Source organism: Microbacterium sp. NPDC019599, from assembly GCF_040632175.1.
Classification (GTDB): Bacteria; Actinomycetota; Actinomycetes; order Actinomycetales; family Microbacteriaceae; genus Microbacterium.
Map to the genome: position 1 here is coordinate 1 of NZ_JBEYBL010000007.1, position 57,062 is coordinate 57,062.

48 protein-coding genes and 1 tRNA gene (1 of these 49 running past the window's edge) are annotated in these 57,062 nt (G+C 70.7%); 31 read left to right on the forward strand and 18 right to left on the reverse strand.

Translation table 11 applies throughout. The annotated features are described in order from the left end of the window. Positions 1–158 precede the first annotated feature (158 nt). A tRNA-Ser gene (locus tag ABZ477_RS12875) sits at positions 159–249 on the reverse strand. A 135-nt stretch (positions 250–384) separates the two neighbouring features. Between ABZ477_RS12875 and ABZ477_RS12880 the strand changes: the two genes are divergently transcribed. Next, complete coding sequence (locus ABZ477_RS12880; RefSeq protein ID WP_360133443.1) at positions 385–792, forward strand: SRPBCC domain-containing protein; 408 nt, start codon at positions 385–387, stop codon at positions 790–792. A 55-nt stretch (positions 793–847) separates the two neighbouring features. After that, positions 848–1,213: a DUF2255 family protein gene (locus ABZ477_RS12885; RefSeq protein ID WP_360133446.1), complete on the forward strand. Its 366-nt coding sequence runs from the start codon at positions 848–850 to the stop codon at positions 1,211–1,213. Positions 1,214–1,397: 184 nt separating this feature from the next. Here the strand turns inward: ABZ477_RS12885 and cofD are convergent, their stop codons facing one another. The 5 genes from cofD to ABZ477_RS12910 form a co-directional block, all read right to left on the reverse strand. Next, entirely contained in the window at positions 1,398–2,372 is a 975-nt protein-coding gene (cofD, locus tag ABZ477_RS12890; protein ID WP_360133449.1) for a 2-phospho-L-lactate transferase, read from the reverse strand. Between the two features lie 120 nt (positions 2,373–2,492). Beyond that, positions 2,493–3,305, reverse strand: coding sequence for a shikimate 5-dehydrogenase (locus ABZ477_RS12895; protein WP_360133452.1), 813 nt, complete (start codon positions 3,303–3,305; stop codon positions 2,493–2,495). Positions 3,306–3,353: 48 nt separating this feature from the next. Next, positions 3,354–4,307, reverse strand: coding sequence for an SCO family protein (locus ABZ477_RS12900; RefSeq protein ID WP_360133455.1), 954 nt, complete (start codon positions 4,305–4,307; stop codon positions 3,354–3,356). A gap of 4 nt (positions 4,308–4,311) precedes the next feature. Next, positions 4,312–5,217, reverse strand: coding sequence for a HEAT repeat domain-containing protein (locus ABZ477_RS12905; RefSeq protein ID WP_360133458.1), 906 nt, complete (start codon positions 5,215–5,217; stop codon positions 4,312–4,314). Continuing rightward, on the reverse strand, positions 5,217–6,461 hold the full coding sequence (locus tag ABZ477_RS12910) for a tyrosinase family protein (RefSeq protein WP_360133461.1): 1,245 nt from the start codon (positions 6,459–6,461) through the stop codon (positions 5,217–5,219). Before ABZ477_RS12910 ends, ABZ477_RS12905 begins: the two co-directional genes overlap by 1 nt. 164 nt (positions 6,462–6,625) lie before the next feature. On the opposite strand from ABZ477_RS12910, the gene ABZ477_RS12915 reads away from it, so the two are divergent. Further along, positions 6,626–8,842: a PEP/pyruvate-binding domain-containing protein gene (locus tag ABZ477_RS12915; RefSeq protein WP_360133464.1), complete on the forward strand. Its 2,217-nt coding sequence runs from the start codon at positions 6,626–6,628 to the stop codon at positions 8,840–8,842. Between the two features lie 31 nt (positions 8,843–8,873). After that, entirely contained in the window at positions 8,874–9,926 is a 1,053-nt protein-coding gene (locus ABZ477_RS12920; RefSeq protein WP_360133467.1) for a LacI family DNA-binding transcriptional regulator, read from the forward strand. 6 nt (positions 9,927–9,932) lie between these two features. Here the strand turns inward: ABZ477_RS12920 and ABZ477_RS12925 are convergent, their stop codons facing one another. Further along, entirely contained in the window at positions 9,933–11,570 is a 1,638-nt protein-coding gene (locus tag ABZ477_RS12925; RefSeq protein WP_360133470.1) for a glycoside hydrolase family 32 protein, read from the reverse strand. 105 nt (positions 11,571–11,675) lie between these two features. Further along, positions 11,676–13,409 (reverse strand): glycoside hydrolase family 68 protein, encoded by a 1,734-nt coding sequence (locus ABZ477_RS12930; protein ID WP_360133473.1) that lies wholly within the window; start codon positions 13,407–13,409, stop codon positions 11,676–11,678. A gap of 177 nt (positions 13,410–13,586) precedes the next feature. Here ABZ477_RS12930 and ABZ477_RS12935 point away from each other — a divergent pair, with 177 nt between their 5' ends. From ABZ477_RS12935 to ABZ477_RS12980, 10 genes are all read left to right on the forward strand, one after another. Beyond that, complete coding sequence (locus tag ABZ477_RS12935) at positions 13,587–14,672, forward strand: LacI family DNA-binding transcriptional regulator (protein WP_360133476.1); 1,086 nt, start codon at positions 13,587–13,589, stop codon at positions 14,670–14,672. Positions 14,673–14,709: 37 nt separating this feature from the next. Continuing rightward, positions 14,710–16,002 (forward strand): extracellular solute-binding protein, encoded by a 1,293-nt coding sequence (locus ABZ477_RS12940; RefSeq protein WP_360133479.1) that lies wholly within the window; start codon positions 14,710–14,712, stop codon positions 16,000–16,002. Positions 16,003–16,055: 53 nt separating this feature from the next. Then, positions 16,056–16,997, forward strand: a complete 942-nt coding sequence (locus tag ABZ477_RS12945; RefSeq protein ID WP_360133482.1) for a sugar ABC transporter permease — start codon at positions 16,056–16,058, stop codon at positions 16,995–16,997. A gap of 1 nt (position 16,998) precedes the next feature. Then, entirely contained in the window at positions 16,999–17,943 is a 945-nt protein-coding gene (locus ABZ477_RS12950) for a carbohydrate ABC transporter permease (RefSeq protein WP_360133485.1), read from the forward strand. Next, positions 17,940–18,902, forward strand: coding sequence for a carbohydrate kinase (locus ABZ477_RS12955; protein ID WP_360133488.1), 963 nt, complete (start codon positions 17,940–17,942; stop codon positions 18,900–18,902). Before ABZ477_RS12950 ends, ABZ477_RS12955 begins: the two co-directional genes overlap by 4 nt. Positions 18,903–18,904: 2 nt before the next feature. Next, on the forward strand, positions 18,905–19,921 hold the full coding sequence (locus tag ABZ477_RS12960; protein ID WP_360133491.1) for a family 43 glycosylhydrolase: 1,017 nt from the start codon (positions 18,905–18,907) through the stop codon (positions 19,919–19,921). 33 nt (positions 19,922–19,954) lie between these two features. Then, positions 19,955–22,000, forward strand: coding sequence for a GH32 C-terminal domain-containing protein (locus tag ABZ477_RS12965; RefSeq protein WP_360133494.1), 2,046 nt, complete (start codon positions 19,955–19,957; stop codon positions 21,998–22,000). A gap of 153 nt (positions 22,001–22,153) precedes the next feature. Next, positions 22,154–23,446, forward strand: a complete 1,293-nt coding sequence (locus ABZ477_RS12970; RefSeq protein ID WP_360133497.1) for a sensor histidine kinase — start codon at positions 22,154–22,156, stop codon at positions 23,444–23,446. Beyond that, positions 23,434–24,135, forward strand: a complete 702-nt coding sequence (locus tag ABZ477_RS12975) for a response regulator transcription factor (RefSeq protein WP_360133500.1) — start codon at positions 23,434–23,436, stop codon at positions 24,133–24,135. Before ABZ477_RS12970 ends, ABZ477_RS12975 begins: the two co-directional genes overlap by 13 nt. Then, positions 24,132–25,007, forward strand: coding sequence for a hypothetical protein (locus ABZ477_RS12980; protein ID WP_360133502.1), 876 nt, complete (start codon positions 24,132–24,134; stop codon positions 25,005–25,007). Before ABZ477_RS12975 ends, ABZ477_RS12980 begins: the two co-directional genes overlap by 4 nt. A gap of 82 nt (positions 25,008–25,089) precedes the next feature. Here ABZ477_RS12980 and ABZ477_RS12985 read toward each other — a convergent pair whose 3' ends face one another. Next, positions 25,090–25,596, reverse strand: a complete 507-nt coding sequence (locus tag ABZ477_RS12985; RefSeq protein ID WP_360133505.1) for a GNAT family N-acetyltransferase — start codon at positions 25,594–25,596, stop codon at positions 25,090–25,092. Between the two features lie 327 nt (positions 25,597–25,923). On the opposite strand from ABZ477_RS12985, the gene ABZ477_RS12990 reads away from it, so the two are divergent. The 4 genes from ABZ477_RS12990 to ABZ477_RS13005 all read left to right on the forward strand — a co-directional run bounded on the left by ABZ477_RS12990 (position 25,924) and on the right by ABZ477_RS13005 (position 32,472). Next, on the forward strand, positions 25,924–26,484 hold the full coding sequence (locus ABZ477_RS12990) for an acyl-CoA thioesterase (protein ID WP_360133508.1): 561 nt from the start codon (positions 25,924–25,926) through the stop codon (positions 26,482–26,484). A 144-nt stretch (positions 26,485–26,628) separates the two neighbouring features. After that, positions 26,629–27,249: a hypothetical protein gene (locus ABZ477_RS12995; protein ID WP_360133511.1), complete on the forward strand. Its 621-nt coding sequence runs from the start codon at positions 26,629–26,631 to the stop codon at positions 27,247–27,249. Positions 27,250–27,389: 140 nt separating this feature from the next. Beyond that, on the forward strand, positions 27,390–31,166 hold the full coding sequence (locus ABZ477_RS13000; protein WP_360133514.1) for a bifunctional proline dehydrogenase/L-glutamate gamma-semialdehyde dehydrogenase: 3,777 nt from the start codon (positions 27,390–27,392) through the stop codon (positions 31,164–31,166). 307 nt (positions 31,167–31,473) lie between these two features. Continuing rightward, positions 31,474–32,472 (forward strand): LacI family DNA-binding transcriptional regulator, encoded by a 999-nt coding sequence (locus tag ABZ477_RS13005; RefSeq protein ID WP_360133924.1) that lies wholly within the window; start codon positions 31,474–31,476, stop codon positions 32,470–32,472. Positions 32,473–32,599: 127 nt separating this feature from the next. On the opposite strand, the gene ABZ477_RS13010 is transcribed toward ABZ477_RS13005, so the two are convergent. From ABZ477_RS13010 to ABZ477_RS13025, 4 genes are read right to left on the reverse strand one after another with little or no spacing between them, the layout of a single operon-like run. Beyond that, positions 32,600–33,259, reverse strand: coding sequence for a DUF624 domain-containing protein (locus ABZ477_RS13010; RefSeq protein WP_360133517.1), 660 nt, complete (start codon positions 33,257–33,259; stop codon positions 32,600–32,602). Next, entirely contained in the window at positions 33,256–34,152 is an 897-nt protein-coding gene (locus ABZ477_RS13015; RefSeq protein ID WP_360133520.1) for a carbohydrate ABC transporter permease, read from the reverse strand. The genes ABZ477_RS13010 and ABZ477_RS13015 overlap by 4 nt, the downstream gene beginning before the upstream one ends. Positions 34,153–34,166: 14 nt before the next feature. Further along, positions 34,167–35,171, reverse strand: a complete 1,005-nt coding sequence (locus tag ABZ477_RS13020; protein ID WP_360133523.1) for a sugar ABC transporter permease — start codon at positions 35,169–35,171, stop codon at positions 34,167–34,169. Positions 35,172–35,230: 59 nt separating this feature from the next. Next, on the reverse strand, positions 35,231–36,577 hold the full coding sequence (locus tag ABZ477_RS13025) for a sugar ABC transporter substrate-binding protein (protein ID WP_360133526.1): 1,347 nt from the start codon (positions 36,575–36,577) through the stop codon (positions 35,231–35,233). A gap of 278 nt (positions 36,578–36,855) precedes the next feature. Between ABZ477_RS13025 and ABZ477_RS13030 the strand changes: the two genes are divergently transcribed. From ABZ477_RS13030 to rocD, 7 genes are all read left to right on the forward strand, one after another. Beyond that, on the forward strand, positions 36,856–38,370 hold the full coding sequence (locus ABZ477_RS13030; RefSeq protein ID WP_360133529.1) for an alpha-N-arabinofuranosidase: 1,515 nt from the start codon (positions 36,856–36,858) through the stop codon (positions 38,368–38,370). Continuing rightward, positions 38,357–39,406 (forward strand): arabinan endo-1,5-alpha-L-arabinosidase, encoded by a 1,050-nt coding sequence (locus ABZ477_RS13035; protein WP_360133532.1) that lies wholly within the window; start codon positions 38,357–38,359, stop codon positions 39,404–39,406. The genes ABZ477_RS13030 and ABZ477_RS13035 overlap by 14 nt, the downstream gene beginning before the upstream one ends. A gap of 90 nt (positions 39,407–39,496) precedes the next feature. Further along, positions 39,497–39,931, forward strand: coding sequence for a hypothetical protein (locus ABZ477_RS13040; RefSeq protein WP_360133535.1), 435 nt, complete (start codon positions 39,497–39,499; stop codon positions 39,929–39,931). After that, complete coding sequence (locus tag ABZ477_RS13045) at positions 39,931–40,149, forward strand: helix-turn-helix transcriptional regulator (RefSeq protein ID WP_360133538.1); 219 nt, start codon at positions 39,931–39,933, stop codon at positions 40,147–40,149. The genes ABZ477_RS13040 and ABZ477_RS13045 overlap by 1 nt, the downstream gene beginning before the upstream one ends. Before the next feature lies 1 nt (position 40,150). Then, entirely contained in the window at positions 40,151–41,173 is a 1,023-nt protein-coding gene (locus ABZ477_RS13050; RefSeq protein WP_360133541.1) for an NAD(P)-dependent alcohol dehydrogenase, read from the forward strand. Positions 41,174–41,336: 163 nt separating this feature from the next. Beyond that, positions 41,337–42,209, forward strand: coding sequence for a dimethylargininase (gene ddaH, locus ABZ477_RS13055; RefSeq protein WP_360133927.1), 873 nt, complete (start codon positions 41,337–41,339; stop codon positions 42,207–42,209). Positions 42,210–42,219: 10 nt separating this feature from the next. Then, positions 42,220–43,449: an ornithine--oxo-acid transaminase gene (rocD, locus tag ABZ477_RS13060; protein ID WP_360133544.1), complete on the forward strand. Its 1,230-nt coding sequence runs from the start codon at positions 42,220–42,222 to the stop codon at positions 43,447–43,449. Positions 43,450–43,584: 135 nt separating this feature from the next. Here rocD and ABZ477_RS13065 read toward each other — a convergent pair whose 3' ends face one another. Continuing rightward, the gene (locus tag ABZ477_RS13065) at positions 43,585–45,285 is read right to left on the reverse strand and encodes a molybdopterin-dependent oxidoreductase (protein ID WP_360133547.1); all 1,701 of its coding nucleotides are present in this window, start codon (positions 45,283–45,285) and stop codon (positions 43,585–43,587) included. A gap of 201 nt (positions 45,286–45,486) precedes the next feature. Here ABZ477_RS13065 and ABZ477_RS13070 point away from each other — a divergent pair, with 201 nt between their 5' ends. From ABZ477_RS13070 to ABZ477_RS13085, 4 genes are all read left to right on the forward strand, one after another. Next, the gene (locus ABZ477_RS13070; protein WP_360133550.1) at positions 45,487–46,332 is read left to right on the forward strand and encodes a hypothetical protein; all 846 of its coding nucleotides are present in this window, start codon (positions 45,487–45,489) and stop codon (positions 46,330–46,332) included. Positions 46,333–46,665: 333 nt separating this feature from the next. Beyond that, positions 46,666–48,456, forward strand: coding sequence for a circularly permuted type 2 ATP-grasp protein (locus tag ABZ477_RS13075; protein WP_360133553.1), 1,791 nt, complete (start codon positions 46,666–46,668; stop codon positions 48,454–48,456). Further along, positions 48,450–49,382 (forward strand): alpha-E domain-containing protein, encoded by a 933-nt coding sequence (locus ABZ477_RS13080; RefSeq protein ID WP_360133556.1) that lies wholly within the window; start codon positions 48,450–48,452, stop codon positions 49,380–49,382. The genes ABZ477_RS13075 and ABZ477_RS13080 overlap by 7 nt, the downstream gene beginning before the upstream one ends. Continuing rightward, on the forward strand, positions 49,379–50,224 hold the full coding sequence (locus ABZ477_RS13085) for a transglutaminase family protein (RefSeq protein WP_360133559.1): 846 nt from the start codon (positions 49,379–49,381) through the stop codon (positions 50,222–50,224). The genes ABZ477_RS13080 and ABZ477_RS13085 overlap by 4 nt, the downstream gene beginning before the upstream one ends. 66 nt (positions 50,225–50,290) lie before the next feature. Here ABZ477_RS13085 and ABZ477_RS13090 read toward each other — a convergent pair whose 3' ends face one another. The 4 genes from ABZ477_RS13090 to ABZ477_RS13105 all read right to left on the reverse strand — a co-directional run bounded on the left by ABZ477_RS13090 (position 50,291) and on the right by ABZ477_RS13105 (position 55,046). Continuing rightward, positions 50,291–50,503, reverse strand: coding sequence for a hypothetical protein (locus ABZ477_RS13090; RefSeq protein ID WP_360133562.1), 213 nt, complete (start codon positions 50,501–50,503; stop codon positions 50,291–50,293). 98 nt (positions 50,504–50,601) lie between these two features. Further along, positions 50,602–51,612: a LacI family DNA-binding transcriptional regulator gene (locus tag ABZ477_RS13095; protein WP_360133565.1), complete on the reverse strand. Its 1,011-nt coding sequence runs from the start codon at positions 51,610–51,612 to the stop codon at positions 50,602–50,604. 12 nt (positions 51,613–51,624) lie between these two features. Further along, positions 51,625–53,931: a family 78 glycoside hydrolase catalytic domain gene (locus ABZ477_RS13100; RefSeq protein ID WP_360133568.1), complete on the reverse strand. Its 2,307-nt coding sequence runs from the start codon at positions 53,929–53,931 to the stop codon at positions 51,625–51,627. A 68-nt stretch (positions 53,932–53,999) separates the two neighbouring features. After that, positions 54,000–55,046 (reverse strand): LacI family DNA-binding transcriptional regulator, encoded by a 1,047-nt coding sequence (locus ABZ477_RS13105; protein ID WP_360133571.1) that lies wholly within the window; start codon positions 55,044–55,046, stop codon positions 54,000–54,002. 180 nt (positions 55,047–55,226) lie between these two features. Here ABZ477_RS13105 and ABZ477_RS13110 point away from each other — a divergent pair, with 180 nt between their 5' ends. Together ABZ477_RS13110 and ABZ477_RS13115 are read left to right on the forward strand one after the other, a co-directional pair. Then, the gene (locus ABZ477_RS13110; protein WP_360133574.1) at positions 55,227–56,552 is read left to right on the forward strand and encodes an extracellular solute-binding protein; all 1,326 of its coding nucleotides are present in this window, start codon (positions 55,227–55,229) and stop codon (positions 56,550–56,552) included. A gap of 60 nt (positions 56,553–56,612) precedes the next feature. Then, positions 56,613–57,062, forward strand: the 5' portion of a protein-coding gene (locus ABZ477_RS13115) for a sugar ABC transporter permease (protein WP_360133578.1). 480 nt of this gene lie beyond the right edge of the window; the window shows 450 of its 930 coding nt (coding positions 1–450); the start codon lies at positions 56,613–56,615; the stop codon falls past the right edge of the window.

Sequence of the window (57,062 nt, forward strand, 5' to 3'; positions counted from 1 at the left end):
CGTCAACGATGACCCGACTCACCCCGTCAACGATGACCCGACTCACCCCGTCAACGATGACCCGACTCACCAACCCAGCGTCACCGTCAACCCGGCGAACCCACGAAAAAGTCCTGAGTCGCGACTCGTTCGTAAACGATGTCGCGACTCAGGACAAATGGCGGTGACGGTGGGATTTGAACCCACGGTAGGGGGTTACCCTACACAACTTTTCGAGAGTTGCACCTTCGGCCGCTCGGACACGTCACCGCCGACAAGCTTACGACACGCCGGGCGATGCCGCGAATCGAGGCGCGTCCGCCGCGGAACCCAGCCTGTCAACCCCTGGTCCCGGCATCCGATCTCGGCTTCGCTGGCCCCGAACCCTCGTGAAGGAGGCAGCGCATGCCCGGATACATCGCTCGTGCCGACATCGACATCGACGCCTCGCCGGTGAAGGTGTGGGAGACCCTCACGACGCACGCCTCCGACGTCAACTTCGGAGCGACGGTGGAGTCCGACTGGAGGCCGGGATCCGCCGTCGTCTGGCGCGGAGACTGGGAGGGGAAGTCCTTCGTCGACACGGGCGAGGTCCTCGAGGCCGTCGCCCCGCATCGGCTCGTCCTGACGCACGAGAGCGGCGCCTCGGCGGACGCGCTGCAGCATCGCCTCACGTATGAACTGTCGGGCCGAGGCGCGGGAACCCACGTCGAGCTCTGGCAGGACGGCAACGCGACCCAGGGTGCGGCCGGGGAGTCCGAGCGCAACTGGGTGCAGCACCTCGAGGCGGTCAAGGAGCGGGCCGAACGCTGACGGCCGGCGAGTCCGGCTATGGCGGGAGAGCGCGCGCCGGGCAGAGGATGAGCGCATGACTGGATGGACTGAAGCGCAGCTGGCCGAGCTCGACGCGATCGACGAGGTGCGGGTGGCGGGCCGTCGGGTGGACGGCTCGGCCCGGACCCCTGTCATCGTGTGGCACGTCGTCGTCGATGGCGCCGTGTACGTCCGCTCCGTCAAGGGACCCGATGGTCAGTGGTACCGCGGAGTGGTCCACCACCACGAGGGCATCCTCCAGTGGCGCGACTCGACGGTCGACGTATCGTTCATCCCGGACGACTCGCACGACGGCGCTGTCGATGCGGCCTACCTCGCGAAGTACGGCGATTACGCCCCCACGCGGGCGGTCACGAACGCCCTCGCCAAGCAGACGACGTTGCGCATCGAGCCCCGCTGACCGAAGGCCCCCGCATGGCGTCCAAGAGGGGCATCGTGCTGGATGCTGTGCGCCCGGGGCGGGCTCGGACCTCGGGGCGGCACGTGCACAACGTCGCCGATCCGGGTCCCGGCGGGCCGGTGCGGGACCTGTCTCGGCGTGTCGCGGGTGGATCAGCGACGTTGTGCACAGCGCGCCAGCGGCCTCAGCGCGCGGCGATCTCCGCGGCGAGCCGCAGCGCCTCGGCGGCGAGGGCGGCGGAGGTGTCGGCATCCCGCATCCACAGGGGGATCGAGCGGCATGCGATCCCGGCGGACTGCACGGGGGCGACAGCATCCGGATCCTCCTCGGCGACGAGCCAGCCGTCCAGAAGCCCGCCGCGGGAGCGGGAGCCATAGTGCAGCGCCACCGCGGCCGCATCGGTCTCGACGCCGATCGCCGCGAGGCACGCGTCGGCCATGCCGCGCACGACGGAGCCTCCGATGATCGGCGAGACCCCGACCACGGGCGCGCCCGACGCCAGGACGGCGTCGCGCAGCCCGGGGACCGCGAGGACGGGGCCGATCGAGACGACGGGGTTCGACGGGGCGAGCAGCACGACATCCGCGGCGGCCAGCGACTCCAGCGCACTCGCCGAGGGCCGCGCCTCGGCGATGCGCTGCTGTTCGAACCGCAGCGCCGGGACGGCGGCGCGCTCGCGCACCCACCACTCCTGGAAGTGCATGCGCCGCCCGTCCGCCGTCACGACGTGCGTGTCGATCTCGTGGTCGGTCGCGGGATGCAGCGTCGCACCGAGGTCCCAGCGGCTGCCGAGCCGCGCGAAGACGTCCGACACAGAGTCGCCGGCACGCAGCCACGACGTGCGCGCGATGTGCGTCGCGAGGTCGAGGTCGCCCAGCGTGAACCAGCCAGGCGTCGCGCCCCACTCGCTCAGCTCGGCGGAGACGCGCTCCGATTCGCCCCGGCGGCCCCAGCCGCGCTCGTCGTCGTTCTGGCCCGCGAGCGTGTACAGGATGCTGTCGTGGTCGGGCGAGATCCGCAGCCCCGAGACCCACCAGTCGTCCGCGGTGTTGACGACGACGTCGATCTCGCCGTCAGCCCCCGTGCGCCGCACGTGCTCCCGAAGGCCCCGCACGTACCGGGCGCATCCGACGCCCCCGCCGATCACAACATGCCGCATGCCTCCACGCTATCCGCGCGCCCGGCGTCGCCCGGCCGCAGTGCCGATGCGCGAGACTTCACGAATGGGCCGCCCGGATCGGCGTGTCGCGACCCGTTCGTGAGTCTCGCGCACATGCCGTCACTCGCGCGAGAAGGCCGAGGCGCGCTCGATCTGATCGCGCGTCGGGGTCACGCCCGTGTAGCGCGAGAACTGCCGCGCCGCCTGGAGTGCGATCACGTCGGCGCCCGTGATGACGGGGATGCCGGCATCCCGCGCGGATCGGATGAGCGGCGTCTCGGAGGGGAACGCGACGACGTCGATCACCGTCTGAGCCGCCTCCACGTGCCCCTGCGTGAAGGCGAGGGTCTCGGCATCCGCTCCGTTCATGCCCAGGGGAGTGACGTTGACGATGACGGCGTGGCCTGGCGGCGGGTCGGCCGTGACCGAGCGGTAGCCGTACCTGGACGCGACGGCCTCGCCCGCATCGGCGTTGCGCGCGAGGACGGTGACGTCGTCGAAGCCCGCCCCGCGGAACGCGGCGACGACCGCCTTGGCCATACCGCCGGAGCCGCGGACGAGCACCGAGAGGCCGGGGTCGACCTGGTGGCGCTCGAGAAGTTCGGCGACGGCCTCGTAGTCGGTGTTCGAGGCGGTGAGGGAACCGCCGTCATTCACGATCGTGTTGACGGACTCGATCGCGGCGGCCGAAGGCTCGATCGCGTCGACGAGGGGGATTACGGCCTCCTTGAACGGCATCGAGACGGAGCAGCCGCGGATCCCCAGTCCCCGCACACCGGCGATCGCGGCGGCGATGTCGTCGGTCGTGAATGCCTTGTAGATGAAGTTGAGGCCGAGTTCGTCGTAGAGGAAGTTGTGGAAGCGCGTTCCGATGTTGGACGGCCGGGCGGCGAGCGAGATGCAGAGAGTCATGTCCTTGTTGAGGATCGGCATGCGGCCATTGTCCCGCAGGCGCCGGCTCGCCCCACGCCGGCCGCCGGTTCAGCCCGCGGCGCGGGGTGTCGCGAGCGGCTGGGCGATCGCGTCGGGATCGAGGCCGCGCGCGACGAGGTCTGGCCCGACGAGGAAGAGCTCGCGCGCGTGCTCGTTGACCGTCACGGGCCCGTAGCCGACGCGCAGCCGGAACATCTCGCGCACCTCGGACCAGGACTCCGGCCCGCGCACAAGGCGCGCATCCGCCCGGAACGGGAACCCGCGCTCCGCGCCGTACCGCCGCAGCCGCGCGGGTGAGTCGTAGGCGGGGTCGTAGCTCATCGCGAGGTGCGCTCGGCCCGTGTCGGCGCGCGCCGAGGCGGCGAGCCGCGTGATCGTGAGCGAGCACCGCGCGGGGTTCATGCAGCGCGTGTAGAAGAACGCGAGCAAGGTCTCGCGCCCGGCGAGCAGCTCGAGCAGCGTCGTCCTCGCGCCGTCCTGGTCCTCGACGTGCACGGTCGCGAGCGCCTCGGCATCCAGCGGGATGACGGGCTCGTCGAGCGTCGTGCGGTCGGTGCCGACCCCGGGCTCGGCGGCGGCCGCCGGCGCCTTCCCGATCTCGTCGAGCGTCGCGAGCAGCTCGCCGCGAGCCGTGCGCATCCACGACGCCGCGACGACGCCGGGCACCCACCGCACGTAGACGTCCGCCGTCGCGACGCGATCGGCGGCATCCTGCAGCAGCGCGGCCCAATCGCCCGCGGCATCCGCCCCGAGACCGCGCACGGCCCGCGCGGCACCGGCCAGCACGACGGGGCTCGCGCTCGTGCGCAGCTCCTCGGCGAGGACCGCGCGCGCGTCGTCCGGCACACCGTGCGCCTCGAACGACGCCAGGAGGTGCGCCCGCACGCGCTCCGCATCCGACGTCGACAGGCCCGCTGTGTGCGGGGCGTCCTGCCGCAGCACGTCGGCCGTCACAGGCTGCGCGAGCAGCTCGACGATGACCGCATCGGCCGCGCTCGGCATCCCGTCACTCCGGAGGCGTCTGCTCGCGGGATTGCGAGAAGCGGTCGATCGACGTCTTGAGCGAGCGGGATGCTGTCGCATCCTTCATGCGCCCGAGATCCTCGTCGAGCGCCTCGGCGTCGATCGCGGCGGCCGCCTCGGGGGTGAAGGCGAGGGCCGACAGCGCCGCGGAGCGGAGCTTGTCGTCCTCCTTCTCGTCGACCACCATCTCGCGGGCCACGTGGGCGAACCGCTCGGGCGACGAGGCCTTGAGGCTCATCGCCGCGAGCTCGCGCACCTTGGCGCTCTCGGACTTGTCCGACGAGATCTCAGCCAGCAGCTCCACCGACTCGGGATCGGCTGCGAGGGCACGAAGCGCCTCTACGCGGACACGGGCCGATCCCGTGCGCGCCAGCTCGCGGAAGAGGGGTGCGGCATCGCCGTGCTCGTCGCGCGCGAGGAACCGCGTCGCCGTCGCAGGCGGCACGAGCGGTTTGCGCGCGCCCTCGAGCCCCTCGCGCAGGAGCCGCTTGCCCACCTCGTCATCGTCGAGGGTCAGGCGATCGAGAGCGAGATACCGCAGCCCCTTGTCGTCCGAGACGGCGAGGTCGCGGAGGCGCTCGACGAACTCGGCGTGGAACGGCGCGAACCGCGTCGGCTGGAACGCCGCCCCGCCGAGCCGCTCCACCGCCGTCGTCTTCTGCTCGATCGAGGCCGACTCGTCGGCCAGGATGTCGAGCAGCAGCCGGACCGCCGTCTCGAAGGTGTCGGCGTCCACGAGCATCGTGTCGAGCTGCTCCTGGCTCATGTCGGGCGTCCGCGCACGCTCGATCGAGCGGGCCGAGAGCGCCCGCGGACGCGCTCGGCGCACCTCGCTGAGCTCCTCGACGTACGCCTTGCGCAGCTGCTCGATGTCGCTCTCGTCGGCCATCACAGGCCTCCCGCCTGGAACGGCACGTCGTCGTACGCGAAGCCGAGGTGCCTCGCCGACAGCGTGCCGAGGTAGTCGATCGTGTCGCGGACACGCGGGCTGATCCCCGGTGCGTCCGTCATGGGGGATGCTGTCAGCCCGCCGCCCGGCGCGGTCGTCGGCCGCGGCGCCGCGAGCGGACCGCTCCACGGCCACAGCCGGTCGCCGATGCGGTGGCCGGGCGTCACGGAGCCGGTCGCGAAGGAGCGCGCGGCGGCCGGATCGTGGCGCCGGAACGCCCACTGCCACTTCGCCCACAGGCGGTCGACGTTGCAGTGCAGCAGGAAGAACAGCGGGTCCTGCGGAGCCGTCCCCGGATCCGTGATGACTCCGCTCCAGTGCGCCATGTGCGCGCGGCCGTGCGGATTGCCCTGCATGATCGCGAAGCCTGCGAAGTCGGCCGACGGCGAGCCTCCCAGCGCGAGGGTCTCCTGCTCGGTGCGCACGGGCGGGACGGTGAACGGCCCGACGCCCGGTCCGCGCTCGACACCCGGGAGGTTGCCCGCGACCCACGCGCGGAGCGGGTTCGTGAAGCTGAACTCGACGCGGTCCTGCGGTCCGGACAGGCCCATGAACTGCCGCGTGAAGACGTTGGGCGCCGCCTGGTCGAACCGCCAGTACGGGAGCGAGACCTGACCGTCTATCCGCTGCAGCTCCCGCTCGAGGTCGAGCAGGTAGATGCGGTGCCAGGGGAGGAAGCCCGCGCCGCCGTGCGCCTCGCGGTCGGGCGGACCCGCGACATGCATGTCGCGGAAGTCGCGGAACCGGCCGCTCGCCGAGCCGTTGAGCGTCGCGAGCGCCCGCAGGAACCGGCTGCGCTCCGCGGCCGTGAGCCGGTCTGCGTTCTTGCGGACGCGGACCATCGTCAGATGGCTTCCAAGGTACTCATCGCCGGGGTTCGTCCGCACCTGCATCACCACATCGCCGAAGCGCGTGCTCGCGTTCGGGAACTGCCCGCCCACCCAGACCGAGCGCGGCGTCCCGTCGGTGGGCAGCGTGAGGTCGAGGGTCGGCGTGCCGGCGTGCGTGAGCTGATCGGCGAACAGCAGCGCGCCGCCGCCCAGGTATCGCCGGGCCGACACCCTGACGTCGACGGGCGGTCCGTCCTGAGGGGGCGAGACGGCGAGCTTGATCTCGACGGGGCGCCACGTGAGGTAGGCGCGGCCGTTCGCGTCATAGCGCGGAAACGTGATGCTGACGCTCATGGACCCTCCATGCCGCTGCCTTCCCCCGCGCTCAGGCTAGTCACGCTGAGAAGGCGCGTCGAGAGTGCCCGCCGGCCGCTCCCGGGCCGGCGCGGCGCACCCCGTTGACGCGACCCCGCGCAGGCGCTTGCATCGGAGAGTCGGCTGACAGAAGGGGCTCTGAGATGACCGGCTTCCTCCCGCGCGCACGCGCACAAGGGCTCACCGCCGCGCCGGACGGCGAGCGCCGGGCCGCTCCGGCGGCGGCGTTCCTCGCCGCGCCCGGCATCCGGTTCACCGACTTCGACGAGATGCTCGGGATGCTGCCGCTCGCGGTCGACGAGATCGACTCGTTCGAGACGTTCCAGTCGATCTCGACCCCTGCGGGCGACCTCGTGGCGAACGGCCGGGTGGCGAAGTTCCTCATCGACCGCCGGCATCCCGCCGAACCCGCGCTGCGATTCGTCAACGGCAACTTCACCGAGAACGGCGAGGTCCCGGACTCGGCGAAGTACCACTACTTCTTCGGGCGCGCGACGTTCGGCATCCCCGAGTCGCTCGACGACTTCAACGACCACACCTACTTCACGCAGGACAAGCGGTACATCGCGGGGAGCATCCGCTCGTATCTCCTCGACGGCGGCGCCGACCCCGTCGTCGGGCTGCAGTTCTATCCGCAGGACGTCATCCGCGAGCAGTTGGTCGTCGAGGCCGTGAGCGTCGTGCGCACGCGGATCGGCATCCCGAGCGCCCGGTTCGCGTTCGTGCCGACGGGCGCGCAACAGACGACGGCGACCGTCGGGCAGGAGCTCGCCGACCTCGACGTCGAGGTGCTGCCGATCGACCGCATCCTGGGCTCCGTCGACTACCTCCCGCTCAACGTCGGCGAGGCGTGGGGGCACCTGCGGATCTTCCCGCGCGACAACGACGAGCTCGCGGCGACCGACATCCCGGTCTTCGACGAGCTGCCCCTCGACCTCTCGGTCGTCGCGGGGGTCATCACGCGGTCCGTGCAGGACACCAACTCGCACGTGAACCTCAAGTCGAAGGAGCGCAACACGCCCAACGCCGTGCTGCGCAGCGCGGGGCCCGACCACCCGCGGCTGACGCCGTTCGCCGACCGGCCCGTCCACTTCGTCGTGCGCAAGGACGGCTTCGACCTCGAGGAGACGACGGAGGAGGTCGTCGCCGCCAAGCTCGCGGAGCGGCTGGACCGCCCGCTCGTGCCGCTCACGTGGGAGCCCGAGATCCAGGTGCGCTCGTACGACGAGCTCGCGACCGGAACGCCGGCGCAGACACGGGCCTTCGCCGCGAAGTACGGCTCGAAGGCCGCGAACATCGGCTTCCTCGCGCACCGGAGCGTGCTCGGCCGCGTCGAGGATGCCGGCAGCCCGAGTGGCGAGCGGGGGTACGACCTCGTGCCGAGGGGCCTTGCGGTGCCGCTGCAGGCGTATCGCGACTTCATCGACCATCCGCCGAACAGCGATGTCAAGGCGCTCATCGACGCCTTCGTCGCCGACGAGCAGGCGGGCGGGCTGTCGCCCAAGGAGCGCGCCGCGCGGGTGGAGGAGATCCAGGACGGCATCATGGCGGCATCCTTCCCGCCGGGGGCGCTCGAGCGTGTGCGCGCCAAGCTCGACGAGGTGCTTCCGGGCGTCGAGAAGATCAAGGTCCGTTCCAGCGCCAACGCCGAGGACGTCCCGAACTTCGACGGCGCGGGACTGCACGACAGCTACGCGGCCGACACGCGCAAGCGCGACCGGCCCATCGGACCGTGCCTCGTGGAGGACGACGACGAGGACGGCGAGGTCAAGCGCAAGGTCAAGCCGAAATCGCTCGGCTGCGCCATGAAGGGCGTGTACGCGAGCCTGTGGAACAAGCGCGCCGTCGAAGAGCGCTCGTTCGCCCGCATCGACCAGACGACCATCGCGATGGGGCTCGCGATCGTGCCGGCCTATGACACGGAGTCGGATGTCGCGGCCAACGCCGTCGTCGTGACACGAGTGCTCAACACCGACCACGTCTTCGGGTACTCACTGTCGGTTCAAGCGGGGAACAACCTCGTGACCAACCCCGATCCGGGCACGTGGTCCGAGCTCACGGTCGCCGCGTTCATCTCCGACACGGAGCCCACGAGCCTCACGACGACCCGCTACGCCAAGCCGACCCGCGACGCGCCGGAGTGGACCGAGCCCGTGCTTCCGCCGGTGCGGATGGGCGAGCTCGTCGACCTCGCGCGCCGCGTCGAGCGCGCCTACTGCCGGGCCACCCCGGGCTATTACCCGGACTGCCGCTTCGTGACCTCTGCCGACGACAAGGAGACGTCGCTCGACCTCGAGCTGAAGATCCTCGAGAACGGCCGGCTCGTCTACAAGCAGGTGCGGGAGTTCGGCGGTCGCTGAGGGCTGCACGCTCACCGGATAGCCTGGTCCGGTGGAGCCCGAGCCGGCAGCAGGCGCCGCGCGCCCCGCTCGCGCGCGCATCAGCGACGTCGCGGCGCTGGCCGGAGTCTCGGTCACGACGGTCTCGCACGCCCTGAGCGGCGCCCGCACCGTCAACGCGCAGACGCGCGAGCGCATCCTCGAGGTCGCAGCGTCGCTCGGCTACGCGCCCGACCGTGTTGCGAGCGGCCTGCGCCGCAAGCGCACAGGCCTCGTCGGGTTCGTCGGCGACCACGTCGCCACGACGCCCTTCGCGGGACAGATGATCGCGGGCGCGCGGGATGCGGGCCTCGAACGCGACATGCTGCTGCTGGTCGCCGAGTCGGAGGGGGATGCCGCGCAGGAGCAGGCTCTCATCGACCGGTTCGTCGCGCAGCGCGTGGACGGCGTGCTCGTGGCGCGCATGTACCACCAGCGCGTCCGCCGCCCGGCCGTTCCGGCCGACCTTCCGGTCGTCCTGCTGGACGCGGCGCCCGAACCGGGCTGGACCGTGGACGCCGTCGTGCCCGACGAGGCCCAGATCACGAGGCTCGCATGCGAGCGGGTCTTGAGTGCGGGCCACAGGGCCATCGCGTACGCGGACACCGTCGACGAATCACGAGCCGCCCGCGGCCGGCTCGTGGGCGTGCGGACGGCGCTCGGCGACGCCGGCGTCGACCTGCCGCCCGGCCGCATCGCCTCGGCCGCGTCGGACGCCGCGGGCGGTCGCGCGGCAGGTGCCGAGCTCCTCGACCGGGCCGATGCGCCGACCGCCGTCATCTGCTTCAACGACCAGATCGCGATGGGTGTCATGCAGGCGGCGGCTCGGCTCGCCCTCGCGGTGCCGGACGACGTGTCGGTCGTCGGCATCGACGACCTGCGACCGGTCGCCGACGCGCTCGATCCCGGACTCACGACCGTCGCGCTGCCGCATGCCGAGATGGGCGCGTGGGCGATGAGCCGCCTCATCGCGCGCATCGACAAGGCCGAGACCGCGCCGCCGCGGCTGCATCTCATGCGGGGGTGGCTCGTCGAGCGCGGCTCGGTGGCGCCGCCGCGCGCCTGATCCTCGTCAGTCGGCGCGCTCGACGGGCGCGACCCGCAAGGGGGAGACGGATGCCTCGTCCAGCCGCACGTCGCCTCCGCTCGCCTCGACCCGCAGGCCGCTCGCTCCGCCCGCCGCGCTCGAGACCATGCTGAGCGCCGCGCCGTCGCCCGTGAACACCTCGATGGAGCCGACGTCCACGACGATGTCGAGCCGGACGCGGCCGTCCTGGGCGGTGACAGGTGCCGTCCGCACGGCGCGATAGGCGTCGGGCATCCCACCGGCGATGGCATCGGCATCCCGGGCCACGAAGACCTGCCCGCTCGCGGGGTCGTAGCCGACCGTCGCGAACGCGCCGTCGGCCCCGCGCGGGAGGTGCACGCGCAGCTCGCCGGCGGCCGCGTCGTCCTCCGCAACGTCGATGCGCACGCGATAGGCATCCGAACCGGGGTCCGGCAGAGCCACCGCGGCTCCGGCCTCGACGGTCTGAGCGCCCAGCTGCGCGGGCGCGCCCTCGAGGTCGCGGAGGGCGTCGGTGGGCGCCGATATCAGCGTCGGGCGGCCGTCTCGGTCTGTGAGCCGGATCTCGCGCACGATGCTGTCGGACCCGCCGCTCCACTCCTCGCCCGGCACGTCGCCCGCGTAGGCCCAGTTGTTGAGCCAGCCGATCCCGTACCGGGTCGTGAGCCGGTCCTCCTCCGCCTGACGCGGGTCGTCCCACGTGACGGCGGCGTACCAGTCCGCGCCGCGGTCGAGCCACTGGTGATGCGAGTCGTCAGGCGTGAACGTCTCGCCGTCCCACGAGCCGGTCCAGTACACGGTGCCGGTCGTCATGCCCTCGGCCGCGCCGTTCGCCCCCGCTGCGAGCACCCACCGCACGTCGGCGGCATCGCCGTCGACCGCCATGGCGAAGAGGTCGGGGCACTCGAGCACACCGAGGCCCGGCGCGGTGAATCCCGACCGGTACGTCCAGTCCTTGAGGTCCGGCGACGTGTAGAAGCCGATCTTGTCGCCCTCCGCGAGCGCCATGACCCACCGGCCGTGCGCGTCGTCCCAGAGCACCCGGGGGTCGCGGAAGTCGCGGACTCCGGGATTGTCGATGACGGGATTGCCGTCGTACGGCTCGAACCGATAGCCGCCGTCCCGTGACACGAAGAGGGACTGCCGCTGCACGCCGTCGTCCTGCTGCGTCACCATCGCGACGACGGCGCCGCGCCCGAATCCGGCCGTGTTCTCGTGGTCGACCACGGCAGTGCCCGTCCAGATGTCGCCGAGGCCGTTGGTGTACTTGTCGATCGCGACGCCCTGATCCGTCCAGTGCACGAGGTCCGTCGACGTCGCGTGGTACCACGCCGTCCCGTTCCCCTCCGGGTGGTCGGCGTTGTAGAGGTAGTAGTAGTGCCAGACCCCGTCGAGCAGGAACGGGCGCTGCGGATCGTTCATCCAGTGCTGATCGGGTGTCAGGTGCACTGCCGGGCGGGCAGCATCCCAGCCCTCCGGCCGTTCGAAGGGCGACGCGGGGGCGGGGGAGGGGGATGCCTCGGGCGCCGACTGCCGCTGCGACACCGCGATGCCGATGCCGGCGAGCAGCGCGGCGAGCGCGAGCGCCGCGGCGAGTGCGAGCAGGACACGGCGGCGGTCGGTCGGTCGGTCGTGGGTGCGCATGAAAGCTCCTCGGTGGTCGGTCATCGGTGGTCGGTGGCAGGGCGTCGAAGGGATGGGCGAACGGATGCCCCGGCGCGGGCGTGGCGCCGGGGCATCCGCGTCGAGTCAGCCGCCGTACTGGGCGAGCAGCTTCTCGATGAGCGCCTTGGTCGAGGCCGGGACGGGCTTGCCCGCGAGGTAGTCGTCGAGCTTCGCGCCGACCGCGGAGCGGATCTGCTGCGCCGTGGCGTCCGAGACGCTCGCGCCGCGCTTGCCCGTCGTGAACAGGTGCCGGTTGGCGGGGATGTCCGCCCAGCCGCCGAGGCCGCCCTCACCGTAGGAGTAGTCCACGGCCGTCGAGGTCGGGTCGCCGTTCACGCCGATGTCCATCTTCACGGTCGGCGCGAGGGTCCCGCCGCGCACGAAGTCGTCGTGCGTGCCGATCGTGTCGATGAACGACTGCACCAGGCCGCCGGGCATGACGTAGTGCGAGTACGCCTGGAAGTGGCCGGGGTGCTGGTTGTAGTCCGGTGCGAAGGGCTGTCCACCGAGGAAGTTGAGGTTGGTGGGGTTGCCCAGCGCGAGACCCGAGCCGCCGTTGAGCGGCTGGAAGTCGCTGCGGATGCCGTCGCCGACGAAGCCGTACACGCCCTCGGGGCCGTCCAGTCCCGCCGCGAACGTGCTGCGGTGGCTGATCGTGAAGAGGTAGTACTTGCCGTCCTTGATGACGAACTGCGGGCGCTCGGTCTGGTCGGTGACGCAGTTGGCCGAGAGGATCGGCGGGAGGAACTCCCACTCCGTCAGGTCGTCGTTCTTCGCCTTCGCCAGGCCGATGTTGCCGATCTGGTACGGCGCGCCCGAGGCGTTCACCTCGGCGACGGTCTCGGCGTGGGGGTCGCCCGGCTGGTAGCCGAGGTCGCCCTCGTCGCACGCCGCGGTCTCACGCGGCATCGCCGAGTTGCCTTCGAACACCATGTACGTCTCGCCGGGGTGGGCGGGGTCCTCGAAGGTGAACGGGTCGCGGAAGTTGAAGTACGGGTTCTGTGCGCCGGTCTGGTAGTACGTGCCGTCCGCCTGGAGCAGGTCGATGACCTTGTTGAAGCCGCTGAACGAGACGCCCTTGGCGCTCGCGTGGACCTTCCCGACGCTCAGTGCGATGCGAGGGTCGTAGGGCTTCAGGTCCTTGCCGTTCGCGTCACGGTAGAACGCCACGTCGGTGAAGAAGAGCTTGATCTCGCCGTTCTTCGAGACGCGCGCCGAACCCGACCACTGGGTCTGGTGGCTGTAGGACTGGTCGTCGAAGATCTTGCCGGTGACGCCGTCCTTGAAGACGAGGCCGCCGTACGTCCAGCCGCCGTTCTCGGGGCGGTCCGCCGCAGGCACGCCGGCCGGGCGGTAGAAGTAGCCGATCTTCGCGAAGACGTGACGGTCGTCGAACCCGAGGCTGCGATCCGCGACGAGCGAGAAGATGATCTCCTGCCCGTTCACCGAATACTGGTTGCCGTCCTCGTCGGTCAGCGGCCACGTGTCCCAGACCCAGACCTGCCCGTCGGACATGTCGGGGAAGTCCTGCGGGACCGTCGGCATCGTGAGCGCCGACGGCATCGAGTTCTCCCGCGATCCCGCGGTCGGGTCGGACAGCCGCTTCAGCTGTCGCGCATCGGCTCGCGTCCACTTCGCGGTGAAGTCGGCGTCGGGGGCGTAGGCCTTCTGGGTGTGGGTCGTGGGCTCGGGACCGTCTTGCAGCGCAGGGGCCGCAAGCGCGGTCGTGGTGCCCGCGACGAGGGTCGTCGCGACGAGCGCGCTCGTGACAAGACCGCTCGCGAGCAGGCGCATGGGGCGCCGGTTCGAAGTGTGCATCTACAGGGGCTCCTTATCGAGTGGGAGACTATGCAAATCGATTTGCATAGCGATCTCATGGTTGCACAGACAGCTCCCCAGATCACAATCCGCTATCCGTGCTTGACGGCGGGCACGGCGGCCGCGCATAATCAGTGCGCAGTGATAAATCGATTTATCAAAGAAAGCGGGCGAAGCATGGCCAGGCCACGGATCTCGGATGTCGCAGCCGCGGCCGGGGTTTCCGTGACGACCGTCTCACTCGTGCTCAACAACGCGCAGACCCGCATCTCCGAGGAGACTCGGCAGCGCGTGCGGGCTGCCGCCGAAGCCGTCGGCTACGAGCCGAGCTCCCTCGCGCGCGGTCTGCGGACGCAGCGCACGCGCACCGTCGGGCTCATCTCGGACGAGATCGCTTCGACTCCCTTCGCCGGCCGCATGCTGGCCGGCGCCCAGGACGTCGCACGCGAGCAGGGCCACCTCGTCTTCCTCCTCGACACCGGCGGGGACGCCCGCATCGAGAGCGAGGCCATCGCAGCGCTGTCCGCCCACCAGGTGGACGCGATGATCTACGCCTGCATGTGGCACCGCGTCGTCGATGCACCCGCCGGCGTGCGTCGCGACACCGTGTTCCTGGACTGCCGCCCCTCGGAGGGCGGCTACCGCAGCGTCGTCCCCGACGATCGTGCGGGGGGAGCCGCGGCCGTGCGCGAACTCGTCGAGGCGGGGCATCGGCGCATCGCTTACCTCGACGCCGCCGAGCCGAAGCCCATCGCCTCGGGCCTGCGCCTCGAGGGCTATCTCGAAGTGCTCGCGGCGGCAGGAATCGAGCCGGATCCCGCGCTGCACGTCGAGGGCGAGGTCTCGGCGCAGGGTGGCCGTGACGCCGCCGGGCGCCTGCTCGACCTTCCGGAGGATCAGCGGCCCACCGCGATCTTCTGCTTCAACGACCGTCTCGCGCTGGGCGCGTACACCGCCGCCCGCCGCCGCGGGCTCGAGATCCCGCGGCACCTGTCGATCGTCGGCTACGACGACCAGCAGTTCGTCGCAGCGGAGCAAGACCCCCCTCTGACTACCGTCGCGCTGCCCCACTACGAGATGGGCCGCTGGGCGATGGAGGTCGCGCTCGGCGTCCGCGCGGGGGACCAGGACGTCACGCACCTCATGGAGTGTCCCGTCATCCGACGAGACTCCGTTGGCCCGCCGCCGGCGCAAGTCGCCAAACCGAACCGGCGACGGGCTTCACTCACCGAGCGGCCGCCGTCGGCGGCCCCCGATCGGTGATCGACGCGGGCGTCGATCACAAGAAAAGGAAACCACAATGAAGCGCAGGACTGCGCCGATCCTGGCATCGGCGGCACTTGTGGCAGTGCTGGGCCTGACCGCGTGCGGCCAGGCCGGGCAGGACAGCGGCACGTCGGAAGACGGCCGCACCCAGCTCACGATGTGGACGCACTCCGCCGGCAACCCGGCCGAGCTCGAGGTCTACGAGCGGATCATCTCCGACTTCAACGCATCGCAGGACGAGTACGAGGTCGTGCACGAGTCGTTCCCGCAGGGCGCGTACAACGACGCGATCGTCGCGGCCGCGGCATCCGGGGATCTTCCCTGCCTCCTCGATCTCGACGGTCCGATCATGCCCAACTGGGCCTGGGCGGGGTACCTGCAGCCGCTCGGCCTGCCGACCGAGCTGACCGACAGCCTTCTGCCGACCGCTGTCGGCGTATGGGACGACGAGATCTACTCGGCCGGATACTGGGATGCCGCGCTCGGCATCTTCGCGCGGAAGTCCGTGCTCGATGAGAACGGCATCCGCATCCCCACGGCCTCGGACCCCTGGACGAAGGACGAGTTCACCGACGTCCTCGCGACGCTCAAGGCGGCCGGCTACGAGACGCCGATCGACATCGGAGCCGAGGACGCGGGCGAGTGGTGGCCCTACGCGTACTCGCCGTTCCTGCAGAGCTTCGGCGGCGACCTCATCGACCGCTCGACGATGCTGACTGCCGAGGGTGCGCTCAACGGCGACGAGGCCGTCGAATGGGGCGAGTGGTTCCAGGGCCTGTTCGCGGACGGCTACGCGAGCAACAGCGGCACGATCGGCAACCAGGAGTTCATCGACGACGAGGTGGCGCTGAGCTACACGGGCGTCTGGAACGCGCTGGCCGCGCTCGACGCCGTCGGGGACGACCTGCTCATCCTGCCCACCGTGGATCTCGGAGAGGGCCCGAAGATCGGCGGCGGCTCGTGGCAGTGGGCGATCTCGTCGGAGTGCGCGGATGCCGAAGGCGCCCGCGAGTACCTCGAGTTCAGCTTCCAGGACGAGTACATCACCGCCTTCGCCGACAACCAGATCGTGATCCCGGCGACGGAGTCGGCCGCCGCCGCGTCGAAGTACTTCGCCGAGGACGGCGTGCTGCGACCCTTCGTCGAGTTCTCGCAGGACTTCGCGGTGCTGCGCCCCGAGACGCCGGCCTACGCCGTCATCTCGTCGACCTTCGAGACCGCCGCGAAGGACATCATGAGCGGCGCGGACGTCAAGACGACGCTCGACAACGCGGTCGCCGAGATCGACGCGAACATCGCCTCGAACGACGGCTACGGCTTCGAGTGATCCCTCCGGTGGTGGGGGCTCCGGCCCCCACCACCCCTGGAAAGGCACCTGAAATGACTGTCACTCCGCCGACCGTCGCCGCCGAGACTCCTCGTCGGTCGCTGCGTCGCTTCCGCTCCATCAAGGGCCGTGAGACGTGGGCGGGGCTCGCGATGATGGCCCCCGCCGGCATCCTCCTGATCCTCTTCCTCGCGGTCCCCGTGATCCTCGCGTTCACGCTGTCGTTCACGAACGCGCGGCTCATCTCGCCGAACCCTCCGCGGTTCGTCGGGCTGGACAACTTCGTGCGCGCCTTCACGGCCGACCCCGTGTTCCTGCAGTCCGCGTGGAACACCTTCGTCTTCGCGCTCGTCGTCGTCCCCGTCCAGGCGGGTCTCGGTCTGCTGCTCGCGGTGCTCGTCAACCGCCGGCTGCGCGGCGTCACGGCGTTCCGGGTGATCTTCTTCATTCCCGTCGTGACCTCGATCGTGGTCGTGTCGATCCTCTGGAAGTTCATGTACCAGAAGGACGGCCTGATCAACTCGATGATCGACACGCTGACCTTCGGCGCGTGGAGCGGAGTCGACTGGCTCAACAACCCCAGCACGGCGCTCGGCGCGATCATCGTGCTCTCGATCTGGCAGGCCGTCGGGTTCCATATGATCATCTGGCTCTCAGGACTGCAGACGATCCCCGAAGAGCTCTACGAGGCCGCGAAGATGGACGGCGCGAGCCCGTGGCGCCAGTTCACGAACGTCACGTGGCCGGGGCTGCGCCCGACCATGGTCTTCGTCCTGGTCACCATCACGATCGCGGCGCTGGGGCTGTTCGTCCAGGTCGACGTCATGACGCAGGGCGGTCCGACAGGTTCGACCTCGACGATCGTCTTCCACGCCGTGCGCAAGGGCTACGAGCAGCAGGAGATCGGCTACGCCGCCGCGATCTCGCTCATCTTCTTCGTCGCCGTGCTCGCCGTCGCCCTCATCCAGCGGCGCCTCACTCGAGAGAAGGCCTGACATGGCGACGACGACAGCCGTCATCACGACCACCGCGAAGCGGTCCGACACGCCCACGAGTTCCAGCGCGAAGGCCGCCAAGGTGCGCGGCCGCGTGTTCACCTACCTCGCCCTGAGCGTGTTCGGCGTGATCTTCCTCTTCCCGCTCGTGTTCATGTTCGTGTCCAGCCTCAAGCCGGACGCGCAGATCCTGCAGGACATCGGCACACCCTCCGCCTTCCTGCCGGTCGGCGACATCAGCCTCGACAACTACTTCGGGGTCTTCGACCGCGTGCCCGTCGCGCAGTTCCTCTTCAACTCGGTGCTCGTGACCGTGCTGACGGTGGGCCTCGGGCTCGTCGTCAACTCGATGGCCGGGTTCGCCCTGTCGCGGCTGGAATGGCGCGGCCGGATCGTCGTGCTCGCGCTGGTCATCGCGACGCTCATCGTGCCGTTCGAGACGATCGCGGTGCCGATGGTCTACTGGGTCGCGCAGCTGCCGACGCTCGTGATGGAGGGCGGCGTGCTCAAGTACGACTTCGGCTGGCTCAACACCTACGAGGTGCAGATCGTCCCGTTCATCGCGAACGCCTTCTCGATCTTCCTGTTCGCGCAGTACTTCTCGACGATCCCGAAGTCGCTGGATGAGGCCGCCCGCATCGACGGGGCGAGCTGGTTCACGATCTACCGCCGCATCCTCGTGCCGCTCGCGGGCCCCGCCTTCGCGACCGTCGCGATCCTCACGTTCCTGCCCGCGTGGAACCAGTACCTGTGGCCGCTCATGGTCGTGCAGAAGGAGGAGCTGCGGCCCGTCATGGTCGGCATGCAGTACTTCTTCCAGCTGAACACCGCGTGGGGCGAGGTCATGGCCTACACGTCGCTCATCACGCTGCCCGTGCTGCTGGTGTTCCTCGTCTTCCAGCGCGCGTTCGTGAGCTCCATCGCCGCGAGCGGGGTGAAGGGATGACGGGGCCCGAAGCGTCGCCGCGGCTGCTGGTCGTCGGCGAGGCGCTGATCGACGTCGTCCATCGCTCCGACGGAGCGGTCGACGAGGCCCCGGGCGGCAGCCCCGCCAACGTGGCGCTCACGCTCGGGCGGCTCGGACGTGCTCCGCAGCTGCTGACCCGGCTCGGCCACGACCCGCACGGCGAGACCCTCCGGTCGTGGCTCGCGGCATCCGACGTGGACGTCGTGAGCGCGCCGGCCGAGCGGACCGCGACGGCGACCGCCCGCCTCGACGAGTCCGGGGCGGCGACGTACGAGTTCGATCTCGAGTGGGAGCTCGCGGGCACCGCTGCGGGCCCGGCCGACTGGGTCCACACGGGATCCGTCGCCGCGCTCCTTCAACCGGGCGCGGACGGGGTCGTCGCGTTGCTCGAGGAGTCCCGCGCGACGGCGCTCGTGTCGTACGACCCCAACATCCGCCCCGCGCTGCTGTCGACAGCATCCGTCGTCCGTCCTCAGGTCGAGGCGCTCGTGGCGCTGGCCGACGTCGTGAAGGCGAGCGACGAGGACCTCGACTGGCTGTATCCGGGTGCCTCGGTGCACGAGGTCGCCGAGCTCTGGCTCGGGCTCGGAGCCTCTCTCGTCGTGGTGACGCGGGGGGCCGGCGGTGCGCTCGCCGTGACCGGGGCGGGCGTCGTCGCCGTCGATGCGGAGCCCGTCGCGGTGGTCGACACCGTCGGTGCCGGCGACACGTTCATGGGCGCACTCATCGACGGGCTCCTGGACGCCGGCTGCTCCTCGGCCGCATCGCGCACGGCGCTCGCCGGCATCCCCTCCACCGAGCTCGCCGGCATTCTGCGCCGCTGCGCGCTCGCCGCGGCCATCACCGTGTCGCGCCCCGGGGCGGACCCGCCGCGCCGGGCGGAACTCGAAACCTCCATGGCCCGGCGCTCGGCGAGCGCGGCACCGACGAAAGGCTGACATTGTTCGATCTCCCCGGTTCCTGGGTCTGGGACTACTGGTTCGCCGACGACGGCGAGCGCTACCACCTCTTCTTCCTGTACGCGTCGCGCGCGCTCGGCGACCCCGACGCGCGGCACTACCGGGCATCGATCGGCCATGCCGTGTCGACCGACCTGGTCGAGTGGACGCAGGTGACCGACGCGCTCGTCCGCAGCGACGGGCCCGCCTTCGACGACCTCGCGACGTGGACGGGGTCGGTCGTGCGCCATCCGGACGGCACGTGGTTCATGTTCTACACGGGGTCGACCCTCGCCGCCGGCGGCAAGAACGTGCAGCGGATCGGGTACGCGACCTCGGATGACCTCGAGGTCTGGACGAAGGCGCCGGGCCCCGTCCTCGAGGCGGCGCACCCCTGGTACGAGACTCTCGAGGACGGCGCGTGGCACGACGAGGCCTTCCGCGACCCGTGGGTGTTCGCGGATCCGTCCGGCGACGGCTGGCACATGCTCATCACGGCCCGCGCCCGGACGGGGGTCGCCACGGGGCGGGGAGTGATCGGCCACGCCGTCTCGCGCGATCTGCGCCGCTGGGAGCTGCGCCCGCCGCTCACGGCGCCGAGCGAGACGGGCTTCGGGCAGCTCGAGGTCATGCAGGTCGAGGTCGTCGAGGGACGTCCCGTGCTCCTCTTCTCGTGCCTGGCCGAGCACGCGACAACGGCGCGGGCCGGCACGACCGGCGGCACGTGGGCCGTGCCCGCGGGAGGACTGCTCGGGCCGTTCGGCATGGAGGCCGCCTACCCCCTCACCGACGACCGTCTCTACGTCGGCCGCCTCCTGCGTCGGCGCGAGGACGGGCAGTGGCTGCTCTTCGCCTTCCGCAACGTCGGAGACGACGCGCCGTTCGTGGGGGGAGTGAGCGACCCCATGCCCGTCGCGTGGGTCGACGGGCGTCTGACCGTCGCAGCCACCGCGGGCGCGGCAGCCGGCGCGGCAGCCGGGTCAGCGACCGACGCAGGGGAGCGGCACCTCACCACCTGACCGGCTCGCCCGGTCCAGCACGAAAGGTCGACGATGACTTCTCGCTTCACCCCTCTCCGTGCCGCTTCTGCGTCGCGTCGCCGGGCGGCCGCACGAGCGGCCGCCGCGGCGACGGCGGCCGCGGCATCCGTCCTCGCGCTCCTGGGAGCCGGTCCGGCCGCCGCCGACGCCGACGCCGCGGAGCCCGCGACCTACCGCGCGCAGTACCACTTCACGGTGCCCGACCACTGGAAGAACGATCCGCAGCGGCCGGTCTTCGTGGACGGGAAGTTCCACTACTACTACCTGTACAACCCCGACTACGACGCCGACCCGACGGCGAACTTCGGCACCTCGTGGCGACTCGCGACGACCTACGACGGCGTCGTGTTCGCCGACCAGGGGATCGCGGCGCCCAAGAAGACGAACGCGAACTACGACCTCTGGTCGGGTTCGGCAGTCGTCGACTCGGCGAACACGGCCGGGTTCGGCGCGGGAGCCGTCGTCATGCTCGTCACGCAGATGGACCACCCGACGGCGGCGCAGCAGGCGAACGCCTCGGGTCCGCAGGCGCAGTTCCTCTGGTACTCCATCGACGGCGGGCGCACCTTCCGGCCGTACGGCGACCAGCCCGTCATCGCCAACGGCGGGCGGGCCGACTTCCGCGATCCGAAGGTCGTGTGGGATGCCGAGCGCGGCCGGTGGGTCGCGCTCATCGCGGAACGGGACCGCGTGAGCTTCTACACGTCGCCGGACCTGAAGAGCTGGACGCGCCGCTGGGAGTACGTCAACGCCGGGATCGGGACGATCGAGTGCCCCGACCTGTTCCGCATCCGCGCCGACGACGGCACGGTCAAATGGGTGTTCGGGGTCAGCGCCAACGGGTATGCGACGGGAGAGCCCGCGACCTACGCCTACTGGACCGGCTCGTACGACGGGACCTCCTTCCAGTTCGACAGCCCGGCTCCCCAGTGGCTCGACCACGGCTTCGACTGGTACGGCGCCGTCACGTGGGAGGACCCGGCCGCGCCGCTGGATCGCCGCTACGCCGTCGGCTGGATGAACAACTGGGACTACGCCCACACGACCCCGACGTGGCTCGCGGACGGGTTCAACGGGACCGACTCCATCACGCGACGCATCCGCCTCGCGCGGACGGGCTCGTCGTTCAGCCTGCTCTCCGAGCCCGTCCCCGCCCTGCAGAACATCGCGACCTCGACGATCGAGCTGGGCGACGTCGTCGTGGACGGCTTCCTCCCGCTGTCGTACCAGGGTGACGCGTACCGGGTCGAAGCCGACGTCACCCGCGAGACGGCCACGAACATCGGCCTTCAGCTGCGTCGGTCGGCCGACGGCAGCCGGCACGCCGACGTGGGGGTGACGGATGCCTACGCCTACCTCAATCGGGGGCAGACGGGGCACCCCGGCAATCCGTTCAAGCTCGAGAGCCGCACGCCCACAGACTCGCCTGACGAGACCGTCCATCTCGAGATCCTCGTGGACCGCACGACGATCGAGGTCTTCGTCGGCGACGGCCGCTACGTGCACTCGAGCCAGGTCTTCGCGCCGCCGTCCGACCGCGGTGTCGCGCTCTACACGGCCGGGGGCGCCGCGACGTTCGAGAACCTGACGATCACGGAGTTCGGCAGCGTCGTACAGCGTCCCGCCAAGGTCATCGCGGACTTCGAGGGAGACACCTGGGGACCGGGGTGGACGGCGAGCGGTGCGCTCGCCGCGACGCCCCCGAGCACAGGCGAGCTCCCCGGTCGCGTCGGGGCCAAGACCGCCGACACCTTCGCGGGCGGCGACGGCGCCACGGGGGTCGTGACCTCGCCGCCGTTCACGATCGACCGCAACTTCGTGCGGTTCCTCATCGCGGGCGGGCATCATCCCCTCGGCGTCGAGCCGGCGACGTCGGTCCAGCTCCTGGTCGACGGGCAGCCGGTGCGCACCGCGACGGGCGACGACTCCTCGACGCTGCGACCCGTCGCCTGGAACGTGCAGGATCTCGCGGGACGGACCGCGCAGTTCCAGATCCTCGACGACGCGACCGGGGGATGGGGACACCTCATGGTGGATCAGGTGACGCTGAGCGACTGAGGCGGCGCGGCCGGCGCCGCGGGCGAGGGAACGTGGCTGCCGCAGCGGCGCCCAGCATCCGGATCACCCGACCCCGCGTCCGGGGGATAACCGGAAGAGAAGACTCCGGATGCCTCGGGGGCGCTCGCCGACGTGCAGTTCTAGCTTGGAGGCATGACTTCAGGCACCCCCGCCCCCGCACCATCCTTCGCACCGCCCCCACGCCAGGCGAGCGTCACCTCGCCCGCTCGCGTCGCCGGCGCGGTCGCGCAGCTCGCGGCGCTCGGCGTCCTCGGCCCCGCGGCCGTCACGCTCCTCTTCTCGTTCCTCGGGCTGGGCCTCGGACTCCTCCCCGTGCTCGGGATCGGCATCCTGTTCCTCGTCGCGCTCGTCTACATCCTCTTCGGCCTCGCGTGGGTCGAGGCGGCGCGCGTCGACGGACTCTACGATTTCGGTCTGCCCAAGCGCCGGCTCCGCTCGAGCGGGCGCCCGGGGTTCGGCGGCTGGCTGCGCACGCTGTGGCTGCAGACGATCGACCCGTCCGTGTGGCGGGGCATCGCGAGCCTCGCCGTCGCGACGATCCTCGGCTGGATCACGGTCCTGCTCGTAAGCGTCTTCGCCTCCGGCGTCGCGCTCGCCTTCGCTCCGATCTACGCCGGGAGCGACTTCGTCCGGATCGCGCGCACGGGACTGCGCGTCCCCGTCGAGTGGGCCATCCCGGCCGGGATCCTGCTCGCGATCCTGTCGATCGCGGCGATCGTGGGGCTCGCGATCCTGCACGGGGTCCTCGCCCGCGCGATCCTCGTGCCCTCGCGCGAGGCGCAGCTCGCCGAAGCCGCCCGCACGTCGAACGTGCAGCGCGCGGGCGCCGTCCGCGCCGCCGACGTCGAGCGCACCCGCATCGAACGCGACCTCCACGACGGCGTCCAGCCCCGGCTCGTCTCGGTCGGCATGACCCTCGGCCTGGCTCAGCAGAAGATCGACACCGATCCCGCCGCGGCCAAGGCCCTCATCGACGAGGCGCACACCTCGACGAAGGCGGCGATCACCGAGCTGCGACAGCTCGCGCGCGGCATCCACACCTCGGTGCTCGACGACCGGGGACTCGACGCGGCGCTCTCGGCCCTCGCCGGGCGGTCGGTCATCCCCGTCGTCCTGGACGTGCGCCTGGACGGCCGCTGCAGCCGCGACACCGAGGCCGCCGCGTACTTCACGATCGCCGAAGCCCTCACCAACGCCGCGAAGCACTCGCGCGCGACCGAGTGCCGCGTCGTCGCCCGGCTCCGGGACGGCGGGATGCTGTGGGCGCGCGTCGAGGACAACGGCATCGGCGGCGCGCAGGTCGTGCCGGGCGGCGGGCTGGACGGGATCGTCAACCGCGTCGTCGCGGCGGGCGGCACCATCCGCATCGACAGCCCCATCGGCGGACCCACGAGCGTGGAGGTGAGCATCCCGTGCGCATCCTGATCTGCGAAGACTCGGCGCTCCTGCGCGAAGGGCTCGTGCGGGTGCTCGAGGACTCGGGCCACACCGTCGTCGCGGCGGTCCCCGATGCGATGCACCTGGAGCAGACGGTCGCCGAGACGGCTCCCGAGCTGTGCATCCTCGACGTGCGCCTCCCACCGACCTGGACGGATGAGGGCATCCGCGCGGCGCTCGCCCTCCGGGCCGTCCGCCCCGAGCTGCCTCTGCTCGTCCTGTCGCAGTACGTCGAGGAGCGCTACGCCGCCGACCTCATCGGCGCCAAAGGCGGCCCGCTCGGCTACCTCCTCAAGGACCGCGTCGCCGACGTCTCGGACTTCCTCGACGCGATCGGCCGCATCGGGGCCGGCGCGACTGTGCTCGACCCCGAGGTCGTCGCGCAGCTGCTGAGCCGGCGGACGAGGGACGAGCGGATGCTGCGCCTCACCGACCGCGAGGCCACGGTGCTGGCGCTCATCGCAGAGGGTCGCTCGAACCAGGCGATCGCCAAGACGCTCTTCATCTCCGAGGGCAGTGTCGAGAAGCACGTGACCTCGCTCTTCCAGAAGCTCGACCTCGAGCCGGACGAATCCGGCAACCGGCGGGTGCTCGCAGCGCTCGCACATCTCGAACACGGCGGCCCGCGGCCGCACGACCAGGGCGGCGCCGCGCCGCAGTCAGGAATGAACCGATGACCACGACTCTCACCCCGCCCCCCGCCGGCACCGACGTCCCGCCCCCGGGTCAGCCGTCATCCAACCCGGCGGCGCGGGTCATCGCGATCCTGATCATCGTCTTCGGCGGGCTCGTGGTCGTCGGCACGCTCGTGTCGGCCCTCATCACGACGATCGCGTCGGCCTCCGTCGAGACGTCGACCCGGACCGCCGACGCCGCGGTCGTCGCGAGCCTGGATGTCGACCTCGCGGCCGGGTCGCTGCGCATCGAGTACGCCGACGTCAGCGACGCCGAGCTCGAGGTGACGGGGTCCGGCGGCGCCGACCGCTGGACGCTGCGCGCCGACGGCGACGAGCTCATCGTGTCGTCGCCGCAGGGCTGGTTCAACGGCGGCTGGTGGCCGTTCGGCGGAGGCTGGCCGTTCGGCGAGAACGGCGTCGGCGATGCGACGCTCCGGCTGCCTCAGGAGCTCGAGGGGCTGGATGTCGACCTCGGCCTCGCCGCAGGCGAGCTGTTCGTCGACGACGGCGACTTCGGCGACCTCGCGCTCGACATGGGCGCGGGCCGCGCGCAGGTGACGGCATCCGTCGACACGATCACGGCGGACGTCAGCGCCGGTGCCGCCGAGCTCGACCTGGAGAACGCCCGGGAGGCGACCTTCACCGTGAGCGCGGGTGCGCTGGACGCCGTCCTCTCAGGGCTGCAGCCGGACTCGCTCGACCTGTCGGTGAGCGCCGGCGCGCTCGACGTCACGGTGCCGGCGGGGGAGTACGACGTGTCGTCCGACGTCTCGGCCGGTGACTTCGACAACCGGGTCGGGTCGACCCCTGGCGCGGACCGCACCATCACCGTGGACGTCTCGGCGGGCAAGGCGATCCTCCGCGCCGAGTGATCGGCCGGGCCCCGGCTTCGGGCCCGGCTTCACGAAAGAGAGGCCCCACCGTCCGGTGGGGCCTCTCTTTCGCGTTCGCGGGTCAGCGCACGAAGCGCACCTCGGTGAGCGTTTCGCCGAGGAAGGGCTCGGTGTGCGCGGCGCCGTCGAGCTCGAAGCCGTTGCGCGTGTAGAAGCGGTGGGCGCGCGGGTTGTCCTCCGCGACCCAGAGGTACAGCTTCTCGTCGGCCTCGACGACCGAGTCGAACAGCTTCTGGCCGATGCCGGTGCCGTGCCACGCGTCGAGGAGGTAGATGAAGTACAGCTCGCGGAAGCGCGGCGCGTCCTTGTCGCGGGCGGGACCCGAGCCCGCGAAGCCCACGATCTCGCCGTCGACGAGGGCGGCGAACATCCTGAAGTCGGGACCCTGGACGGCCCAGTGGGTCCACAGCTCGGCCATGCGGCGAGGCGAGATCTTCTCGAGCGCGGCCTTGCTGATGAGGTGGTCGTAGGTCTCGTGCCAGCAGGTCGCGTGGACGCGGCCGAGGGCCTCTGCGTCGACGTCCCTGACCGGACGGACGACGATGTCGGTCTGGATTTCGGCTTCCATGGGGTGACTCTACGCTCGGGCTCGAAGAGCGCGAAATCGAGCGGATGCCGCGGCACGACCCGGGCGTGTCCGGTTCCGTCGCCCCGCGATGCGCGGGATCGCTCCCACGGTTTGGGTGGTCGTCGAAGCCGCGCGAAGTTCGCCCGAGACCACGCGCGACGACCGGTGGGCGGCCGGGGCGTGCGCCGCGCTCAGGCGTTTCGTCTCGCGGAGACCCGCACTGAGCGAGCGAAGCGAGTCGAAGTGTCGCGCAACGACCGGATGAGGTCTGTGGGAAGGCCACAATCCGATCGGCGGTTCGTTCCGCGATGGTTACCATCGCTCCTCGTGAACGTGATCTGGCGGACCCTCCTCATCACCCTGGGAGCACGGCTTCGACTGCGACTGGGCCGCGGGCTCGCGCCGACGGACGTCGGCCGCATCCGCCTCACGACGCTGCCGACCGACATCGACGTGCTGCGCCACATGAACAACGGCCGCTACCTGTCGCTGTTCGATCTCGGGCGCTGGGATCTGCTGATCCGCACGGGCATGGCCGGCGCCATGCGGCGGCATGGGTGGTACGCCGTGGTCTCCAGCGAGACCGTCACGTTCCGCAAGTCGCTCGAGCTGTGGCAGCAGTTCGTCGTCGAGTCGCGCCTCCTCGGTCACGACGACAAGGCCGTGTACCTCGAGCACCGCGCGGTCGTCGACGGCGAGATCTACGCGCGGGCCATCATCCGCGCGCGCATGCTCAAGCGCGGAGGCGGCACCCTCTCGCACGAGGAGCTGTTCGCGGCGGTCGGGCGTCCCGACGACCTGCCGGACGTCGAGCCCTGGGTGCACGACTGGGCTGCGGCATCCGCTCTCCCCTCGACGCGCGCGCAGGCGCCGAGCATCTGGGACTGAACCGGCACAGCGGTCGCACCTGCCCCTGCGCCGCGGGTAGCGCACGTCGCAGCACCTGGCAAGGGGTTTGCCGCGGCACGTCCCGTGGGGTTGCGTCGACTGAGCGGCCGAGACCCGTTCGGCCGCTGCACCGAAGGAGGGCCCGTGGACAGCACAGCACTCATCTGGATCATCCTCGCGATCGCGGCCGCACTCGTCGTCGTGATCGTGATCGCCTTCTTCGTCGCTCGGCGCAACAGCGGGCGACGGGATGCCGTCCGCCACGAGAAGGCCGAAGACCTCCGCGCACGGGCGCGGCAGTCGGCCGTGGCCGCAGAGGAGGTCGAGGCGCGCCGGGCGAGGGTTGAGGCCGACGCCGCGACGGCGGCAGCCGAAGCGGAGCGTGCCAAGGCGCGCGCGGCGCAAGCCGAGGTCGACGCGCGCCGATACGCCGACGAGCACGCGGACGAGGTCGAGAAGCACCGCCAGGAGGAGGCCGAGATCCGCCGCAAGGCCGACGAGCTGGACCCGTACGTGGATGGCGACGCCGCTCGCTCCTCAGCCGCCGGAACCCCGGCCGGCAGAATCACCAAGGACCGCTACGGCGAGCCCCCCACAACGACGGATCGAACAACGGCCCGCGCCGACGACGCGGTCGACGACTCCCAGTCGGCCCCGAGCAGCGTCCGCGAGACGCCCGCCGGCGTCGATGAAGACCCCGTCGCGCACCCGACCGGCGACACTGCAGGCACCCCCGGCCCACGTCGCCGCGGCGACGCCGTCTGACATCCGGCGACGAGGCGCCCCCGTCCCAGGACGCGGGGCGCCTCGCTCATTCTCCGCGCGGGAGCGGCTCTCATGCAGTCCTCACCTGACACCGCCGCCATCGCCACCCGATGGACGGCGCGATGACGGATGCTGGAATCATGCCCCCGACGCACCCGTCCTTCGAGCCGCCCGCGGATCTCGCCGATCGCGCCGTCTCGCTCGCCCGGCGCTGGATCGCCGAGAGCGCCGACGTCCAGGTGGACTCTGCAGCGGAGCGTCTCGCCGGCGTCCTGAAGGACCCAGACGGACTGCCGTTCACGATCGGCTTCGTCGACGGCGTCATGCGCCCCGAGAGCCTGTCGGCCGCGGCATCCGCTCTGCATCGCGTGGCTCCGCTCGTGCCGGACTTCCTCCCGTGGTGGCTGCGCGGCGCAGTGCACGCGGGCGGTGCGATCGCGCCCGTCCTGCCGGCGCCCACCGTGCCGATCGCGCGGCGCGTCCTCCGCGAGATGGTCGGACACCTCGTCGTCGACGCGCGTCCCGAGAAGCTCGGCCCCGCGATCGAGGCCCTCCGCGCCGACGGCGCGCGGCTCAACCTCAACCTGCTCGGGGAGGCGGTGCTCGGCGAACAGGAGGCGCTGCGCCGCCTCGAGGGCATCCATGACCTCATCCGGCGGCCGGATGTCGACTACGTCTCGGTCAAGGTCTCGGCGATCGCGAGCCACATCTCGATGTGGGCGTTCGACGAGGTCGTGGAGCTCGTCGTCGAGCGGCTGCTCCCGCTTTACGTCACGGCGGCGGGCTCGGCGACGTTCATCAACCTCGACATGGAGGAGTACCGAGACCTCGACCTCACGATCGCGGTCTTCACGCGCATACTCGAGGACCCGCGCCTGCATGCGCTCGAAGCCGGCATCGTGCTCCAGGCGTACCTGCCCGATGCGCTCGGCGCCCTCGACGGCCTCACCGCGTGGGCGCAGGAGCGCGTCGCGGCCGGCGGAGCGCGCATCAAGATCCGGCTCGTCAAGGGCGCGAACCTTCCGATGGAGCGGGTGGATGCCGTCCTGCACGGCTGGAGCCTCGCGACCTACGACGCGAAGGTCGACTCGGACGCGAACTACCTGCGCTGCCTCGACGCCGCGCTGCGAGCGGAGAGCACGAAGGCCGTCCGTGTCGGCGTCGCGGGCCACAACCTGTTCGACATCGCGTTCGCGTGGCTGCTTGCGGGGGAGCGCGGCCTGCGCGCGCCTTCGATGGGCTCGGGGCAGGCGTCCGGGCTTCCCGACGGAGGCCCCGACGTCGAGTTCGAGATGCTGCTCGGGATGGCGCAGGGGCAGGTGGCCGCCGTGTCGCGCGATGTCGGCCCCGTCCTGCTCTACGTGCCGGTCGTGCGACCGGACGAGTTCGACGTCGCGATCAGCTACCTCGTGCGCAGGCTCGAGGAGAACGCGTCGAGCGACAACTTCCTCTCCGCCGCGTTCGACCTCGCCGAGGACCCCGCCGCCTTCGATCGCGAGCGCGACAGGTTCACGGCATCCGTCGCCCGCGCCGCCGAACCGGACCTGCGGGCGACCCCGAAGCGCACGCAGGACCGCGGAGCCGCGGCATCCGCCGGGCTGCGGGCCTCGTCGCGCATCCTCCGCGAACAGCCCGCTCCCGAGGACGGGGGCCTCACCGAGGTCGTGCTCGGCATCGCCCGGTCGGCCGCCGCCGAAGACAGCAGCGAGACGTCGCCCATCGAGCCGACCGCCGAGGAGCAGCTCTTCGCGGGCGACGCGTTCGTCGAGACGGCCGTCTTCGCGCGCCGCGAGTCCGGCGCGCGCGCATCGGGCGCGCCGGGCTTCCGGAACGCGCCGGACTCCGACCCGGCGCTGGCCGCCAATCGGGAGTGGGCGCGCGGCATCCTGTCCCGCATCGAGGTCTCGACGGCCGGAGACGCGACGATCGATGAGGCAGGCATCCGCGACGCCGATGCCCTCGAGGCCGTCGTGCGGCGGGTTCGGGATGCCGGAGCCGAGTGGGGCGCGAAGCCCGCGGCGGAGCGATCCGCAGTGCTGCTCGCGGCAGCGCGCGCCCTCGAGGCGCGGCGGGCCGAGCTGATCGAGGTGGCGGCGTCCGAGACGGGGAAGGTCTTCGCGGAGGCCGATGTCGAGGTCAGCGAGGCGGTCGACTTCGCGAACTACTACGCCGCGACGGCTCGCGAGCTCGACCGCGTGAGCGGCGCCGTCTTCGTGCCGTCGCGCGTGACGGTCGTGACGCCGCCGTGGAACTTCCCGCTCGCGATCCCCGCGGGCGGCGTGCTGGCGGCGCTCGCCGCGGGATCCGGTGTGATCTTCAAGCCGGCTCATCAGGCCCGGCGGTGCGGAGCGGTCCTCGCCGAGGCGCTGTGGGAGGCGGGCGTGCCGCGCGACCTCCTCGCACTCGTCGCGATGCACGAGGGCGCGCTCGGCCAGCAGCTCGTGTCGCACCCCGACGTGGACCGTGTGATCCTGACCGGCTCGTGGGAGACGGCGGCGCTCTTCCGCTCGTGGCGGCCCGACCTGCCGCTGCTGGCCGAGACGAGCGGCAAGAACGCCATCGTGGTGACGCCGTCCGCGGACCTCGACCTCGCGGCATCCGATCTCGTGCGCAGCGCCTTCGGCCACGCCGGCCAGAAATGTTCAGCGGCGTCGCTTGTCATCCTCGTCGGCTCGGTGGGGCGCTCGCAGCGCTTCGCGCGCCAGCTCGTGGACGCCACGACGTCGCTGCGCATCGGGCCGCCGAGCGATCCGCTGTCCGAGGTCGGCCCCGTCATCGAGGTGCCGCACGGGAAGCTCGAGTGGGCGCTCACGACCCTCGACGAGGGCGAGCGCTGGCTCGTCGAGCCCCGGCGCCTGGACCTCGGGCCCGACACGGCGGGCCGGTTCTGGACGCCCGGTATCCGGACCGGCGTCCGGCCCGGGTCGCGCTTCCACCGCGAGGAGTTCTTCGGCCCCGTCCTCGGCGTCATGCACGCGCCGTCGCTCACGGAGGCGATCGAGCTGCAGAACGCCGTCGCCTACGGGCTGACGGCGGGCCTGCACACCCAGAACCCGGACGACCTGGCGCTGTGGCTCGACCGCGTCGAGGCGGGCAACCTCTACGTCAACCGCGGCATCACGGGCGCCATCGTGCAGCGGCAGCCGTTCGGCGGCTGGAAGCGCTCGTCGGTCGGCGCCGGCGCCAAGGCCGGCGGTCCGAACTACCTCGTGGGCCTCGGCTCGTGGCGGCCCTCCGCGGGCGGCAAAGCCTCGCGCACGCTGCACCTGCGCGGCCTCGACACGCGCATCACCGAGGTCATCGAAGCCGCCCAGCCCTCGCTCGACTACGAGGGCTTCGACTGGCTGCGCCGAGCCGCCCTGTCGGACGCGATCGCGTGGGATCGCGAGCTCGGGCAGGTGAAGGATGCGTCGCACCTCGGCGTCGAGCGCAACCTGTTCCGCTACCGCGCGGTGCCGCAGGTCGCCGTGCGGGCGACGCCCGACGCCGCATGGCACGTGCTGCTGCGCGTCGCGATCGCGGGAGTGCGCTCCGGCGCGGGGCTCACGGTGAGTGCGCCGGCAGGGCTTCCCGCCGCCGTGCGGCGCGCACTGTCGGCGCAGCACGTGCACGTCTTCGTCGAGACGGACGACGAGTGGCTGCACCGGATGTCGCACCCCGGTGCCGCCGACGAGGCGGGGGGAGCAGCATCCTCTCGTCCTTCGCGAGCCCGTCTCGTGGGCGGCGCCGAGTCCGTCGCGGCCTTGCATCGCGCGCTCGCGACGGCTGTCGGCGGCGACCCCGACCTCGCGGTCTACCCGAACGCGGTCACGACGGCGGGCCGGCTCGAGCTGCTCCCGTTCCTGCGCGAGCAGTCGGTCACGATCACGGCGCACCGCTTCGGGAATCCGGACGGCTGGAGCGACGAGGTCATCTGACGGGGCGGCGGGTGCGGCGCGCCGCACCGCTTCGTCACCGATCCCCGCAACGCTTCACTGGACGGGGGCGATGTCTGCGACATTGCGGCTTTCTGCGACTTTGCGGTGCGGGCGACTAGTCCTACAACGTTGTAGAAGAGACTAGAGTGGTGGCGGAACGGGGAGGGTTCACCGCCATGGATAGAGTTCATTCGTGACTGATGCCGACGCGCCGCGCAGCGACGTGCACGACGGTCCCGAAGCAGACGAGGCGCCTCCCGCCTCGGCGCACGCGCCGCTCACCCGCCGCCCGCGCGCCGCCGTCACGATGCACGAGGTCGCGGCCCGCGCCCGTGTCTCGATCAAGACCGTCTCGAACGTCATCAACGGGTATCCGCACATCCGCCCGGCGACGAAGGAGCGGGTCGAGAAGGCCATCCAGGACCTCGGCTACAAGGTCAACGCCTCGGCGCGCAACCTGCGACGCGGGCGCGCGGGCGTCATCGGTCTCGCGTTGCCCGAGCTCGCGCTGCCGTACTTCGCCGAGCTCGCCGACGAGGTCATGAAGGCTGCGGAGCGACACGGCGTCTCCGTCCTCATCGAGCACACCGGGGCACAGCGCTCGCGGGAGTTCGACGTCCTGCGCAGCGACCGACGCAGCCTCACCGACGGACTCCTCTTCTCGCCGCTCGAGATGGCGCAGGACGACGTCGGCGCGCTCACCGTCGACTATCCGCTCGTGCTGCTCGGCGAGCGCATCTTCGGCGGGCCCGTCGACCACGTCACGATGGCCAACGTCGAGGGCGCGCGCGCCGCGACGGCCCACCTCATCGAGCGAGGGGCGCGCCGCATCGCCGTCGTCGGCTCCCACGAGGGCGAGGTCGTCGGCTCGGCGGCTCTCCGCCTGAACGGGTACCTGCAGGCGCTGAACGAGGCCGGCATCCCCATGGATCCCGAGCTCATCCGCGAAGCGGGGCTGTGGCACCGCTCCACGGGCGCCGAGGCGACCCGCCGCATGCTCGACGACGGCGTCGCCTTCGACGCGGTGTTCGGTCTCAACGACGCGCTCGCGCTCGGCGCACTCCACGAGCTGCACCAGCGGCACGTCGACGTTCCGGGTCAGGTGAAGGTCATCGGCTTCGACGACATCGAGGATGCCGCGTACTCGACTCCGACCCTCTCGACGATCTCGCCCGGCAAGCAGCAGATCGCCCGCACGGCCGTCGACTTCCTCATGGAGCGGATCTCGACGCCCGAGCTGCTCCTCGGCCCGCGCTACGTCGAGGCGGAGTTCTCCGTCGTCGCGCGGGAGTCGACCGGCGGCTGATCCCGGCCCGTGGCGGGCGTCCGGGCGTTTCGTCTCGGGCGCGCTGCGCGCGGCCCCGCTCAACGACCGAGAAGATGATCGGTCGTTGAGCGAGCGAAGCGAGACGAAACGCGCCGAACCGCTGAGCTCAGCGCGCGGATGCCGCGACGGCCGGAGCCGACAGCATCCCGGTGAGCAGCAGCGGCAGCGCCGCACCGAACAACAGCGCGATCGGCGGGACGAACCAGTAGACCAGCCCGACCGCCGCGAGCACCGCGAGGATCGCGAAGCCGCGAGCCGGGAAGAGCGCGGGCGCGAGCAGCACGAAGCGCACGCTCGGCGCCCAGGGGTCGGCGTGCTCGCCCGCCACGATCGGGAGGTAGGCGAGCGCGACCGCGAGGTAAAGGACGACGACGAGCAGCGCCGCCCCCATCGCGGCGCGCACCGCGCCCTGGGCGGCGCCGAGCATCCAGACGTCGGCGGCCACCAGCATCCCGGCCCCCCAGAAGGGGAGCGCGAGCAGGTTCGCGCGCACGAACCGCGCGCGCCAGTGCGACCAGAAGTCGCGCCACAGCGACGTGCTCGGATCGGTCGTCGCGAGCCGCGCCGTGAGCGCGCGGGCGGCGCTCGCCGCAGGCGCGAGGCCCGCGACGACACCGCCCGCGAGGGTGCCCGCGATCATCAGCAGGTTGATGCCGACGAGCTGCGTCACGACGCGCAGCACGGCCATGACGACGCCCGCCCAGCCCGGCACGTCGGCCAGGTCGGCGCTGGAGGCGGGGCGCGGTCGCTCGCGGATGTCCGTCATCCCTTCGTCCCCGTGAGGGCCACCGACTCGATGATCTGCCGCTGGAAGATGAGGAAGACGATGAGGATCGGCAGCAGCGCGATGAAGCTCGCGCCCATGATCAGCGGGTAGTCGCGCTGCGTCGCGAACTCGACGTTCAGGTTGGCGATGACGACCTGCAGCGTCTGGTTGGCCGGCGTGTTGAGGTACAGGATCGGCGCGAGGTAGTCGTTCCAGATCGCCATGAACCACAGGATGAACTGCGCCGCGATCGCGGGGCGGATGAGCGGCACGACGATCGTCGCGAACACGCGCGGGTGCGAGGCCCCGTCGATGTACGCCGCCTCGATGAGTGAGTCCGGGACGCTCTGCAGGTACTGCCGCAGGAAGAAGATCATGACGATGTTCCCGAACAGGAAGGGCACGATCAGCGGAAGGAGCGTGTCGACCCAGCCGAACTTCGCGAACATCGTGAACTGCGGGATCATGATCGTCGGGTAGGGGATCATGAGGCCCGCGAGGAGCCCCAGGAAGATCGCGTTCTTGTAGGGAAGCCGCATCTTGGCGAGCGCGTAGGCCGCGAGGGTCGACGTGAACGAGCCGATGATCGTGACGGTCAGCGCCACGATGAGGCTGTTCTGGATGCCGGACAGGATGGGTGCGGCATCCCACATGCGCGTGTAGGTGTCCCACTGCGGATCCTCCGGGATCCACACGGGAGGCAGCGCGAAGACCTCGGGCTTGGTCTTGAGCGACGTGCTGACCATCCACAGGAGCGGTCCGAGCATGATGATCGAGCCGATCGCCAGGACGACGAACAGCACGACGTTGACGAGCCGCGTGCGGCCCTTCTCAGTGGACGGCGTGAGGCGGCGGTTCTTGGGAACCGTCAGTGCGCGGGTGTGATCCGACATTCGTTCCGGCTCCTTTACTCGACGCTGAACTCGTTGCGCCGGTTGAGGCGGAACTGGATGAGGGTGACGACGAAGATGATGATCCCGAGCACGACGGCCATCGCGGTCGCGTAGCCCATCTCCTGGTAGCGGAAGGCCTGCCGGAAGATGTACCAGACCACGGTCGCCGAGCTGAACTCGGGGCCGCCGTTGGGGGTCATGATGTTGACCTCGGTGAACAGCTGGGCGCCGCCGATGATGTTCGTGACGACGAGGAAGAATGTGACCGGGCGCACCATGGGCACGACGATGCTCCACACGCGCTGCGCGGCGTTCGCGCCGTCGATCGTGGCGGCCTCGAGCATCGAGCGAGGCACCGACTGGATCGCGGCAAGGTAGAGGAGGGTCGAGTATCCGAGGCCCTTCCAGATGGCCATGATGATGATCGCGGGCTTGACGGTCGCGGTGTTCTGCAGCCAGTCGGGACCCTGGATGCCGAACCAGGCCAGGACCTGATTGATCATGCCGTAGTCGCCGTTGTAGGCGAACTGCCACACGATCGCGACGGCCGCGAGCGACGAGACGACCGGCACGTAGTAGATCGTGCGGAACGCGGTCTGGCCGAAGATGCCCCGGTTGAGCGCGAGCGCGAGCAGGAGCGAGAGCGCGAGGCCGATCGGGATGCCGATCATGTAGAAGAACGTGTTCCACAGCGACGTCAGGAAGTACTGGTCCTTGAACAGACGCAGGTAGTTCTCGAGGCCGATGAAGGTCATCTGGCCGAGGCCGTTCCAGCGGGTCAGCGATGCGTAGACGGCGTACCCGAGCGGGTACACCGTGAACACGAGGAACCCGATGACGGGTGCCGCCATGAACAGCGCCGCCCAGCGGTGCTCCGTGCGGTGGAGGCGATTGACCTCCTTCCGCGTGCGCATCGGCTCATCCGGCTGCCACGGCTCATCCGTCGTGGCGGCCAGTTCCGTCGCCGTCACGGCCGCGATGGTCGCGCGGGCCGTCCTGGTGTCGCCCAGTCCTGACATGTCGCTCCTCGTGGGGTGAGCCGGCACCCCGCTGACGGGGTGCCGGCTCGGTTGGCGGATCAGCCCGCCGCGGCCGCCTGCTCGGCGCGGAGGTTGGACTCGTCGAGCAGCTCCTGCATGCGGGGCTGCACCTCCGCGAGGTAGTCCTCGGCCGTCTGCGTGCCGTCGAGGACGGGCTGGATGTTGGTCCAGAGCTCGTCGTACCAGGCGGCGCCGTACGTGAACGCGGCCGGCATCGGGCGGCCCGTCTCGCGGACGATGTTGAGGAACTCCTCGCGGTTGGCCGGCTCGGCGTCGGGCTCGGCAGCCCACTCCTTGGCCATGTCGATGAGGTTCGGCACCTGGATGTTCGCGTCCACGAGCGTCTCCTGGGCCTCGCGGTCGGTCGAGAGGTAGGTCACGAGCTCGACGGCCGCTTCGGGGTTGCCGGTCGTCGCCGAGACGCCGATGCCGAGGCTGCCGACCCACGTCGCGGGCTCACCGGTCGAGCCGACCGGCCAGGGGATGAGGTCGTATTCGAAGTCGAGGTCGTTGTAGACCGAGACGTCCCACGGACCGACGGGGAAGAAGCCGATCTCGCCGGCCATCCACCGCTGGTAGGTGTCCAGCGTCGCGGCGTCCGACGCGCTGGGCGTCACGCCGTAGACGTTCGTGAGGTCGGCGAAGTACTGCAGCGCCTCGGCGAACTCGGGGGTGTCGACGGTGACCTCGGTGCGGTCCGCGTTCGTCCAGTCGCCGCCGTTGCTCCACACGAGCGCCTGGAGGTTCCACATGACGTTCAGGCCCGTGCCCCACTGGTCGAGCGCGCCGTCGCCGTCCTTGTCGACCGTGAGCTGCTCGGTCACGTCGACGAACTCGTCCCACGTGTAGCCGTCCTCGGGCGAGGGGAGCGGGATGCCGGCCTCTTCGAGCATCGTCTTGTTGTAGCCGAACGCGAACGGACCGACGTCCTTGGGCAAGCCGTACAGGCGACCGTCGGGCGTGCCCTGCAGCTCGCCGTCGAAGCGGTAGGAGTCCACGCCGAAGGGCCAGATGTTGTCGAGGTCGACGTCGCTCTCCTCGATGAGATCGGTGATGTCCATCAGGACGCCGGAGTGCACGTACGACTGGAGGTTCGCCTGCTCGATGTAGAAGACGTCGGGCACCTTGCCGCCCGAGACAGCGGCCTGCAGCTTCGTGGCGTACTGGTCGGCATCCGTGACGATCATCTCGACCTTGATGCCGGTGTCCTCGGTGTAGCGCTCGATGGCCGCCTCGTAGGCCGCCTTCTCATCGGGCCCGCCGCGGAACATGAACTGGATGGTGTCGGCGTCTCCCGAGCCGCCGCCGCTGCCGCACGCCGTGAGCGTGAGCGCTGCGACTCCTGCCACGGCCGCCATCGCGGCAGCGGTCCTGATTTTCCTCATTGTGAGTACCTCCGGGGTATGTATCGGAGGTCGCGGGAGACTCGCCTGGTGCACATCGGCGTGAGTGCGAGCTTGTCGCCGTGTCGCCCTTGACCTTTCGGATCTGCTGATCCATTACAACGTTGAAAAGTGTTACCCGCAACCCTTTTGTCTGTCAACCGCGTTATTAATTCGTGTTGTTTGACAGTCGGAGGATTCCGTGTGTACCGTTCTGCTACAACGATGTAGAGATCCATGCCCGAACTTCGACGTCTCGGGCTGGAAGGAGACACCCGCTGATGCGCACCGCGCGTTTCACCCTCGACCCCGCGTTCCAGGTCGGTCCCGTCCGCCGGCGCACGTTCGGCTCGTTCGTCGAGCACCTCGGACGCTGCGTCTACACGGGCATCCACGACCCGCAGCACCCGAGCGCCGACGAGGACGGCTTCCGTGAGGACGTCATCGCCCTGACGCGCGAGCTCGGGGTCTCGACGGTGCGCTACCCGGGCGGCAATTTCGTGTCGGGCTACCGCTGGGAGGACGGGGTCGGCCCGCAGGAGGATCGGCCGACGCGGCTCGATCTCGCGTGGCACTCGAGCGACCCTAACACCGTGGGCGTGGACGAGTTCATGCGCTGGGCGCACAAGGCCGGCGTCGAGCCCATGATGGCGGTCAACCTCGGCACGCGGGGCGTCCAGGAGGCGCTCGACCTCCTGGAGTACTGCAACGTGCCCAGCGGCTCGCACTTCTCGGACTACCGCGTCGCGAACGGCGCGACCGACCCGCACCGCATCACCATGTGGTGCCTCGGCAACGAGATGGACGGTCCTTGGCAGATCGGCCACAAGACCCCGTACGAGTACGGCCGGCTCGCCGCCGAGACCGCGCGGGCCATGCGGCTCATCGACCCCGACCTCGAACTGGTCGTCTGCGGCTCGTCCAGCTCCGACATGCCGACGTTCGGCGAGTGGGAGCGCATCGTCCTGACCGAGACCTACGAGCACGTCGACTACATCTCGGCGCACGCGTACTACTGGGAGGAGGACGACGACCTCGCCTCCTTCCTCGCGTCCGCCGTGAACATGGACGCGTTCATCGAGGACGTCACGGCCACGGCCGACCAGGTCCGCGCGGCCGGGCGCCACAGCAAGCGCATCAACATCTCGTTCGACGAGTGGAACGTCTGGTACCAGAAGCGCGCGGAGTCCAAGCCGCCCACGGGCGACGACTGGCCTGTCGCCCCCGTCCTCCTCGAGGACCGCTACACCGTCGCCGACGCCGTCGTCGTCGGCTCGCTCCTGATCAGCCTGCTGCGTCACACCGACCGCGTCCACGCGGCGTCGCTCGCGCAGCTCGTCAACGTCATCGCGCCGATCATGACCGAGCCGGGCGGCCGCATCTGGAAGCAGACGATCTTCCACCCGTTCGCCCAGGCATCGAACCTGGCGAAGGGCGTCGTCCTGCGCCCCGTCATCTCGGCCCCGACCTACGACACGGCCCGCTTCGGCGAGGTGCCGGTCGTCGACGGCGTCGCGACGTACGACGAGGAGTCGGGCGAGATCACCGTCTTCGCCGTCAACCGCTCCGAGACCGAGGTGCAGACCCTCGAGATCGACGTGCGCAACGGTGCGACGCGCCTCATCGAGGCGACGAGCTATTCGCACGACGACCCGCGCTGGACCGCGACCGCAGACGACGACACGACCGTCGTCCCGCGCGTCAACGACACCGCCACGACTACCGGTCGCATCCTCTCGCTCGAGCTGCCGCCGGTGTCGTGGAACGTCGTCAGGCTCGGCCGTGCCGAGGCGTGAGACTCGTGCACTCCTCGCTCTTCTCGTCGCGGCGGCGCTCGGCGTGAGCACGGTCGCGTGCGCGCCCGCCTCCCCGGCCGCCCAGGAGGTCGCCCTCTCGGGCGATCTCGGCGTCCACGACCCGGCGCTCGTGGTCGGCGCCGAAGGCGAGCCCTGGTACGTCTTCTCCACGGGCGATGTCCGCAAGGGCCTCGGCGCCCCGCAGATCCGGCGCTCGCTCGATGAGGGGGCGACGTGGGAGTACCTCGGCACCGTGTGGGACGCGGCATCCCGTCCCGAATGGGCATATGAGGCGGTTCCCGGAGTCTCGAACTTCTGGGCTCCCGACGTCGTCCTGCATGACGGCGTCTACTACCTCTACTACTCGGTCTCGACGTTCGGGAAGAACACGTCGGCGATCGGCCTCACGACCAACACGACGCTCGACCCGGACGACCCCGCGTACGAGTGGGTCGATCAGGGCCTGGTGTGGAAGTCGACCGCGGGCCAGGACAACTACAACGCCATCGACCCGGGCGTCATCACCGACGAGGACGGCACGCCGTGGATGGCCTTCGGGTCGTTCTGGGGCGGCATCCAGCTCCTCGAGCTCGATTGGCCGAGCGGGATGCCGGCACCCGGCGCCGAGCCGACGACGATCGCATCGCGGATCGGCGCGCCGAACGCCATCGAGGCGCCGTACCTCGTGCGCCACGACGGCCACTATTACCTGTTCGTGTCGGAGGAGTCCTGCTGCAAGGGCACGGACTCGACCTACCGCATCGCGGTCGGGCGCTCCGAGCGGGTCACCGGCCCGTACGTCGGGCCCGACGGCACCGAGCTGCTGTCGGACGGCGCGCAAGTCATCCTCGACACGACCGGCGACATGGTCGGCCCCGGCGGCCAGTCCGTCTCGCACGGGATGCTGGGCTTCCACTTCTACGATGCGACGCAGGGCGGCCTGCCGCAGCTCGCGATCCGCCAGCTCGCGTGGGACGAGGACGGCTGGCCCGTCGCCCGCATCGCCGAGGAGCTCGCGGAGCGTCCCGCGGAGTGACCGACACCACGATGTAAAAGATTATTGACAGGATGCCGGCATCCGGCGTACCTTCGGAATGTCAAATTTTCTAGACATCCGGAGCCTGTCATGGTCTACGAGGAACGCAACCTCTGGTCGAGCCTCATCGTCAGCGTCATCGGTTCGATCGTCTACATCGTGATCACGCTGGCGGCGGCGGACGGCGGACCGCTCACCGACGTCGACTGGGTGCCGATCATGCTCTGGACGATCGTCGGGAGCATCGTCGCGGCGATCGTCGTGAGCATCGTGTGGGGAATCGTCGCCGGCATGGGGGATCCCGACGGCGTGGGCAAGTCCGACCAGCGCGATCGCGACATCGCCCGCATGGGCAATCGCGTCGGCTACTCGTTCCTCGTCATCGCCGGACTCGGCGTCCTGGTCCTGTGCGCGTTCGAGGCCGACTGGTTCTGGATCGCCAACACGATGTACTTCGGCTTCGCCGTCTCGACGATCGTCGGCGGCATCGCGAGCGTCATCGCCTACCGCCGCGGGCTGGTCTGATGGTCAAGCCCACTCGCGTGACCAATACGATCCGGGCCGTGCGCGAGGGTGCCGGGATGACGCAGGCCGACCTCGCCCGCCGGATCGGCGTGACGCGTCAGACGCTCATCGCGATCGAGCAGGGCAGGTACTCGCCGACGCTCGAGCTGGCGTTCCAGATCTCGCGCGTCTTCAGCGTGGGACTCGACGACCTGTTCCAGTACCCAGAGGAGGGCTGACATGGACCGTGAGACGGATGCCGCGTCCCCGGCCGTTCCGCCGACGATGACGGCGTGGCGACAGCATCGGTACGGAGGACCCGAGGCCGTCGCCCCGGAGGAGGTCGCGGTGCCGGCGCCGGTTCGCGGGCAGGTGCTCCTCCGGGTCCGCGCGACGGCGATCAACGCGGGGGACACGCTCGTGATGCGCGGCGTGCCGCTCATCGTGAGGCTCGCCTTCGGCCTCCGGCGCACGCGGCGCTCGACTCCGGGAATGGATGTCGCGGGCACGGTCGTCGCGGTCGGTCCGGAGGTCACGGGGTTCGTCGTCGGCGACGAGGTCGTCGGCGAGCTGCCCGGCGGCGGCCTCGCCCCGTACACGCTCGCTCCCGTCGCGCGGCTCGTCGAGCGCCCGGCCGCCGTCGACGCCGTTGCCGCGGCATCCCTCCCCATCGCGGCCGGGACGGCGCAGCAGGCGCTCGATCTCGCGGCGGCGCCCGAGGGCGGCCGGATCCTCGTCATCGGAGCCTCCGGCGGCGTCGGGACGTTCGCCGTCCAGCTCGCCGTCGCCGCAGGCCTGGAGGTGTGGGCGCTCACGGGCGCGCGGTCCATCGACCTCGTCAGCGGCCTCGGCGCGTCGCAGGTCTTCGACTACCGGACGGTCGCGCCGGGTTCGGCGGCGCTTCCCGCCGGCTCGTTCGACGGCGTCCTCGACATCGCCGGTGCGGCCCCGCTGCGAGTGCTGAAGCGCCTCGTCCGCGATGGTGGGCGCCTCGTGCTCGTTTCCGGCAAGGGCGGCCGCGTGCTGGGGCCGATCGGCCGGCTGCTGAGCGCTCCGATCCTCTCGCTCGGGTCGCGCCGCAGCATCCGGGGCCTTGCCGCCACGCCGAGACCCGCCATGCTGCGCGACCATCTCGCTCTCGTCGCGGCGGGGCGGGTGGTGCCCGTCATCGAGCGGACGTTTCCGCTCGAGGACGCGCGTGCCGCGCTCGCGCACGTGGATGCAGGCCACACGGTCGGCAAGGTCGTCGTCGTCGCGGGGTGAGGTTCCGCGGGAACGGCCGACGGCGTGCGTCACAGCATCGGTTCACGGGTGATTCGCGGAGGCCGTGAGAGAATAGACGCGGCGTGCCCGTGTCGCCGGCTTCTCAAAGCACCGCCGGGCCTCTGGACAGCGTCCGCCAGCCGTTCGAAGGAGCAGGATGTCCATGCCGAACCCCGCGCCCGCCGCCTCCACCACCGCCGCCACGACCCGCGTCCAGCAGCACCGCCGCTACCTCATGTGCCGGCCGGAGCACTTCACGGTCACGTACACGATCAACCCGTGGATGGAGCCCGCGAACCCCACCGACACGGCGCTCGCCGTGCGCCAGTGGCAGGCGCTGTACGAGACGTACCTCGCACTCGGTCACGAGGTCGAGCTCATCGACCCGATCCCGGGCCTGCCCGACATGGTCTACACGGCCAACGGCGGGTTCGTCATCGACGGCGTCGCGTACGGCGCGAAGTTCCGCTTCCAGGAGCGCGTCCCCGAGGGTCCTGCGTTCATGGACTGGTTCCGCGACAACGGCTTCGACGTCGTCGACCCCGTCGAGGTCAACGAGGGCGAGGGCGACTTCCTCCTCGTCGGCGACACGATCCTCGCCGGCACCGGCTTCCGCTCGACGGGCGACAGCCACCGCGAGCTCGCCGACGTGTTCGGCAAGGAGGTCGTCTCGCTCAACCTCGTCGACCCGCGGTTCTATCACCTCGACACCGCGATCGCCGTGCTCGACCCGGTCGAAGGACCTGAGGGCGTCGACCGCGCCAACATCGCCTACCTCGAGCATGCGTTCGACGATCGCAGCCAGGCGATCCTCGCCGAGCGGTACCCCGACGCGATCCGCGTGAGCGACGCCGACGGCGCCGTCTTCGGCCTCAACTCCGCGAGCGACGGCCTCAACGTCATCATCTCGCCCCGCGCCAAGGGCTTCGAGGCGCAGCTGCGCGAGCGCGGCTACAACCCCGTGCTCGTCGACCTTTCCGAGCTCCTCCTCGGCGGCGGCGGCATCAAGTGCTGCACGCTCGAGCTGCGCGGCTGAGGATCCGGCGATGACCCCCTCGCAGACCCCCGCCCTGGACACCTCGACGATCCGGATCATCGGGTCGGAGGAGCAGCACGTCGCGCACAACTACCATCCGCTGCCCGTCGTCGTCTCGCACGGCGAAGGGGCGTGGGTGACCGATGTCGAGGGCAAGCGCTACCTCGACCTGCTCTCCGCGTACTCGGCGCTCAACTTCGGCCACCGGCATCCCGCCCTCGTCGCGGCCGTCGAGGAGCAGCTCGGCCGCATCACGCTCACGAGCCGCGCGTTCCACAACGACCAGCTCGGCGTCTTCGCCGCCGCGCTCGCGCGACTGTGCGGCAAGGACCTCGTCCTGCCGATGAACACGGGCGCCGAGGCCGTCGAGACCGGCATCAAGGTCGCCCGCGCGTGGGCGTACCGGGTCAAGGGAGTGGCTCAGGATGCTGCCACCGTCGTGGTCGCGCACGGCAACTTCCACGGCCGCACGACGACGATCGTCGGATTCAGCGACGACCCGCTGGCGCGCGAGGGTTTCGGGCCCTTCGCGCCGGGATTCGTCTCGGTGCCGTTCGGCGACGCCGCCGCGATCGAGGCCGCGATCACGCCGGACACGGCGGCCGTGCTCGTCGAGCCCATCCAGGGCGAGGCCGGCATCATCATCCCGCCGGTCGGATACCTCGCCGCCGTGCGCGAGATCTGCACGAAGCACAAGGTCCTGTTCATCGCGGACGAGATCCAGTCGGGCCTCGGCCGCGTGGGCGAGACGTTCGCGTGCGATCGCGAAGGCGTCGTGCCGGACGTCTACCTCCTCGGCAAGGCGCTGGGCGGCGGCATCCTCCCGCTGTCGGCCGTCGTCGCCGACGACGAGGTCCTCGGTGTCATCCGGCCCGGTGAGCACGGCTCGACGTTCGGCGGCAACCCGCTCGCCTCGGCGGTCGGACTGCGCGTCGTCGAGATGCTCGAGACGGGCGAGTTCCAGCGTCGCGCCGCCGCGCTCGGCGAGCACCTCGAGGCGAAGCTCGACGAGCTCGTCGGTCACGGCGTGACGGCCGTGCGCGTCGCGGGGCTGTGGGCCGGCATCGACATCGACCCTGCCGTCGGGACGGGCCGCGAGGTCGCCGAGCGGCTGCTCGGACGCGGCGTGCTCGTGAAGGACACGCATGGTCAGACGATCCGCATCGCGCCCCCGCTCGTCGTGCGGGCGACGGAGCTCGACTGGGCGATCGAGCAGCTGAAGGTCGTCCTCGCCGGCTGACTCGAGCCCGCTCCATCTCGCCGAGCCGGGGCGAAGGCGTCGAGCCGAGGCGCGAAACGCCATCGATCGGCGCGCCTGCCTTGGCTCGGCGAGCCCGCGCCGGTCGCTCGGGGAAGGGGATGGGGATGCCGCGCGTCAGGCGACGTCGATGTCCAGCTGCTGCCAGCCCGTCGCTCCGTCGGGCATGGGCCAGGCATCCGTCTCGGTCTGCGTCTCTCCGAGCGCGTTCGTCGCGCGGCAGCGGATCGCGTGCGAGCCGGGCTCGGCCGTCCACGGGATCGACCACTGCACCCACGTGTCGTCCGAGATCGCACTCGCGAGCGTCGCCTCGCGCCACTGCCCGCCGTCGACCTGCACCTCGACCTTCGAGATGCCGACGTGCTGCTGCCACGCGACGCCGGCGATCACCGTGTCGCCGGGGCTCAGCCCCTGGTTGCGGAGGGGGACGTCGATGCGCGACTGGACCTTGATCGGGCCCTTCGCCGACCAGCCGCGGTCGGTCCAGTACGCCGTCGCGTCGGCGAAGCGCGTGACCTCGAGCTCCGTGATCCACTTCGTCGCCGAGACGTAGCCGTACAGCCCTGGGACCACCATCCGGACGGGGAACCCGTGCTCGGGCGGGAGCGGCTCGTCGTTCATGCCGACGGCGAGGATCGCGTTGCGGTCGTCGGTGAGCACCTCCAGCGGGGTGCTCGCGCTGAAGCCGTCGATCGACCGCGACAGCACCATGTCGGCGTCGGCCGAGGGGCGCGCCCGCGCCAGGAGCTCGCGGACGGGGTAGCCGAGCCACTTCGCGTTGCCGATGAGGTCGCCGCCGACGGGATTCGAGACGCACGCGAGCGTCGTGTAGCTCTCCTCGAGTGGCAGTGCGAGCAGCTCGTCCCACGTGAGGACGACCTCCTGCTCGACGAGCCCGTGGATGCGCAGGCTCCAGTCCGCCGGATCGATCTGCGGCACGACGAGCGCCGTGTCGATCCGGTAGAACCGGTCGTTCGCCGTCACGACGGGTGCGAGACCCGGGATGCCGAGCTCGGCGCCGGCCGGCACCGAGGCCGCGCTCACCGCGGGAGAAGGGAGGCGCAGGGCCTTCCGGGCGGCTTCGACGGCCCTCGAGCCCGCCTGCAGCGCCGTCCCCGCGATCGCGGCGACGATTCCGGCGGCGGCTGCAGCTCCCGTCCATGCCAGGAACAGGCGGCGGCTGGGTTCGGGGCGCGCCACATCGTCACCGATCACCACATCGTCGGAGCCGTGCACGGCGTGTCGGTCCGACGATGTGGTTTTCTGCGACGTTGTGGTGCCGGTGCCGGTGACCGCATGAACCCGACCCACCTCCGACGACGGGACGACGGGGAGTGCGGCATCCGTCCCCACCGCACGCCGCGCGAGCTGCGTGAGCATCCGCACGGCGACGGCGGCGACCGTGCCGGCGGCGAGTGAGGGGAGCCACGACAGGCCCGTCGCGTCGGCGCGGGTCATGGCGAGCACCGCGACGCCGGCGCCGAGCGCCGCGCACACGGCGGCTCCGAACCACGGACGACGCAGCTCGAGCACACCGACGGCGCCCGCCGCTGCGAGCATGACGATCGCGATTCCGGCGAGCAGGGCGATCTTGTCGTTCGTGCCGAACAGCGCGATCGCGGTGTTCTTCGCCCACGCCGGGGCGAGGTCGATCAGCACCCCGCCGACGACCGTGAAGGGACCGGATGCCGGGGCCACGAGCACCGCCAGGAGCTCGCCGATGCCCGCGCCGAGCACGACCGCGGCGACGCCGCCGAGCATGCCCGCCCACGCTGGTGCGCGCACGCCGCGGACGGTGGCCTCCGCCTCACGGGTCATAGCGCGAGCATACGTCCGCGGCGGCGCTGCCGGGGCGTGGCTGCGGGTTCCACAGGTGGGGATGGCCGCATTTGCTTCACGTTCATGAATTCGTACGATCTGTGGTGACGACCGCCGCTGGGGGCAGGTCGCGGTGCCGTCCCGCGGCGCCGGTGGGGCGCGTCACCGCAGATCGCGCAGCCGAGTTCGAAGGAGAACGATATGAAGTCCATCACGCGCATCGCGATCGGCGGGGCCGCCGCAGTGGCGCTCGCCATCGGCGCCGCAGCCGGTGCCACCGCCCTCGGCGCGGCCCCACCTCGAGACGGCGTCGACCGGGCCGAGCTCCGCGACGCCGCCTCGGCGTCCACCTTCGCCATCACCGAAGCCGCAGCGGTGACCGGTGCCGGGTCGGAGCAGCTGTTCGTCCCGATCAGCCCTTGTCGCATCGTCGACACGCGAAAGGCCGGGGGCGCTCTCGGGTCCAATACGACCCGCAGCTTCTACGTGAGCGGAACCACCGGCTTCGCCGGCCAGGGTGGGACGAGCGCCGGGTGCGGCATCCCGACGGGTGCGACCGGCGCGGCGGTGTCGTTCACTGCCGGGCAGGCGTCCGGTGCGGGTCGCCTTGTCGCCTATCCCGCGGGCGGCACCGCGCCGAACTCGACGATGCTGTCCTATACGAGCGCCGCGAGCGCCACCTCGACGCCGACCGTCGCCCTCCGGCCCGGCACCGACCGTCAGATGACGGTGAAGAACTTCAACACGTCCACGCACCTCGTCGTCGATGTGCTGGGCTACTACGTCGCGCAGATGTCCGCCGTCCTGGACCCGGACGGCGGCCTGTACGCCGGGGCGCGCGTTGTCGACTGGGGACGCTCCGAGACGGGCGTGTACGGTCTCCAGTTCGACACCGACATCATCAACTGCGCGGGCGTCGGCAGCTCCGACCAGGAGTCCAACGCCGTCGCCGTCTTCCCGGGGGAGGACAACACTGCGTGGGTGTACGTGTACGACTCGACCGGTGCGCCCGTCGACGGCTGGACGAGCGTCACGATCATCTGCTGACCGACAGGTTCTCGTGCGCTTGCCCGGGCGGGCGCACGAGAACCCGCCATCGTCTGCTGACCGCGTGGTCCCTGGGCACCCACGCAGTGGGGCGCGTGAGCGCCACCACCGCCCTCTGCTGACAGCGTGGTCCCTTGGGCACCCGCCCAGTGGGGCGCATGAGCGCCACCACCGCCCTCTGCTGACCGCGTGGTCCCTTGGGCACCCGCCCAGTGGGGCGCATGAGCACCACCACCGCCCCCTGCTGACCGCGTGGTCCCTTGGGCACCCGCCCAGTGGGGCGCATGAAGACCGAAACACAGCGGCAACATCGCCCGGACTAGGCTCATCGGCATGGGTGATCTGTTCGACGGCTACGGCTCCACACTGGCCCCGCGGAAGACCCTGACCGGGACGCCTGCGTTCGACGAGATGTTCGGCTCGCCGACGCATCCCGGGGCCGCGGTCGAGTCGCGCGACGCCTACCGCGAGCTCTACCAGGCCCTCGCCCAGATGACGCAGGAAGAGCTGCGCGGGCGGACGGATTCGCTCGCCAGCTCCTACCTCGCGCAGGGTGTCACCTTCGACTTCGCAGGGGAGGAGCGGCCCTTCCCGCTCGACGCGGTCCCGCGCATCATCGAGTACGACGAGTGGTCCCGCATCGAGGCCGGCGTCCGCCAGCGTGTGCTCGCGCTCGAGGCCTTCCTCGACGACGCGTACGGCCACCAGCACTGCGTCCGCGACGGCGTCCTGCCGGCCGGGCTCATCGCGTCGTCGCAGTACTTCTACCGCCAGGCGGCCGGCATCCACTCCGCCAACGGCGTGCGCATCCAGGTTTCGGGCATCGATCTCATCCGCGACGAGCACGGCGAGATGCGGGTGCTCGAAGACAACGTCCGCGTGCCGTCGGGCGTCAGCTACGTCATCTCCAACCGCCGCGTCATGGCCCAGACGCTCCCCGAGCTCTTCGTGTCGATGCGGGTGCGGCCTGTCGGCGACTACCCCAACAAGCTGCTCGCGGCGCTGCGCGCGTCCGCGCCGCCCGGAGTCGAGGACCCGAACGTCGTCGTCCTCACCCCGGGTGTGTACAACTCCGCCTACTTCGAGCACACGCTCCTCGCGCGACTCATGGGCGTCGAGCTCGTCGAGGGACGCGACCTGCTGTGCGTCGGCGGCAAGGTCTTCATGCGGACGACCCGCGGGCCCAAGCGCGTCGACGTCATCTATCGCCGCGTCGACGACGACTTCCTCGACCCGCTGCAGTTCCGCGCGGACTCGATGCTCGGCGCCCCCGGGCTCATGCTCGCGGCGCGCTTGGGCAACGTGACGATCGCCAACGCCGTCGGCAACGGCGTGGCCGACGACAAGCTGCTGTACACGTACGTGCCCGACCTCATCCGCTACTACCTCGCCGAGGATCCGATCCTCAAGAACGTCGACACGTGGCGGCTCGAGGACCCGAGCGCGCTCGAAGAGGTCCTCGACCGGCTCCACGAGCTCGTCGTGAAGCCCGTCGACGGCTCGGGCGGCAAGGGCCTGGTCGTGGGACCGGATGCCTCGCCAGCCGAGCTCGAGAAGCTCCGCAAGCGACTGCTCGCCGACCCGCGCGGCTGGATCGCCCAGCCCGTCGTCATGCTCTCGACCATCCCGACGCTCGTCGAGGACGGGATGCGCCCCCGGCACGCGGACCTCCGTCCCTTCGCGGTCAACGACGGAGAGGACGTCTGGGTGCTTCCGGGTGGCCTGACGCGCGTCGCACTCCCGGAGGGGCAGCTCGTCGTGAACTCCAGCCAGGGCGGCGGATCCAAGGACACGTGGGTCGTCGGCGGGTCCGCACCGGGGCACGTCGAGTACGGCCAAGGCCAGGGCCTGCCGGGCCTCGTCGCCGACCAGGCAGCCACGGTCACCGCCGCGATCCCGATCATCTACGACGGCCAGCCCGCCGTGGCGCATTCGCCGCAGGACCGCCCGCGCTCCCGCGTCGAGCAGCAGGAACAGCAGCAGCAGGCGCGTGCCGAGGCATCCGTCCCACTCCCGAACCCACCCATTCCGCGCGAGCCCATGCGTTCCCGCGCACTGAATCGGGTGGGCTCGCGGGGAACAGGTGGGTTCGGCGACGAGGCGGGGGAGGCGACGGGATGCTGAGCCGCATCGCAGAGTCCCTCTTCTGGATCGGGCGCTACATCGAGCGGTCCGACGGCACGGCGCGCATCCTCGACGTGCACCTGCAGCTGCTCCTCGAGGACCCCTGGATCGACGAGGACACCGCGTGCCGCTCGCTCCTGGCGGTCATGGGGTCCTTCGCGACTCCGGACGCCGAGAAGGTCACGCGCGAGGATGTCCTGGCCCGGCTCGCGGTCGACCGCATGAACCCGTCGAGCATCGCCTACTCGCTCACGGCCGCGCGCGAGAACGCCCGTCGCGCCCGCGAGATCGTCAGCACCGAGCTGTGGGAATGCCTCAACACGACCAATTCGCGGATGCCGCGGCGCCTGCAGACCGAGAAGGTCCACGAGTTCTTCCAGTGGGTGCGCGAGCGCGCGGCGCTGGCCGTGGGCATCGTGGAGTCCTCCACGAGCCGGGACGAGGCGTGGCAGTTCTTCACGCTCGGGCGCAGCATTGAGCGGGCCGACATGACGGCGCGCCTGCTCGCGACACGATCGCTGACCGAGGCATCCGGTCCCTCCTGGACGACGATCCTGCGGTCGTGCGGCGCCTATGAGGCGTACCTGCGCACGTATCGCGGGATGCCGAGCGCCCGCAACGCCGCCGAGTTCCTCCTTCTCGACCGCCTGTACCCTCGCTCGATCATCTACTCGATCCAGCGCGCGGAGGACTGCATGAGCGCGATCGACCCTCGCGCCGACCGCGTTGGGCATTCCAACACCGTGCTGCGGGCGCTCGGACGCATCCGCAACGACCTGGAGTACCGGCCGATCAGCGAGATCCTCCACGAGCTGCCGCTGCACATGGACCGCGTGCAGAAGGTGACGCGCGAGGCATCCGAAGCCATCCGCTCGCGCTTCTTCCCCACGCAGGCCGAGCCGAGCTGGATCGGAGAGATCTCATGAAGCGCCTGCGCATCGAGCACGCGACGGGCTTTGCGTACCAGGGCGACGTGTCGGCCTCGTACAACGAAGCGCGGATGCTGCCGGGCTCGACCGACAGCCAGTTCGTGCTGAGCTCGGCGCTCGACATCGAGCCGTCGACCTCCGTCAACCACTACGTCGACTACTTCGGCACGCGCGTCGCGGCGTTCGACGTCCTCTCGCCGCACGCCGAGCTCAAGATCACGGCGCGCTCGCTCGTCGAGGTGCGGCCGCGGCCGCTCGAGCACGTGGACGTCACGTGGGGCAAGCTCGCCACCGAGATCGGCCGCTCGATCGAGACCGTCGAGCAGCTGGGCCAGAGCCACCGCACCAAGCCGCACCCCGAGGTCGCCGAGATCGCGCGCTCCATCGCGGGTCAGCACGATCACCCGGGGCGCGCGGCGCACGCGATCGCGACGGCGATCGGGGATGCTGTCGAGTACATGCACGGCATCACCGGCGTGCACTCGACCGCGAGCGAGGCCTGGGAGGCGCGCAAGGGCGTCTGCCAGGACATGGCGCACATCACGCTCGGCGCGCTGCGCGAGGTCGGCATCCCGGCCCGCTATGTCTCGGGCTACCTCCACCCCAAGGCGAGCGCCGAGGTGGGCCAGGCGGTCGCGGGCGAGTCGCACGCGTGGATCGAGTGGTTCGCGGGCGACTGGCAGGGCTTCGACCCGACGAACAACATCGAGATCGGCGACCGGCACGTCCTGGTCGGCCGTGGCCGCGACTACAACGACGTGCCGCCGCTGCGCGGGGTCTACGCCGGCCCCTTCAAGGGCCACCTTCACGTGAAGGTCACGATCACACGCGAAGCGTGAGATCGTGGTTCATCCTGAGTAGGCGCGAAGCGCCGTATCGAAGGGATTACGCGAGAGGCGTGAGGCTCAGGCCGGCGGGGCGTCGGGGTCGAGCGTCTTGAGGGTCTGCTCCTCGGCCGGGTTGTCGGCCTCCAGCTGCTCCTCGGTCGTCTCGTCGCCGCCCGTGGGGGCTCCGCCTTCGACGGGATCGCCGCCGTCCGCCCCCGTGTCGGCGGCAAGCTGATCGGTGCCCGTGGGCGGCTCCTCGATGGGCTCGTTGTTCGCGCGCGTGTCGTCCATGGCGCGACGGTATCCCGAGCGCGTGCGACGGCGACAGGGATTGACACCGCGCACGAAACGACGCTGGGGCGGATGCTGCAGCATCCGTCGCCGTCGTCTCAGGCCGGCGGCGTGGTCGAGGTGCGGACGCGCAGCTGCGGCTCGAACACCTCGTGCACGGCGTCGGTGCGTCCGCCGACGCGCTCCAGAAGGAGCTGGATCGCCCTCGCGCCCATCTCGTCGCCGGGCTGGTCGACGGTCGTGAGGCCGAGCGCGGGGTGGGAGGCGATCGGCACGTCGTCATACCCGACCACCGAGATCGGCCGGTCCGCTTCGGCGACGGCGTGCAGAGCGCCGATCGCGAGCTCGTCGTGGGCCGCGAAGACCGCGGTGGGCTCGGCGCCTTCGCGAAGCGCGTCCCGCAGCGTGCGGTACGCGGCATCCTGGCCCTCGTCCGTGCGGATCACGAGGATCTCGCCGGCGAGGCCGGCCCGCTCCATCTCGCCCACGTAGGTCTGCAGGCGCAGCCCGTGGGGGGACTCGTGCTCCTCGTCCGACTCGGGGAGCGTGAGGTGGGCGATCTTCGTGTGCCCGAGCTCGAGCAGGTGCGCCATCGCCGCCTTCGCCCCGACGACGTCGTCGCCGGCGACCGTGTCGTACGCCTCGGAGTTGTCGTGCCGGCCGAACATGACGACCGGCGTGTGCGCCGCGATGCGCTCGAGCGCCTCGGGCGTCACGCGGGGGGACACCGCGATGACCCCGTCGACCTGCCGATCGACGAGGGCCTCGATGGCGCGCAGGCCCTGTCGCGATTTCTCCTCGGCCGGGGCGATGACGACCTGGTACCGGGTGTCGGCGAGCGCATGCATCGCACCGCTCAGCATCCTCGTGAAGAACTGGTTGCCGAGCACCGGGATCTCGATCCCGATCGTGAAGGTGCGCCCGCGCATCGCCCGCGCGGCGATCCGCGGGCGGTAGTTCAGCTCGGTCATCGCCGCGGTGACGCGCTCGCGCATCGAATCGCTCACGCCGTACGCGTCGCGAAGCACTTTCGACACGGCAGCGCGGGACACGCCCGCCGCGAGCGCGACGTCTTCGATCGTCGCGTTGCGTCCGGGGGCGAGGGCCATGAACAGAGAGTACTAGCGCGCCGCGGCCTCGGCCGTGGAGGCGACGGCGACCGGTGCGGGCAGCGTGAGGCGATGCGTTCCGGGGCCGAGCTCGATCTCGGCGGAGCCTGCAGTGCGGACGACGGCGATCGCGCCCTCCGGCACGGTCGCGGCGACTCGGAGCTCTCCGGCATCCGTCTCCCACTCGACCGCGGCGAGACCGTGCGGCGTCTCGAGGGAGGTCTTGGCCCACGTGACGCCGCCGCCGGGCCGCGGGTCGATGAGCAGGCGCGCGTAGCCCGGCTCGAGGGGTGCCAGGCCGCCGAGGACGCGGTGCATCCAGTCCGCGACGGCACCGAGGGCGTAGTGGTTGAAGCTCGTCATCTCGCCCGGGTTGATCGAGCCGTCGGGGAGCATCGAGTCCCAGCGCTCCCACACCGTCGTCGCCCCCATCGTCACCGGGTACAGCCACGAGGGGCATTCCTGCTGCATGAGCAGCCCGTACGCCTCGCCGAGGTGACCCGTCGACGTGAGCGCGTCCATGATGAAGGGCGTGCCGGCGAACCCCGTCGAGATGCGCAAGCCGCTCTCGCGGACGAGGTCGGCGAGCCGCTCACCCGCCCACTCCTGCTCGTCCTCGTCGAGGAGGTCGAAGGCGATCGCCAGCGCGTAGACGGTCGTGCAGTCGCTGACGATGCGCTCGTCGGCGACGTACTCGGTGTGGAAGCCGCGGCGCAGCGTCTCGGCGAGGTCGGCGAACTCGGCGGCGTCTTCGGTGCGTCCTAGGATCGCGGCGGCCTCGGCCGCGATGCGCGCTGTGCGGTAGGCGGAGGCCGTCGCGACGACGCCGCGGTCGGCCTTGGCAAGGGCCGGGTCCTCGGGCGGCGCATCGGGGTCGAGCCAGTCGCCGAACTGGAAGCCGGCGTCCCACACGCCGGCGGGCGACAGGAGCGAACGCACGCGGCGCGCGTGCGACGCCATCGAGGGGAACGCCTCGGCGAGGAGGCTCTCGTCGCCGTACGCCTGCCAGAGCGCCCAGGGCACCCACGCCGCGGCATCGCTCCACACGGCGGTCGAGTCGACGGGCTTGAAGCCGTCGGGCACCCCGACGCGCTTGAGGATGTCGGGCACGACGAAGGGGACGAGGCCGGCCTGGTGCTCCTGCTCGACGGCGAGGTCGCGCAGCCAGTCGCCGAGGAACCCGCTCACGTCGTAGAGGAAGGCGGACGTCGGTGCGAACACCGCGATGTCGCCCGTCCACCCGAGGCGCTCGTCACGCTGCGGACAGTCCGTCGGGACGTCGAGGAAGTTGCCGCGCATGCCCCACACGACGTTCTCGTGGAGCCGGTTGAGCAGGGGGTCGGAGGTCTCGAAGCGGCCGATGCGGCGCAGGTCCGAGCTCACGACGATCGCCGTCAGTGCGTCGGGGACGATGGCCTCGATGCCGCCGGGCCACCCCTCTACCTCGACGTACCGGAACCCGTGGAACGTGAAGGTCGGCTCGAAGACGTCGTCTCCGCCGCTCAGGACGAAGACGTCGGTGGCCTTCGCCGTGCGAAGGGGACGGATGCCGAGCTCGTCGTCCTCGAGCACCTCGGCGTGGCGGAGGGTCACGGTGTCGCCCGCCGTGCCCCGGACGGCGACGCGCACCCACCCGACGAGGTTCTGGCCGAAGTCGACGAGGACCTTGCCGGCCGGGCTCGTCCACACGCGGACGGGGCTCACACCTTCGTGCCGCCGCACGGGCGGTCCGACGTACGGCGCGAGCTTGCCGAGATCGACGTCGACGGCGTGGACAGCATCCCATCCCCGGTCGTCGAATCCGGGCTCGTTCCAGCCGGCGACGGCCAAGCGTGCGTCGATGTGCTCGCCGTCGTAGATGCTGTCCGAGACGACGGGTCCGGATGCTGTGCGCCAGTTCTCATCCGTGGCGACGATCTGCTCGTGACCGTCCTCGAAGCGGATGCGCAGCTCGAGGAAGCCCGCGATCTCGGGGCCGTACGGGGGAGCGTCGCCCCAGCCGAGCCGGCCGCGATACCAGCCGTCCCCGAGGGCGAGGCCGAGCGCGATGCGCGGCCCGCTCGCCTGCGCGAGGAGGGAGCTGACATCGTGGGCGGCGTAGCGCAGGCGCCACTCGTAGCTCGTCCAGCCGGGCGTCAGCACGTCCTCCGAGAGGGGCATGCCGTCGATGAACGCCTCGACGACGCCGAGCGCCGACAGCAGCGCGGTCGCCTCGACGACCGGACCGTGGCCGTCGTCGAGTGCGAACTCGGTGCGCAGCAGGGGTGCGCGCTCCAGGGGCTCCGCCGGTGCGATGAAACGGCCGATCCAGTCAGACATCCACATACCTCGTCGTGTGTCGCGTCGTTCGTTGACAATGGTCCGGCCTCTCGCCGGACGCGCCGAGCCTACCCATCTGTGGATCGGTCTACAAGTTCACCATGGCCGCCGATCCGCCGCCCGCTCGACCGGCGTCGGCGCAGTACGGGCATGACGGCCAGGTGCACGGCGTCGGTGCGGCCGGCCCGACGGCTCAGGAGCAGTTCGACGGCTCGGCGGCCCATCTCGACGCCCGCCTGGTCGACGCTCGTGAGCGAGATCGCCGGATGCGACGCGATCTCGACGTCGTCGTAGCCGACGACCGAGATCTCGCGCGTCGACAGGCCCGCGTCGCCGACGGCGCCGAGCGCGCCGAGTGCGAGGGTGTCGTTGCCGGCGAAGATCGCCGTCGGTCGGCGGGGCCCGCCGAGCAGTCGCGCGACCGCCTCGCGCGCCTCCGCTTCGCTTCTGCCGGTGCGCACGACCGAGGCGGTCAGTCCGCGACGGCGCATGTGCTCTTCGTACACGGCGAGCCGGACGGCGTGCGGAGTCCCCGAACCGGGTGCCGTGACCTCCTCGCTCCGGGTGAGGTGCGCGATGCGCTCGTGGCCGAGGGAGAGCAGATGATCCATCACGAGCCGCGTTCCCTCCGCGTCGTCGCCCGTCACGGTGTCGTAGCCGATGGACCTGTCGTGGCGCCCGAGCATGACCACCGGCATCCGTCCCGACAGGTCCTCGAGCCACGTCGGTGCGACCAGCGGCGAGATCGCCACGATGCCGTCCACCTCCCGGTCGGCGAGGGTCCTCAGCGCCTGGAGACCCTCCTCGGCGCCGGCAGAGGCGGGCGCGACGATGAGTTGGCATCCCGTGCCGGAAAGCGCCGCCATCGCTCCCGTCACGACCTTGTCGAAGAACGGGTTGCCGATGTCGGGCAGCTCGATCCCGAGCGTGTCGGTCACGCCGCGCATCGCGCGGGCGGCGACGCGCGGCCGATAGTCCAGGCGGCCGATCGCCGCGTTCACGCGGGCGCGCATCTCGTCGCTCACGCCGTAGGCGTCGCGGATCACCTTGGACACGGCCGACCGCGAGACGCCCGCCTCGCGGGCGACGTCGTTGATGGTGGCAGCCCGGTTCATCGCCTTCGATCCTCGGTCGGAGGATCACGACGATAACAATGTGTAGATCAATCCACAATGATTGTGTAGATCGGTTGACACACCGCGCCGGGTGTGCCTAGTGTGGCCTCACCCAAGCAACGAGAGCGTCCTCCGCCTCGAAGCAATACAGCGCAGTTCCCTTTACATGGAGGTAAAGAGATGGTTTCCCGCACCACGACCCGCCGAGCGCTCGCCGCCTTGGGCGTCGGCGGCGTCGCATTGACAGTGGCCCTCGCCGGCTGCTCCGCCGGCGGCGGAGATTCGTCGAGCGACGGCGAGGTGACGCTCTCGTATCTCGTCGACAACCAGGAGGCGACGGTCGTCGTCGCCGAGGCCCTCGCCGAGGCCTTCGAGGCCGAAAACCCTGACATCAAGATCGACGTGCAGACCCGCCCGCAGGGCGCCGAGGGCGACAACCTCGTCAAGACGCGGCTGGCGACGGGCGAGATGGACGACGTCTTCGCTTACAACTCCGGCTCGCTCTTCCAGGCGCTCAGCCCCGATGAGACGCTCGTCAACCTGGACGACCAGGAGTGGGTCGGCAAGCTCGACGAGAACTTCATCAAGACCGTCTCGACGGACAACGGCACCTACGCCGTGCCGATGGGCCAGTCGATGGCCGGCGCCGTCCTGTACAACAAGGACATCTACGCCGACCTGGGTCTGGAGATCCCGACGACGTGGGACGAGTTCATCGCCAACAGCGAGGCGATCAAGGAGGCGGGCGTCGCCGCCCCCATCGTGCAGACGTTCGGTGACACGTGGACGTCGCAGCTGTTCGTCCTCGGCGACTTCAACAACGTCCTCGCGGAGGACCCGGACTGGGCTGAGAAGTACACGAACAACCAGGCCAAGTATGTCGACGAGCCGGCCTTCGCGGGCTTCGAGCACCTGCAGGAGGTCTACGACAAGGGCCTGCTGAACGAGGACTACGCGTCGGCGCTCTACGCGGACGGCGTCTCTATGGTCGCGACCGGCGAGGGCGCGCAGTACCCGATGCTCACCTTCGCCGCCGGGCAGCTCATGACGAGCAACCCCGAGGCGAAGGACGTCGTCGGCACGTTCCCCCTCCCGGGTCCGGACGCCGGCTCCAACGGGCTGACCGTGTGGATGCCGGGCGCCGTCTACATCCCGAAGTCGACCGAGGGCGCCAAGCTCGAGGCCGCGAAGAAGTTCGTCGCGTGGATCACGACGAAGGAGAGCTGCGACATCCAGGCTGAGTCGACGGCGCCCCAGGGTCCGTTCGTCGTCGAGGGCTGCACCCTGGCCGACGACGTGCCCGCGATGATCTCGGACATGCAGCCGTACTTCGACGAGGGCAAGACCAACCTCGCCCTCGAGTTCCTGTCGCCCATCAAGGGGCCGGCACTCGAGCAGATCACGGTCGCCGTGGGATCGGGCATCACGTCGGCCGCCGACGGCGCCGCCCAGTACGACGAGGATGTCGTGAAGCAGGCCCAGCAGCTGGGCCTCGAGGGCTGGTAAGCCACTGAACCGGTCGCGGGGGTCGGGCGTGCGCCCGGCCCCCGCACCTTCGGAGATGACATGAGCACCACGATCGCGAAGCCGCGCAGCAGTCGAAGCTCGACTGCGGATGCCGAGCCCAGGCGTCGACGGAAGATGAAGAGCCCGTACCCGACGTGGTTCTTCCTCCCCGCGGGCGTCTTCTACATCATCCTGTTCTTCGTCCCCACGGTCGCGTCGCTGTGGTTCTCGCTGACGCGGTGGACGCTCTTCAGCGTCGAGTTCATCGGGTTCGACAACTACGTGCGCTTCTTCCAGGAGCCCCCGCTCGTGCAGGGCTTCATCAACACCTTCATCTACGCCTTCGTGACCTCGGGTGCGAAGGTCGTGCTGGGGCTGCTGTTCGGAGTGCTGCTCAGCTCGCAGATCATCGGCCGGGGCTTCACGCGGTCGGTCATCTTCTTCCCGGTCCTGGCGAGCACGATCGGCGTCGGGATCATGTTCAAGGTCCTCCTCGATCCGTTCGACGGC

Bases quoted from the DNA above. Each gene is read 5' to 3' on its own strand.
- ABZ477_RS12880 (WP_360133443.1), top strand. From the start codon at position 385: ATGCCCGGATACATCGCTCGTGCCGACATCGACATCGACGCCTCGCCG.
- ABZ477_RS12885 (WP_360133446.1), top strand. From the start codon at position 848: ATGACTGGATGGACTGAAGCGCAGCTGGCCGAGCTCGACGCGATCGAC.
- cofD (WP_360133449.1), bottom strand. From the start codon at position 2,372: ATGCGGCATGTTGTGATCGGCGGGGGCGTCGGATGCGCCCGGTACGTG.
- ABZ477_RS12895 (WP_360133452.1), bottom strand. From the start codon at position 3,305: ATGCCGATCCTCAACAAGGACATGACTCTCTGCATCTCGCTCGCCGCC.
- ABZ477_RS12900 (WP_360133455.1), bottom strand. From the start codon at position 4,307: ATGCCGAGCGCGGCCGATGCGGTCATCGTCGAGCTGCTCGCGCAGCCT.
- ABZ477_RS12905 (WP_360133458.1), bottom strand. From the start codon at position 5,217: ATGGCCGACGAGAGCGACATCGAGCAGCTGCGCAAGGCGTACGTCGAG.
- ABZ477_RS12910 (WP_360133461.1), bottom strand. From the start codon at position 6,461: ATGAGCGTCAGCATCACGTTTCCGCGCTATGACGCGAACGGCCGCGCC.
- ABZ477_RS12915 (WP_360133464.1), top strand. From the start codon at position 6,626: ATGACCGGCTTCCTCCCGCGCGCACGCGCACAAGGGCTCACCGCCGCG.
- ABZ477_RS12925 (WP_360133470.1), bottom strand. From the start codon at position 11,570: ATGCGCACCCACGACCGACCGACCGACCGCCGCCGTGTCCTGCTCGCA.
- ABZ477_RS12930 (WP_360133473.1), bottom strand. From the start codon at position 13,409: ATGCACACTTCGAACCGGCGCCCCATGCGCCTGCTCGCGAGCGGTCTT.
- ABZ477_RS12935 (WP_360133476.1), top strand. From the start codon at position 13,587: ATGGCCAGGCCACGGATCTCGGATGTCGCAGCCGCGGCCGGGGTTTCC.
- ABZ477_RS12940 (WP_360133479.1), top strand. From the start codon at position 14,710: ATGAAGCGCAGGACTGCGCCGATCCTGGCATCGGCGGCACTTGTGGCA.
- ABZ477_RS12945 (WP_360133482.1), top strand. From the start codon at position 16,056: ATGACTGTCACTCCGCCGACCGTCGCCGCCGAGACTCCTCGTCGGTCG.
- ABZ477_RS12950 (WP_360133485.1), top strand. From the start codon at position 16,999: ATGGCGACGACGACAGCCGTCATCACGACCACCGCGAAGCGGTCCGAC.
- ABZ477_RS12955 (WP_360133488.1), top strand. From the start codon at position 17,940: ATGACGGGGCCCGAAGCGTCGCCGCGGCTGCTGGTCGTCGGCGAGGCG.
- ABZ477_RS12965 (WP_360133494.1), top strand. From the start codon at position 19,955: ATGACTTCTCGCTTCACCCCTCTCCGTGCCGCTTCTGCGTCGCGTCGC.
- ABZ477_RS12970 (WP_360133497.1), top strand. From the start codon at position 22,154: ATGACTTCAGGCACCCCCGCCCCCGCACCATCCTTCGCACCGCCCCCA.
- ABZ477_RS12980 (WP_360133502.1), top strand. From the start codon at position 24,132: ATGACCACGACTCTCACCCCGCCCCCCGCCGGCACCGACGTCCCGCCC.
- ABZ477_RS12985 (WP_360133505.1), bottom strand. From the start codon at position 25,596: ATGGAAGCCGAAATCCAGACCGACATCGTCGTCCGTCCGGTCAGGGAC.
- ABZ477_RS13000 (WP_360133514.1), top strand. From the start codon at position 27,390: ATGCCCCCGACGCACCCGTCCTTCGAGCCGCCCGCGGATCTCGCCGAT.
- ABZ477_RS13005 (WP_360133924.1), top strand. From the start codon at position 31,474: ATGCACGAGGTCGCGGCCCGCGCCCGTGTCTCGATCAAGACCGTCTCG.
- ABZ477_RS13010 (WP_360133517.1), bottom strand. From the start codon at position 33,259: ATGACGGACATCCGCGAGCGACCGCGCCCCGCCTCCAGCGCCGACCTG.
- ABZ477_RS13015 (WP_360133520.1), bottom strand. From the start codon at position 34,152: ATGTCGGATCACACCCGCGCACTGACGGTTCCCAAGAACCGCCGCCTC.
- ABZ477_RS13020 (WP_360133523.1), bottom strand. From the start codon at position 35,171: ATGTCAGGACTGGGCGACACCAGGACGGCCCGCGCGACCATCGCGGCC.
- ABZ477_RS13025 (WP_360133526.1), bottom strand. From the start codon at position 36,577: ATGAGGAAAATCAGGACCGCTGCCGCGATGGCGGCCGTGGCAGGAGTC.
- ABZ477_RS13030 (WP_360133529.1), top strand. From the start codon at position 36,856: ATGCGCACCGCGCGTTTCACCCTCGACCCCGCGTTCCAGGTCGGTCCC.
- ABZ477_RS13040 (WP_360133535.1), top strand. From the start codon at position 39,497: ATGGTCTACGAGGAACGCAACCTCTGGTCGAGCCTCATCGTCAGCGTC.
- ABZ477_RS13045 (WP_360133538.1), top strand. From the start codon at position 39,931: ATGGTCAAGCCCACTCGCGTGACCAATACGATCCGGGCCGTGCGCGAG.
- ABZ477_RS13050 (WP_360133541.1), top strand. From the start codon at position 40,151: ATGGACCGTGAGACGGATGCCGCGTCCCCGGCCGTTCCGCCGACGATG.
- ddaH (WP_360133927.1), top strand. From the start codon at position 41,337: ATGCCGAACCCCGCGCCCGCCGCCTCCACCACCGCCGCCACGACCCGC.
- rocD (WP_360133544.1), top strand. From the start codon at position 42,220: ATGACCCCCTCGCAGACCCCCGCCCTGGACACCTCGACGATCCGGATC.
- ABZ477_RS13065 (WP_360133547.1), bottom strand. From the start codon at position 45,285: ATGACCCGTGAGGCGGAGGCCACCGTCCGCGGCGTGCGCGCACCAGCG.
- ABZ477_RS13070 (WP_360133550.1), top strand. From the start codon at position 45,487: ATGAAGTCCATCACGCGCATCGCGATCGGCGGGGCCGCCGCAGTGGCG.
- ABZ477_RS13075 (WP_360133553.1), top strand. From the start codon at position 46,666: ATGGGTGATCTGTTCGACGGCTACGGCTCCACACTGGCCCCGCGGAAG.
- ABZ477_RS13080 (WP_360133556.1), top strand. From the start codon at position 48,450: ATGCTGAGCCGCATCGCAGAGTCCCTCTTCTGGATCGGGCGCTACATC.
- ABZ477_RS13085 (WP_360133559.1), top strand. From the start codon at position 49,379: ATGAAGCGCCTGCGCATCGAGCACGCGACGGGCTTTGCGTACCAGGGC.
- ABZ477_RS13090 (WP_360133562.1), bottom strand. From the start codon at position 50,503: ATGGACGACACGCGCGCGAACAACGAGCCCATCGAGGAGCCGCCCACG.
- ABZ477_RS13095 (WP_360133565.1), bottom strand. From the start codon at position 51,612: ATGGCCCTCGCCCCCGGACGCAACGCGACGATCGAAGACGTCGCGCTC.
- ABZ477_RS13100 (WP_360133568.1), bottom strand. From the start codon at position 53,931: ATGTCTGACTGGATCGGCCGTTTCATCGCACCGGCGGAGCCCCTGGAG.
- ABZ477_RS13105 (WP_360133571.1), bottom strand. From the start codon at position 55,046: ATGAACCGGGCTGCCACCATCAACGACGTCGCCCGCGAGGCGGGCGTC.
- ABZ477_RS13110 (WP_360133574.1), top strand. From the start codon at position 55,227: ATGGTTTCCCGCACCACGACCCGCCGAGCGCTCGCCGCCTTGGGCGTC.